This is a genomic window from Alteromonas sp. MTD1 (genome assembly GCF_042848195.1).
GTDB lineage: Bacteria > Pseudomonadota > Gammaproteobacteria > Enterobacterales > Alteromonadaceae > Alteromonas.
On record NZ_BTGG01000014.1, the window covers coordinates 1 to 53,320 of the forward strand.

Annotated in this window: 48 protein-coding genes and 5 tRNA genes; 26 read left to right on the forward strand and 27 right to left on the reverse strand. The window is 43.4% G+C overall.

Features of this window, described 5'->3' with window-relative positions:
* Nucleotides 1–33: 33 nt before the first annotated feature.
* The 9 genes from ACGHAV_RS16535 to ACGHAV_RS16575 form a co-directional block, all read right to left on the reverse strand.
* Nucleotides 34–109 (reverse strand) — tRNA-Gln (locus tag ACGHAV_RS16535).
* A 4-nt stretch (nt 110–113) separates the two neighbouring features.
* A tRNA-Leu gene (locus ACGHAV_RS16540) sits at nt 114–198 on the reverse strand.
* A gap of 33 nt (nt 199–231) precedes the next feature.
* Nucleotides 232–308: transfer RNA gene (locus ACGHAV_RS16545), tRNA-Met, on the reverse strand.
* 173 nt (nt 309–481) lie between these two features.
* Entirely contained in the window at nt 482–1,453 is a 972-nt protein-coding gene (locus tag ACGHAV_RS16550; protein ID WP_390383185.1) for a peptidylprolyl isomerase, read from the reverse strand.
* Between the two features lie 146 nt (nt 1,454–1,599).
* Nucleotides 1,600–5,010: a M36 family metallopeptidase gene (locus ACGHAV_RS16555; RefSeq protein ID WP_390383188.1), complete on the reverse strand. Its 3,411-nt coding sequence runs from the start codon at nt 5,008–5,010 to the stop codon at nt 1,600–1,602.
* Nucleotides 5,011–5,372: 362 nt separating this feature from the next.
* Entirely contained in the window at nt 5,373–6,464 is a 1,092-nt protein-coding gene (ychF, locus tag ACGHAV_RS16560) for a redox-regulated ATPase YchF (protein WP_071814375.1), read from the reverse strand.
* A gap of 40 nt (nt 6,465–6,504) precedes the next feature.
* On the reverse strand, nt 6,505–7,086 hold the full coding sequence (gene pth, locus ACGHAV_RS16565) for an aminoacyl-tRNA hydrolase (RefSeq protein ID WP_390383190.1): 582 nt from the start codon (nt 7,084–7,086) through the stop codon (nt 6,505–6,507).
* Between the two features lie 5 nt (nt 7,087–7,091).
* A complete protein-coding gene (locus ACGHAV_RS16570) occupies nt 7,092–7,718 on the reverse strand; it encodes a 50S ribosomal protein L25/general stress protein Ctc (RefSeq protein WP_390383194.1) in 627 nt (208 codons plus the stop codon).
* Between the two features lie 222 nt (nt 7,719–7,940).
* Nucleotides 7,941–8,414: a ribose-phosphate pyrophosphokinase gene (locus tag ACGHAV_RS16575; RefSeq protein WP_390383197.1), complete on the reverse strand. Its 474-nt coding sequence runs from the start codon at nt 8,412–8,414 to the stop codon at nt 7,941–7,943.
* Nucleotides 8,415–8,509: 95 nt separating this feature from the next.
* Here ACGHAV_RS16575 and ACGHAV_RS16580 point away from each other — a divergent pair, with 95 nt between their 5' ends.
* The gene (locus tag ACGHAV_RS16580) at nt 8,510–8,641 is read left to right on the forward strand and encodes a hypothetical protein (RefSeq protein WP_390383199.1); all 132 of its coding nucleotides are present in this window, start codon (nt 8,510–8,512) and stop codon (nt 8,639–8,641) included.
* Here ACGHAV_RS16580 and ACGHAV_RS16585 read toward each other — a convergent pair.
* From ACGHAV_RS16585 to lolB, 4 genes are all read right to left on the reverse strand, one after another.
* On the reverse strand, nt 8,638–9,585 hold the full coding sequence (locus tag ACGHAV_RS16585; protein ID WP_334015027.1) for a ribose-phosphate pyrophosphokinase: 948 nt from the start codon (nt 9,583–9,585) through the stop codon (nt 8,638–8,640). The two genes, ACGHAV_RS16580 and ACGHAV_RS16585, sit on opposite strands and share 4 nt — an antisense overlap.
* A gap of 33 nt (nt 9,586–9,618) precedes the next feature.
* A tRNA-Gln gene (locus ACGHAV_RS16590) sits at nt 9,619–9,694 on the reverse strand.
* Between the two features lie 33 nt (nt 9,695–9,727).
* The gene (gene ispE, locus ACGHAV_RS16595) at nt 9,728–10,603 is read right to left on the reverse strand and encodes a 4-(cytidine 5'-diphospho)-2-C-methyl-D-erythritol kinase (protein WP_390383203.1); all 876 of its coding nucleotides are present in this window, start codon (nt 10,601–10,603) and stop codon (nt 9,728–9,730) included.
* Nucleotides 10,588–11,217: a lipoprotein insertase outer membrane protein LolB gene (lolB, locus tag ACGHAV_RS16600; RefSeq protein WP_390383206.1), complete on the reverse strand. Its 630-nt coding sequence runs from the start codon at nt 11,215–11,217 to the stop codon at nt 10,588–10,590. The genes ispE and lolB overlap by 16 nt, the downstream gene beginning before the upstream one ends.
* Nucleotides 11,218–11,349: 132 nt before the next feature.
* Between lolB and hemA the strand changes: the two genes are divergently transcribed.
* From hemA to kdsA, 6 genes are all read left to right on the forward strand, one after another.
* Nucleotides 11,350–12,624 (forward strand): glutamyl-tRNA reductase, encoded by a 1,275-nt coding sequence (hemA, locus tag ACGHAV_RS16605; RefSeq protein ID WP_390383209.1) that lies wholly within the window; start codon nt 11,350–11,352, stop codon nt 12,622–12,624.
* Between the two features lie 15 nt (nt 12,625–12,639).
* A complete protein-coding gene (prfA, locus tag ACGHAV_RS16610) occupies nt 12,640–13,725 on the forward strand; it encodes a peptide chain release factor 1 (RefSeq protein ID WP_390383212.1) in 1,086 nt (361 codons plus the stop codon).
* A 30-nt stretch (nt 13,726–13,755) separates the two neighbouring features.
* Entirely contained in the window at nt 13,756–14,601 is an 846-nt protein-coding gene (prmC, locus tag ACGHAV_RS16615; RefSeq protein ID WP_390383215.1) for a peptide chain release factor N(5)-glutamine methyltransferase, read from the forward strand.
* Nucleotides 14,602–14,695: 94 nt separating this feature from the next.
* Complete coding sequence (locus ACGHAV_RS16620) at nt 14,696–16,261, forward strand: DUF3369 domain-containing protein (RefSeq protein ID WP_390383218.1); 1,566 nt, start codon at nt 14,696–14,698, stop codon at nt 16,259–16,261.
* Between the two features lie 104 nt (nt 16,262–16,365).
* The gene (locus ACGHAV_RS16625) at nt 16,366–16,737 is read left to right on the forward strand and encodes a SirB2 family protein (protein WP_390383221.1); all 372 of its coding nucleotides are present in this window, start codon (nt 16,366–16,368) and stop codon (nt 16,735–16,737) included.
* 19 nt (nt 16,738–16,756) lie between these two features.
* Entirely contained in the window at nt 16,757–17,611 is an 855-nt protein-coding gene (gene kdsA, locus ACGHAV_RS16630; RefSeq protein WP_159625328.1) for a 3-deoxy-8-phosphooctulonate synthase, read from the forward strand.
* Nucleotides 17,612–17,706: 95 nt separating this feature from the next.
* Here kdsA and ACGHAV_RS16635 read toward each other — a convergent pair whose 3' ends face one another.
* The gene (locus ACGHAV_RS16635; protein ID WP_390383224.1) at nt 17,707–17,988 is read right to left on the reverse strand and encodes a hypothetical protein; all 282 of its coding nucleotides are present in this window, start codon (nt 17,986–17,988) and stop codon (nt 17,707–17,709) included.
* Between the two features lie 541 nt (nt 17,989–18,529).
* Between ACGHAV_RS16635 and ACGHAV_RS16640 the strand changes: the two genes are divergently transcribed.
* The 6 genes from ACGHAV_RS16640 to ACGHAV_RS16665 all read left to right on the forward strand — a co-directional run bounded on the left by ACGHAV_RS16640 (nt 18,530) and on the right by ACGHAV_RS16665 (nt 24,970).
* Nucleotides 18,530–19,429 carry a transcriptional regulator GcvA gene (locus tag ACGHAV_RS16640; protein WP_390383227.1) on the forward strand — a complete coding sequence of 300 codons (900 nt, stop codon included), beginning with the start codon at nt 18,530–18,532 and terminating at the stop codon, nt 19,427–19,429.
* On the forward strand, nt 19,422–20,054 hold the full coding sequence (locus tag ACGHAV_RS16645; RefSeq protein WP_390383230.1) for an alpha/beta fold hydrolase: 633 nt from the start codon (nt 19,422–19,424) through the stop codon (nt 20,052–20,054). The genes ACGHAV_RS16640 and ACGHAV_RS16645 overlap by 8 nt, the downstream gene beginning before the upstream one ends.
* Before the next feature lie 79 nt (nt 20,055–20,133).
* On the forward strand, nt 20,134–20,580 hold the full coding sequence (locus ACGHAV_RS16650; protein ID WP_390383233.1) for a DUF423 domain-containing protein: 447 nt from the start codon (nt 20,134–20,136) through the stop codon (nt 20,578–20,580).
* Complete coding sequence (gene rlmM / locus ACGHAV_RS16655) at nt 20,570–21,664, forward strand: 23S rRNA (cytidine(2498)-2'-O)-methyltransferase RlmM (RefSeq protein WP_390383236.1); 1,095 nt, start codon at nt 20,570–20,572, stop codon at nt 21,662–21,664. Before ACGHAV_RS16650 ends, rlmM begins: the two co-directional genes overlap by 11 nt.
* A 184-nt stretch (nt 21,665–21,848) precedes the next feature.
* On the forward strand, nt 21,849–23,936 hold the full coding sequence (gene fusA, locus ACGHAV_RS16660) for an elongation factor G (RefSeq protein WP_390383239.1): 2,088 nt from the start codon (nt 21,849–21,851) through the stop codon (nt 23,934–23,936).
* A gap of 260 nt (nt 23,937–24,196) precedes the next feature.
* Complete coding sequence (locus ACGHAV_RS16665) at nt 24,197–24,970, forward strand: transporter (protein WP_390383242.1); 774 nt, start codon at nt 24,197–24,199, stop codon at nt 24,968–24,970.
* Between the two features lie 45 nt (nt 24,971–25,015).
* On the opposite strand, the gene ACGHAV_RS16670 is transcribed toward ACGHAV_RS16665, so the two are convergent.
* Genes ACGHAV_RS16670 through ACGHAV_RS16680 form a run of 3 tightly spaced genes read right to left on the reverse strand, consistent with a single transcriptional unit; the run spans nt 25,016 to nt 29,266 of the window.
* Nucleotides 25,016–27,124: a transglutaminaseTgpA domain-containing protein gene (locus tag ACGHAV_RS16670; RefSeq protein ID WP_390383245.1), complete on the reverse strand. Its 2,109-nt coding sequence runs from the start codon at nt 27,122–27,124 to the stop codon at nt 25,016–25,018.
* Entirely contained in the window at nt 27,121–28,293 is a 1,173-nt protein-coding gene (locus tag ACGHAV_RS16675) for a hypothetical protein (RefSeq protein WP_390383248.1), read from the reverse strand. The genes ACGHAV_RS16670 and ACGHAV_RS16675 overlap by 4 nt, the downstream gene beginning before the upstream one ends.
* Before the next feature lie 25 nt (nt 28,294–28,318).
* Nucleotides 28,319–29,266 (reverse strand): AAA family ATPase, encoded by a 948-nt coding sequence (locus ACGHAV_RS16680; protein ID WP_390383251.1) that lies wholly within the window; start codon nt 29,264–29,266, stop codon nt 28,319–28,321.
* Nucleotides 29,267–29,587: 321 nt separating this feature from the next.
* Between ACGHAV_RS16680 and ACGHAV_RS16685 the strand changes: the two genes are divergently transcribed.
* The 9 genes from ACGHAV_RS16685 (at nt 29,588) to ACGHAV_RS16725 (ending at nt 41,432) form a co-directional block, all read left to right on the forward strand.
* A complete protein-coding gene (locus ACGHAV_RS16685) occupies nt 29,588–30,394 on the forward strand; it encodes a SeqA protein (RefSeq protein WP_390383254.1) in 807 nt (268 codons plus the stop codon).
* 25 nt (nt 30,395–30,419) lie between these two features.
* Nucleotides 30,420–32,072 carry a phosphoglucomutase (alpha-D-glucose-1,6-bisphosphate-dependent) gene (gene pgm, locus ACGHAV_RS16690; protein ID WP_390383257.1) on the forward strand — a complete coding sequence of 551 codons (1,653 nt, stop codon included), beginning with the start codon at nt 30,420–30,422 and terminating at the stop codon, nt 32,070–32,072.
* 220 nt (nt 32,073–32,292) lie between these two features.
* Nucleotides 32,293–34,770 carry a glycogen/starch/alpha-glucan phosphorylase gene (locus ACGHAV_RS16695; RefSeq protein ID WP_334015049.1) on the forward strand — a complete coding sequence of 826 codons (2,478 nt, stop codon included), beginning with the start codon at nt 32,293–32,295 and terminating at the stop codon, nt 34,768–34,770.
* A 317-nt stretch (nt 34,771–35,087) separates the two neighbouring features.
* Nucleotides 35,088–36,395: a putative bifunctional diguanylate cyclase/phosphodiesterase gene (locus ACGHAV_RS16700; RefSeq protein WP_390383260.1), complete on the forward strand. Its 1,308-nt coding sequence runs from the start codon at nt 35,088–35,090 to the stop codon at nt 36,393–36,395.
* A gap of 147 nt (nt 36,396–36,542) precedes the next feature.
* On the forward strand, nt 36,543–37,574 hold the full coding sequence (gene astE / locus ACGHAV_RS16705) for a succinylglutamate desuccinylase (RefSeq protein WP_390383263.1): 1,032 nt from the start codon (nt 36,543–36,545) through the stop codon (nt 37,572–37,574).
* Complete coding sequence (locus ACGHAV_RS16710) at nt 37,567–37,968, forward strand: HIT domain-containing protein (protein ID WP_390383266.1); 402 nt, start codon at nt 37,567–37,569, stop codon at nt 37,966–37,968. The genes astE and ACGHAV_RS16710 overlap by 8 nt, the downstream gene beginning before the upstream one ends.
* 86 nt (nt 37,969–38,054) lie before the next feature.
* The gene (locus ACGHAV_RS16715) at nt 38,055–38,381 is read left to right on the forward strand and encodes a heavy metal-binding domain-containing protein (RefSeq protein WP_334015053.1); all 327 of its coding nucleotides are present in this window, start codon (nt 38,055–38,057) and stop codon (nt 38,379–38,381) included.
* 55 nt (nt 38,382–38,436) lie between these two features.
* Nucleotides 38,437–40,851 carry a prolyl oligopeptidase family serine peptidase gene (locus ACGHAV_RS16720; protein WP_390383270.1) on the forward strand — a complete coding sequence of 805 codons (2,415 nt, stop codon included), beginning with the start codon at nt 38,437–38,439 and terminating at the stop codon, nt 40,849–40,851.
* Between the two features lie 134 nt (nt 40,852–40,985).
* Nucleotides 40,986–41,432: a hypothetical protein gene (locus tag ACGHAV_RS16725; protein ID WP_390383273.1), complete on the forward strand. Its 447-nt coding sequence runs from the start codon at nt 40,986–40,988 to the stop codon at nt 41,430–41,432.
* 21 nt (nt 41,433–41,453) lie between these two features.
* On the opposite strand, the gene ACGHAV_RS16730 is transcribed toward ACGHAV_RS16725, so the two are convergent.
* The 6 genes from ACGHAV_RS16730 to ACGHAV_RS16755 form a co-directional block, all read right to left on the reverse strand.
* Nucleotides 41,454–41,684, reverse strand: coding sequence for a DUF2897 family protein (locus tag ACGHAV_RS16730; protein ID WP_390383278.1), 231 nt, complete (start codon nt 41,682–41,684; stop codon nt 41,454–41,456).
* Nucleotides 41,685–41,724: 40 nt separating this feature from the next.
* Complete coding sequence (locus ACGHAV_RS16735; RefSeq protein ID WP_390383281.1) at nt 41,725–42,411, reverse strand: M15 family metallopeptidase; 687 nt, start codon at nt 42,409–42,411, stop codon at nt 41,725–41,727.
* Entirely contained in the window at nt 42,411–43,547 is a 1,137-nt protein-coding gene (gene dapE, locus ACGHAV_RS16740; protein WP_390383284.1) for a succinyl-diaminopimelate desuccinylase, read from the reverse strand. Before dapE ends, ACGHAV_RS16735 begins: the two co-directional genes overlap by 1 nt.
* A complete protein-coding gene (locus ACGHAV_RS16745; RefSeq protein ID WP_334015060.1) occupies nt 43,541–43,888 on the reverse strand; it encodes an ArsC family reductase in 348 nt (115 codons plus the stop codon). Before ACGHAV_RS16745 ends, dapE begins: the two co-directional genes overlap by 7 nt.
* 69 nt (nt 43,889–43,957) lie before the next feature.
* Nucleotides 43,958–44,455, reverse strand: a complete 498-nt coding sequence (locus ACGHAV_RS16750; RefSeq protein WP_390383288.1) for a PTS glucose transporter subunit IIA — start codon at nt 44,453–44,455, stop codon at nt 43,958–43,960.
* 5 nt (nt 44,456–44,460) lie between these two features.
* The gene (locus tag ACGHAV_RS16755; protein ID WP_390383291.1) at nt 44,461–44,850 is read right to left on the reverse strand and encodes an ACT domain-containing protein; all 390 of its coding nucleotides are present in this window, start codon (nt 44,848–44,850) and stop codon (nt 44,461–44,463) included.
* A 403-nt stretch (nt 44,851–45,253) separates the two neighbouring features.
* Here ACGHAV_RS16755 and ACGHAV_RS16760 point away from each other — a divergent pair, with 403 nt between their 5' ends.
* On the forward strand, nt 45,254–45,619 hold the full coding sequence (locus ACGHAV_RS16760; RefSeq protein ID WP_390383294.1) for a VOC family protein: 366 nt from the start codon (nt 45,254–45,256) through the stop codon (nt 45,617–45,619).
* 24 nt (nt 45,620–45,643) lie between these two features.
* Here the strand turns inward: ACGHAV_RS16760 and hppD are convergent, their stop codons facing one another.
* Nucleotides 45,644–46,717 carry a 4-hydroxyphenylpyruvate dioxygenase gene (hppD, locus tag ACGHAV_RS16765; RefSeq protein ID WP_390383297.1) on the reverse strand — a complete coding sequence of 358 codons (1,074 nt, stop codon included), beginning with the start codon at nt 46,715–46,717 and terminating at the stop codon, nt 45,644–45,646.
* Between the two features lie 404 nt (nt 46,718–47,121).
* The gene (hmgA, locus tag ACGHAV_RS16770; RefSeq protein WP_390383300.1) at nt 47,122–48,417 is read right to left on the reverse strand and encodes a homogentisate 1,2-dioxygenase; all 1,296 of its coding nucleotides are present in this window, start codon (nt 48,415–48,417) and stop codon (nt 47,122–47,124) included.
* Between the two features lie 321 nt (nt 48,418–48,738).
* Here hmgA and ACGHAV_RS16775 point away from each other — a divergent pair, with 321 nt between their 5' ends.
* From ACGHAV_RS16775 to ACGHAV_RS16785, 3 genes are all read left to right on the forward strand, one after another.
* Nucleotides 48,739–49,161, forward strand: coding sequence for a MarR family winged helix-turn-helix transcriptional regulator (locus tag ACGHAV_RS16775; RefSeq protein WP_390383303.1), 423 nt, complete (start codon nt 48,739–48,741; stop codon nt 49,159–49,161).
* A 143-nt stretch (nt 49,162–49,304) separates the two neighbouring features.
* Nucleotides 49,305–50,381: a patatin-like phospholipase family protein gene (locus ACGHAV_RS16780; protein ID WP_390383306.1), complete on the forward strand. Its 1,077-nt coding sequence runs from the start codon at nt 49,305–49,307 to the stop codon at nt 50,379–50,381.
* A 153-nt stretch (nt 50,382–50,534) separates the two neighbouring features.
* Nucleotides 50,535–50,611 (forward strand) — tRNA-Val (locus ACGHAV_RS16785).
* Nucleotides 50,612–50,862: 251 nt separating this feature from the next.
* Here the strand turns inward: ACGHAV_RS16785 and ACGHAV_RS16790 are convergent.
* Complete coding sequence (locus ACGHAV_RS16790; RefSeq protein ID WP_390383308.1) at nt 50,863–51,684, reverse strand: hypothetical protein; 822 nt, start codon at nt 51,682–51,684, stop codon at nt 50,863–50,865.
* Nucleotides 51,685–52,125: 441 nt separating this feature from the next.
* Nucleotides 52,126–53,097 carry an integron integrase gene (locus ACGHAV_RS16795; RefSeq protein WP_390383311.1) on the reverse strand — a complete coding sequence of 324 codons (972 nt, stop codon included), beginning with the start codon at nt 53,095–53,097 and terminating at the stop codon, nt 52,126–52,128.
* Nucleotides 53,098–53,320 lie beyond the last annotated feature (223 nt).

A 53,320-nucleotide genomic window follows, 5' to 3' on the forward strand; every position in this document is an offset into this window, starting at 1 on the left:
GACGCTAGCTATATAAAATCATTCAAAAAAGAATGGCTGGGGTAACAGGACTCGAACCTATGAATGGCGGGATCAAAACCCGCTGCCTTACCAACTTGGCTATACCCCAGTTGTGGTGCGGAAGGAGAGACTTGAACTCTCACGCCGTGAAGCACTGGAACCTAAATCCAGCGTGTCTACCAATTCCACCACTTCCGCGCAGCTAGACTTTCCTAAGAGATAACAGAGAATTGGTGGCTACGGCGAGATTCGAACTTGCGACCCCATCATTATGAGTGATGTGCTCTAACCAACTGAGCTACGTAGCCTCTTTGTTTCTCTTCCCTCTCAGGAAGTGGCGCGTATTATGCGTATATGACTGGCAACCGTCAACCCCTTTTTTGCTAACTTTTTTTAAATGCTCATTATGTGTTCGTTAGGGTATGAATAACGCACAAAAAGCAGTGAAATTGAACAACTTGAGGTGAATTATGTTGTTAAGCTACCATGGTGAAGTACTTGATTTTGTTTGGTAATAACACACGTCTATGGGTCTTGGGCCATAACTATTGTCATGAAAAAATGGGTTATCTAAGTGTTTGCCCGTTTGAATACGTTTTTTAAATTCTTCATGGTGTGCAGTTTGAATAATATACGGCGTATTGTTTTCATCGTGTACATAAGCACGTTTAATTTTGCTGTTATTGGTTATATTTTTAAGTACGCCACCTTGTGATAAGTCTCCTCGAGGAAGTTTTTGTAGTATTTGCATACCTTCAACTACTCTGCCTACCACCGACATGTTTCTGTCTAGGTGTCGCGGTGCTTGCCCTATAACAATGTAAAACTCAGTACTTGCCGTATCTTTCTCACTATTTCTAGCAAAAGCCACTACGCCAGGACAGTGTAAACCCCACATTTCTTTTTTCTGTTCATCTATGCCCACTGGAAAGCCATCAACAAAACCTGTTTTAGGAGCAAACATGTCGTTGTCTTCAATAACTTGAGCATTACTTGAAAGAGGTTGCGTAAACTCAGCGTTTAGTGGTGAAAGTAGCTGCGCATCAAATTTACTTTTATCATGGCCGTCGTTACTGCCAGCTTGGGCCACAAACCCATCTATAACGCGATAGAAACTTTGATTGTCGTAGAAACCGGCATTTACGAGCGCTTTAAATCTCGCAACATGGGTAGGTGCAAGAGTGGGGTGAAGCGCTATAACTACATCTCCATAAGAAGTTTCAAAGGTTAAGGTATTCCTTTTTGCTACCTCAAACCACGGTGCATTATTGTTATTGATAGGCTTTTCATAAACTTCGCTTTGGTTATTATCGGCATGTACGGACGTTACCTCAAAAATGAAGAGCAGCAAGGAAGTAATAATTACGCTAACGTTTCTATTTAAACACCAAACGTTTTTCAGATGTGTTTGTGCGAAGCTGTATGATGGCGAGCAAGTAAAAGTTCGGTTCATAAGTTAATCATGAGAAGAAGTTTAAAACGCTATATCAACATCTTTCATAATATCTTATCAAGCTGAAACGCAATTTGTTTTTTACAGAGTGTAAATTGAGGGATTCGCCCTCTACACATTGTGCAGAGGACTTTTATCAAACATCGTTACAATGGTAGAGACGTTAATTTTTGTGTAAGTGGATTAAACTCGAAACGCACGGTTCCTACCGTTGATTGTCCATTCTCATCTACATTCGAATCATTGATATCGCTTACAAGTTGGTCGATAACAACACGATATGATGTTGGTCCATTCGCCCAGCCGTTAACACGCGCACGATATGTTTTACCCGGTACCACACCGCCGCCTACTTGCTCATTAGAGCCAAGGTTTCCGGACGTTGCCATTATATTCCCGTTTTCATCGAGTAATTCAAAGTCGAGATCTGGTACCGCAACTACCTCTGCGTCAGCGCTCAATGTTGCGATAACACTTGAAGCGCTAGGTAATGCAACGAATGGAATATCAACGTAATCTACGCCATTGACAAGTGACTCGTCTGCAGCACCAATTAGGATGATACCAGTATGTTCCTCTACGTTGTGGTAAACCACCGACTGTTCTTTCGGTGGAGAAACGTCATTTGTTGCGGTTTCGCCAATTCCTCGAGAAGAGGCACCTGCTTCAAAACCACTAACCCTTGCTTCGAACGTAAATAGCTTACCTTCGGGGTTATTAAATTTAAGATGACGTAATTTTGAAAGGCGGTCTGCATCGAGTGATTGATCAAAACGAAAACGCGCGATGTCACCCTGTTGCCCCGAACCGTCGTTGTCAGCGTTTGTTACTGTAATATTTTTGTTACTAATGTGAGTGATGTCAAAATCGATAGGGCCGTAGATACGCTCATCGCTTTTGTTCACTAGTGCAAGATCAACAGCGAAGACGTTGTTGTTAAAGCTTACGTTACCAATTTTGTAGTCAACTCTGTCGCTAACGTCTAACGCATTCAACCCCGTTGATGCAATGCCAGACATTGCAGAGAACCCTACTTGTTTTGTGTCATTTTGCGCAATGCTTCGCACCACATATTCGTAGTCAAAAGAATCAATGCCTTGTCCTGCTCCACGACCGAAGCCTTGACCTTTGTCTAAATACGAAGTGCCACCAATTACAAAATCAACGTGCGTAAAGCCGTCGAAGGTGACGTCACCATCAAAGTACTCACGGTTAGGCACGCCAGTGAAAAGGCGTGCACTACTGCCTTTTCTGCGCTTAAGCACTTGGTATCCCAGTGCGCCAGGCACGGTATCCCACGTTATTTCGATTGCTTTTTCAGAGACAATGAACGCATCTACTGTTGAAGGCGTTGCTGGTTGTTCCTGATTAGCAGTGAAATTACTTACCGCTGTTGAAATCGTCTGACGACCGCCTGATGGTGCTTTTGCGTTAACCCCTAATTCACGCGCAGCAAAAACGCGCTCAATAAGTGCGTGGTGTTTACCCGGCGCTGTAAGATCAAGTGGGTCCGTTGGGTAAAGTGCCGCGTCTGCTATCATGACCGCGTCTCGCGCTTTAACAAATGTATCAGGTGCGGTAATTCCTAACACATACATTGAACCTAAAAATATGCGTTCCCAGGTCTCTTTACCCAGACTGGCTGGGTCGGTCGGATCACCGGTAACTTTATTGGGACGCTTAAACTGGCTGTCAGGTAACATGGCAACCATGAATTCACGTAAGTCCCACATGGCACCAGCGTAGATCTCGCCGTCACGGTGAACTTGGAAAGCGTTGTCACGAGTACCTAACTGTGAGTAGCGAATTTGGCTTTGTGCAGAGCGGATAAACTCAAATGAGTCTGGATCTGTCCCACGTTCTCTTAATACTTTTCTGAGGTCACACGAGTTTACGGGATAGGTACCTAGATCTGGTGTTTCACCAATAGTATATGCCCATAAATCTGCTTGCCCCTCATTAAGTGCGCCCCCTTCCGGTTCACCTTCGAATCCTGCAATTGGTGTGATCGTCGCATGCGTGCCTTCGTGAATAGGTACCGAGAAGTCCATTGCTAAGTTGTTGAATAGGTAACCATGTCCGTATGCTGTTGGGTTAACGACCACTTCTTCACCCGCAATTTCTTGAGATAGTGGCACAGCAAAGGCATTATCAAGACCCAACAACTTAGCCAAAAACTCTGGATCAGCTGGGTTATCTGGAGCATCTAATACGTTTGGTATATGAACCACACCAACAAGTGGAACAGCTTCGTTAGGGTAGCTATTTGGGAAAGAACCTTCACCCACGCCGCGACTATGAACACTGTCGCCATCTTTATGCATGTAATCTAGGTACTCTAGTAGCGTTGTAATGTAGATAAATTGACTAATACCGTCGATGTGATGAGCAGGTGATGGGGTTACGTGATCATTTTCTTTCGGACGTGCTTCAATTGCCGCATCTTCACTGAAATGGTAGGTACCTGCTGCTGCTTGCGCAAATGGCCCTTTAGTTAATAACGCACTTTCAATTAATGCATGCTTACCTGTTAGAAGTCCTTCAACACCCGTGACAAAATTAGAGTCGTTGAACTTGCGAAGGTTAATTCGCTCCATCCCTTTAGGTTTGCCAGTGAAGCCACCGTTCTCATCTTCGATAAGACAATCGCCCTGCATAGATGCAGTAATGGGCGGAAACGTCGGAAAATAGTCTGCAGTAGGTTGAATAATGCCTGTATCGGTTACTGGGTTTACTGGAAGAATGGTTTTCACGCGGTCTGTGCGCGCTAAAATATCACCCGTTTGCGCATCTACAGTGTATTCAAATACGCCAAATGGGTTTGTTGAATAAAAGAAAAAGCGCCATGCAAGCTTTAACTGATCATTGTCTTGCACGACAATTTTTTGGGGAATTGGTTTTGAGAAAACACCAAGTGCTTTTTCGATTTGCGTAAATGCGGGTGTTAGCACTTCAAGTGCTTCTGTGGGGAGTACTTTGGCATGTTTCGCAATATCGTTTTCAGCAACACGAACTGCATTTTGCGCAGACAAACTAACGTTGTTAGACAACTCAGCATCGCTGACGGTGTCAACGAATACTGCACGTACAACTTGGGCATCATCGATAAGTAAACCCAATCCGCGATCTTTAATTTTTACGCCGTTTATCACTTGATCGAAGCGTACTAAATTTCCGCCTAGCGCCTTTTTGCTGCGAAATGGATTAAAGACAAAGTCGTTGGCTGTAAGACCACCTAGGAGTGATGCGTATTGACTTATAAAATCTAGTCCCATCATCTCTGGTGATGAACCCGCAACGTCAATGGCAAAACCAAATGCGGTGTCTAAATTCCCGTTAGTTGTGCGTACTGTGGCGTTAGAGAACGCGCTGGTAAGTTCACTAAGAGAGTTTTGCATTGCAACATTCGCTGCTGATTTACTGTAATTGTCAACCAGTGAAATGTTTCCAATTCTGTGGTCTGATGTATCTAGAGGGGCATGGATATGCTGGGTTGCACCCACTAATAGTGGCAGTGCAGCGGCAACAGCAGCACAAACAAGGCTTCTTTTTTTCATTATTAATTCCTTCAACGTGAGTGCGAACGGTTTTATCTACACAGCGTGTAATTAAAATGCGCTCGCTTTTTACACAGACAGAATCAACAAAAAGGTGTATTGGCTCTATAGGGGTAAACCACCATAGTTAACTACACAGACCAGTTATCTCTTTGGGAAAAGTATTCAGGCAATCAATAACTAAAAGGAAGTTAGATTTTTGGACAAAATAAAAATGGCTTGATGCAATAACTAAATGAAGTTGAATTTCTTTATGTAACAGTAGGGGGGAATTCAAGAGGTTTATTGAGTGATGTTATCAGTTGGCGGTGAGAGGCCAAGACGGCTGTAATAAAGCCATCTTGGCAACTTACAAAGGTGTGCTAAACGTTGAAGCGGAAGTGAATAACGTCACCGTCTTTAACGATGTAGTCTTTACCTTCTAGACGCCATTTACCTGCATCTTTAGCACCTTGTTCACCATTAAACTCAACGTAGTGGTCGTAGCTTACGATTTCGGCGCGAATAAAGCCTTTTTCGAAGTCGGTGTGAATTTTACCTGCGGCTTGCGGTGCAGTTGAACCTTCAGGGAACGTCCATGCACGTACTTCTTTAACACCGGCGGTGAAATAAGTTTGCAGTGTAAGTAGGCTGTAGCCAGCGCGGATAACGCGGTTAAGACCTGGCTCTTCTAAGCCCATGTCTTGCATGAATTCTTCACGCTCGTCATCTTCAAGCTCGGCAATGTCAGCTTCAATAGCGGCACATACTGCAACTACCGTTGCGTTTTCGCCAGCAGCAATTTCACGTACTTGGTCAAGGTAAGGGTTATTTTCAAAACCGTCTTCGTTAACGTTCGCTACGTACATGGTCGGCTTAAGCGTTAGCATGTTCATGTAGCTAATGGCGGCAAGCTCTTCTTTTGAAAGCTCAAGTGAGCGAAGCAATAGGCCTTCATCAAGGTGCGGCTTAATCTTCTCAAGTACTTTCATTTCGTACTTGGCATCAGCGTCACCACCTTTTGCGCGCTTAGCAACGCGGTGAAGGGCTTTTTCTGTTGTTTCAAGGTCAGCGAGTGCAAGCTCAGTGTTGATAACATCAATGTCATCTTTCGGGCTAACGCGACCGGCAACGTGAACAATGTTTTCATCGTCAAAGCAGCGAACTACGTGACCAATGGCGTCTGTCTCGCGGATGTTTGCTAAGAACTTGTTACCAAGACCTTCACCTTTTGATGCACCTTCAACCAAGCCAGCAATGTCTACGAATTCCATTGTTGTTGGTATTACGCGCTGAGGATTTACAATCTCAGCTAGCTTGTCCAAACGAAGATCTGGTACAGGTACTACACCAGTGTTTGGCTCGATAGTACAGAAGGGGAAGTTCGCCGCTTCAATACCCGCTTTTGTTAATGCATTGAAAAGTGTTGATTTACCTACGTTTGGTAGGCCAACAATACCGCATTTAAAACCCATGGTATGGATCCTTGTTTGGAAAAGTAATCACTGATGTAGGTTACGCTTTATGCGAGTGTAACCTGTTTTGCGCTTGCTTTAAGTCTTCTTTTAGCAGAATTTCCGTGCAGCGAACCGCCTCGTCAATGGCGCTTTCTATTGCCGATTTCTCATCTGCTGGTGGCTTGCCTAGTACATGACCCGTTACACGGCTTTTATGCCCTGGATGGCCAATACCAATGCGCAAACGCAAAAAATTCTTGTTGTTACCCATTTTTGCCACAATGTCACGCACGCCATTTTGACTTGAGCTGCCGCCCACTTTGTATTTTGCTACGCCGGGAGGCAAGTCAAGTTCGTCAAACGCTACTAGTATTTGTTCTGGTTCAATTCGGTAGAAGTTAGCAAGTGCTGCAACCGCTTGACCACTTTTATTCATGAAAGTAGTAGGGTAGAGCAAACGAATATCTTTGCCTGCAATCGTGATACGTGCAGTCTTACCGAAGAATTTGGTTTCTGGTTTTAGCGGGGCGTTATAGGTGTCGGCAAGTTGGTTTAGAAACCATTCACCGGCATTGTGTCGGGTATTTTCATATTCGGGGCCTGGATTACCCAGACCCACGATAAGGCGAATATCAGCCAAGAGGATTATTCCTCAGTAGCTTCTTCTTCGCTGTCTTCAGCTGCTGCGCCTTTAGCAGGCTTAACAGTTACAACCGCTAGGTCGTGAGCTTCGTCGTTCTTAGCAAGTTCAACAGAAGAAACGCCAGCTGGAAGTGTAAGGTCAGACAAGTGTAGTGTTTGACCCATTTCAACGCCTGCCATGTCTACTTCGATGAACTCTGGAAGGTTCTTAGGTAGACAAGTAACTTCGATTTCTGTTAGGTGATGCTCAGCAACACCGCCAGCTTTAACCGCTGCAGATTTCTCTTCGTTGATGAAGTGAACAGGAACGTTAGTGTGTACAGCTTGACCAGCGATTACACGTTGGAAATCGATGTGAGTGATCTTAGGCTTGAACGGGTGGCGTTGCATATCTTTAACAAGAACTTCAGTTGCTTTACCGTCTACATTCAAAGTAAGAACGTGTGAGTAAAACGCTTCAAATTCAGAAGCTTGAAATACTTTGTTATGTGCAAGCGTGATAGAAACTGGCGCTTCTTCACCACCGTAGATGATACCTGGAAGCTTATCTTCGCGACGTAGGCGGCGGCTCGCACCTTTCCCTAGGTCTGTACGAACAGATGCGTCTAGGTTAAAAATTGCTTCAGACATTGTCTGTCTCCAATTATAAAGTCTAATGGTGTAGGTTTTTGCGACCAAAACCTACTGTTAAAGCGTGTTGTAATGTCGGTGTTTTAACAACAAAACGCACAATAAAACACTACCCTGAATTTCAAGGGCGGCGAATTCTAACATCACATACTGCAACATACAATTCTAAAGCCAATAAAAAAGCGCCTTAAACGGCGCTTTGATTTTTTGTCTTTATGGTGCTTATTCAATCGCTATTTTATTAGTTACTTTGCTGCTATCTATAATTTCAACGCTGGTAACTTGTAGTACTGTTCCAAACTGCGTAAATGTCATCATTTTAGGCTTAGGAACACCGGTAACTTTAGCTATTAAGCCATTTTGTTGAAACTGTTCTTCTAAGTTATGAAGGGTATATTTGTCACCGCTTTCGGCAATGAGTGCGTAAAATCCACCTTCAAGCTCTTTGAAAATGATGCTGCCTGTCAGGATTACTTCGTCGTCAACTGACACATCTTTTGCTATAGGCTCTGGGGTTGGTTTTGCGGTAAGCGTGGTAGGTAACTCTTTGCTTGCCGGTTGCGGTGCTTTTTCTGGCATAGCGTTACTAGATTTCTCAGCCATTAAATTCTCTCCTGACTCCTCTTCGCCTGAACATGCTGTGAGTGATAATGAGGCAGTTAATAATGCAACAATAGTTAGCGCTGTAGACTTCATTTTTATTCCTTTTTAAAGCACGTTTTTTGTTACATTAGCGCGAGTAGCTGCTATATGCAAAGCTTGCGATTAAACCATATGTAACAAGCTGTGGCATGCAAATATACAACGCTTATGAAAATGGTATTCGTAAACTAGAAGTGGGCTTTGGTGTCTTTGAACAAAAAAGACGAGCACTAGGCTCGCCTTTTGGAATAAGCGTGTTTGTATTTAAGCTCGATGCTTAGTATTCAAACATGGCAGAAATAGATTCTTCGTTGCTGATACGACGAATAGTTTCTGCAAGCATTTCAGACAAGGTAAGTTGCTTAACTTTGCCCATCTTCTTCATTTCGCTGCTTAGCGGAATTGAATCGGTAACGACAATCTCGTCAATTACAGACTCTTTCAGGTTATTCACTGCATTGCCTGAGAAGATGGCGTGAGTTGCGTAAGCATACACTTTACGCGCGCCGTGTGCTTTTAACGCTTCGGCTGCTTTTGCTAGTGTGCCACCAGTGTCGATCATGTCATCTACAATAATGCAGTCTCTGTCTTTAACGTCACCGATGATGTTCATTACCTGAGCAACATTCGCCTTAGGACGGCGTTTGTCGATAATGGCAAGGTCGGTATCGTTAAGCAGTTTTGCTGTTGCGCGAGCACGAACTACACCACCAATGTCTGGCGATACAACAACAGGCGACACAAAGTCACGTCGTTCCATATCTGCAAGCAGAATTGGCGTACCGAATGCGTTATCAACAGGAACATCGAAGAACCCTTGAATTTGCTCGGCGTGAAGGTCGATAGTTAGAACGCGGTCAACACCTACGTTAGAAAGGAAGTCAGCCACAACTTTCGCAGTAATTGGTACCCTAGCTGAACGAACACGACGGTCTTGACGTGCATAACCAAAATAAGGAATTACAGCCGTAATACGACCTGCTGATGCGCGGCGCAACGCGTCGATCATCACAATAAGTTCCATAAGGTTATCGTTAGTAGGTGCACACGTAGACTGGATAATAAAAACGTCCGAGCCACGGACGTTTTCATGAATTTCTACGCTAATTTCACCGTCACTGAAACGGCCAACTTTGGCATTTCCAAGTTTGGTGTAGAGGCGATCGGCAACTTTCTGGGCAAGTTCTGGTACGGCATTACCTGCAAAGAGCTTCATATCTGGCACAAGTGGTTCCTCAGTGCGTTGATAAAAGAGGTTTGGCTGGGGTAGCAGGACTCGAACCTACGAATGGCGGGATCAAAACCCGCTGCCTTACCAACTTGGCTATACCCCAATTTTTAAGTTCTTGTCCGATGTGGCGTTCACGCTATTTTTGTTGTTCTAATTTATCTAATAGTGGTGAGCGATTCACACCTTTTGCAACAAAACTTTGCCAAGTGTCAGGCATTTCAGCCTTAACTTGTTCAGCTAAAGTGTAGTCAGAAAAAGCGGCAAATACACATGCACCTGTGCCCGTCATTCGCGACGGTGCGTAGTGTACCAACCACTGTAATAATTTTGCAACTTCGGGATGGCAATTCGCGACTAATTGCTGACAATCATTGTGGGTATTTTCGAATTTATAGTCTTCCCATTTCATTGCAGGTGTGGTTCTAGGTAAATCTGGCGACCTAAACACCTCGGCGGTACTTACATGCACGTTAGGATTTGCCACTAAGTAGTATTTCTCTTCTTGTGGTGCAGCGGTAATCTCTTCACCTACACCGCCCGCAAAGGCAGTAAGACCACGCACAAAAATAGGTACATCCGCACCTAAAGATAGGCCAAGTTCAGCAAGCGCATCTTCCTGTAAACCCGTGCTCCACAGGTGATTAAGCGCAACAAGTGTGGTAGCTGCATTGGAAGAACCGCCACCGATACCGCCGCCCATTGGTAAGCGTTTATCGAGGCTAATACTCACCCCACCTTTATAGCCTGTTTCTTTTGCGAGAAGTCGCGCTGCTTTAATAATTAAATTTTCATCGTCGGGCACACCCTCAAGTGGCGTTGCCATTTTTATGGTGGAATTTTGTACTACTGTAAAGGCTAGCCTGTCGCCATAATCTAGCATTTGAAAAAGGCTTTGTAGTTGATGATAGCCATTTTCATATCTGCCTAATATATGTAGGAACAAATTTAGTTTTGCCGGAGAAGGCCACCAATCGAGTGGCTGAGATGCTTGGTTATTCAATTGAGCGTCCACTGATAAATCTTTATTTTTAATTGTGTTTTAGGCGAGTTTTCGGTTTCTACCTGAGTTAACGTAATGGAATGAGGTAGCCAAACCTGTTCAGCGTTAGTGGTTTCAACGCTGCCGTAATTGTCATAACTTACCTGCCAATTCCTGCAGTAATTACATTCGCTTTCAAGCGTATTCACCAGGCCTTTGTCCGTTAAGGTGTATTTGTCGCCTGCAAGCGGTAAGCCTTTTACCCAAGACAACAATGAGTCTACGGGAATAATCAGACCGGTGACTTGGTATATCAATGGCTCTGGCTCAACATCTTTGTAGGTTTCACCATCGGCTTCTAGTATTGATTGTTCGTTATCAACCGTTAGGTCGACCAACGTTACGCCTAAAAAATTGGTTAATCGAAAATCAAAATCGCCGGAATCGTTTTTCCAATTTAAGTTAACGCTAGCGCCTTCTTTTCCCTGGCGAAAAGCAATTTTTCCGCGCATTTGCCATTGGTTAACGTCGGCCACTTTTTTAAGCTGTGCAGTAAGGTTTACCGCTTGTTTAGGGCCTTCGGGCACAGTAGTACATGCGCTTACCAAAACTAAAAGCAGCCCAAAAAAGAGAATTTTTCGTATCATCAAAGGTTACGCACCCAGCAAAATATAAATGGTAAATTATTGAAACAATATGGGAACACAGATTCACCAACACTTTCAATCATTTTGGCTTTTTCGTACAATGCCGCTCCGACGTTGCCAGCACAGATTTTAATGACTTTACTCGCCCTTGGTATTAACCATAAAACAGCGCCCGTAGCACTACGTGAAAAAGTGGCTTTTACACCAGACTCTTTGGTGGAAGCGCTGGCGAGCTTAAAAAAGTTAGATGGTGTTGACGAGTCAGTGATTGTGTCTACCTGCAACCGCACCGAGCTTTATGTAAACGCTGAAGATGAAAGCGGGCAAAAGCTACTTAAGTGGTTAAGCGATTTTCACCGTCTTGATATCAATGAAATAGCGGATAACAGCTACATTTTATCGCAAGATGATGCGGTAAAGCACATTATGCGTGTAGCAAGTGGTTTAGATTCGTTAATTTTAGGTGAGCCTCAAATTCTTGGGCAAGTGAAACAAGCTTATGGTGATGCTAAGCATTCTGGCATGATCAACAGCGAATTCGACAAGCTGTTTCAGCATACCTTTTCTGTGGCAAAGCGCGTTAGAAGCGAAACGGAAATTGGTGCAAACGCGGTAAGCGTTGCTTATGCAGCCGTTCAACTTGCTAAACATATTTTTGCTGAACTGCCGAAGCGTTCAGTATTGCTCGTTGGTGCGGGTGAAACCATCGAGCTAGTAGCTCAGCACTTAAAAGAGCAGGGCGTTAATAAGTTAGCCGTGGCTAATAGAACTGTTGCGCGCGCAGAAGCGCTTGCCGAAACGCTGGGCGCAAGTGTTTACACGCTGTCTCAGGTGCCCGAGCATCTAAAAGATTTCGATATTGTTATTAGTTCTACGGCAAGCCAGCTACCTTTAATAGGTAAGGGCATGGTAGAGAAAGCGCTTAAACAGCGTAAAAACATGCCAATGTTCCTTGTTGACCTTGCGGTGCCGCGAGATATCGAATCGGAAGTTAATGAGTTAGGCGACGCGTATTTATATACGGTTGACGACTTACAACACATTGTTCAAAAGAACTTAGAGAACAGAGAGCAAGCTGCACAGGAAGCTGAAAAGCTTATTGAAAAACAAGCTGGCGACTACATGACATGGAAACAGTCACAGCAATCGATAGATTTAGTAAGGCAATATCGTCAAAAGGGCATGGCACAGCGAGACGATATTGTTGAAAAAGCAAAAGCGCAATTAGCGGAAGGCAAAGATGCCGATGCGGTGTTAGAAGAGATGGCGTATAAACTAACTAATGCGCTACTGCACCCAACAACCCTAGCGCTGCGCGAAGCGGCCATGCATGACGACCCTGCGTTAAGCCGTTGGATGGGGCAAGCATTAGCATTGTCTGACTTTTCGTCAGATGAGAATAAATAAGGTAATAAAAAGCATATGAAAGAGTCGGTAGTAAGAAAGCTCGAACATCTTGTAGAGCGTTTCGAAGAAGTTCAGGCGCTGTTAGGCGACCCTGAAGTTATCGGCGATCAAGATAAGTTTAGAAACTTATCAAAAGAATTTAGCCAACTAGAAGACGTGGTAGCGGGTTTTAACGCATACCAGCAGGCGCAAGAGAACTTAGCGTCTGCACAAGAAATGCTAAATGAAGATGACGCCGAAATGCGTGAAATGGCGCAAGAGGAAATGAAAGAGGCTAAGGCTGACATCGAGCGCCTTGAAACCGAGCTTCAAGTACTGTTGCTGCCAAAAGATCCGAATGACGACAATAACTGCTTCTTAGAAATTCGTGCCGGAGCGGGCGGTGATGAAGCAGCGATATTTGCCGGTGATTTATTCCGCATGTACAGTCGCTATGCGGAGAGCCGCGGATGGCGTGTAGAGCTTGTGAATGCCAACGAAGGCGAGCACGGCGGCTACAAAGAAGTTATCGCTAATGTTAGTGGCGATGGCGTGTATGGCGTATTGAAATTTGAGTCGGGCGGACACCGCGTACAGCGCGTTCCTGAAACCGAGTCACAGGGTCGAATTCACACATCGGCTTGTACGGTTGCTGTACTTCCTGAAATTCCAGAGTCAGAAGCCATTGAGATTAACCCTGCAGAGCTTCGTGTTGATACCTTCCGTGCATCAGGTGCCGGTGGTCAGCACGTTAACAAAACCGACTCTGCGATTCGTATTACTCACTTACCAACCGGCTTGGTGGTTGAGTGCCAGGACGAGCGTTCTCAGCATAAAAACAGAGCCAAAGCGATGTCGGTATTGCAAGCGCGTTTGAATCAAATTGAAGAAGAAAAACGTGCGGCAGAAGAAGCGTCTACGCGTAAGAGCCTAGTGGGCAGTGGCGATCGTTCTGAGCGAATTAGAACGTACAACTTCCCTCAGGGCCGCGTTACCGACCATCGTATCAATCTTACTATTTACCGCTTAGACGAAGTGGTAGAGGGTGACTTGAAACAATTAGTCGACCCTATTCTGCAAGAGCATCAAGCAGACTTGTTAGCGTCACTGTCTGACGAATAACGGCTAGCAACAATAGTCATATGAATAGCCATGCGAATTGATGCTGCGCTAGCGTGGGCCAGCAATGAACTAGAGGGCGGCGAGTCGCCCTCGGTTGACGCCAAAGTACTGTTAGCCAGTGTATTAAATCAATCTCAAACCTACCTTTTTACTTGGCCTGATAAGCTATTAAGTGAATCGCAGTTGCACGCCTACAAAGCTGCGGTTTTGCGTCGTAAAAAGGGCGAGCCGGTGGCCTATATAACGGGCAGTCGCGATTTCTGGACACTCACGCTGTCTACCTCACCACACACACTTATTCCGCGTCCCGACACCGAAGTGTTGATTGAGCATGTTCTTGCATGGGCACAAGTACGCACAGCCCAAGTTGCTGCGCCATTATCGCTTTGCGACTTGGGTACTGGAACAGGTGCAATTGCACTGTCGCTTGCCTCAGAGCTGCCAAAAAGTGATGTTATCGGCGTGGATTTCCTTGAAGAAGCTGTAGTATTGGCTAAACGCAACGCGCAAACCAACAACATTACAAATGCGTTATTCATTCAAAGTGATTGGTTTTCGGCGCTTGAGGGACAGGTGTTCGATGCCATTGTGTCTAACCCGCCGTATATTGAGCTTGAAGACCCGCATCTTAATGAGGGTGATGTGCGGTTTGAGCCTAAGAGCGCATTAACATCGGGCGAAGATGGATTAGACGACATTAAGCGTATTGTTAGTGATGCACCAGCGTATTTAAAAAAGGGTGGTTTAATTGCCTTCGAACACGGTTTTAACCAAGGCGCCGTAGTAAGAGCTTTATTAAGCAGCGCTGGCTTTAGCAACCCGAGCACTTACAAGGACTACGGCGGTAATGACAGAGTTACGCTAGCTACATTGTAAGCTTGCTAAAATTTGTCGATGCATTAGTATCTTGTGTATACAACAAGAACAGAAAAGACCGCTTTATCAGTCTTGATAGTACAGGATGTATCGAATGAACGAAGACTTTCTATTTGCTGATGATGAAGACGATATTGAACATGAAGACCTTGGCAGTTGGAAAATATTAGTTGTTGACGATGAGCCCGAGGTTCACGCCGTAACCAAGCTTGCGTTAAACGATTTCAGCTTAAACGGTAAAACCCTTGAGTTTATCAGCGCGCACAGTGGTGAAGAAGCTCGGAAATGCTTTAGAGAGCACGACGACATAGCCGTGGTGTTGCTGGATGTGGTAATGGAAACCGATGATGCAGGTTTACGCGTTGCAGAATACATCAGAAATGAATTAGATAATCACTTTACCCGCATCATCCTTCGCACTGGCCAGCCAGGTCAAGCACCCGAAAAAGATGTCATCATTAATTACGACATCAACGATTACAAATCTAAAACCGAGCTAACCGCACAAAAATTGTTTACGGTTATTATTGCCGCACTGCGCTCCTATCGCGACATCATTGTTATTGAAGAAAACCGTCGTGGCTTGGAAAAAATCATTGATGCGTCGGTAGACTTGTTTTCTTCTCGTTCGCTCGAAAAATTCATGCAGGGCATTATTCAGCAGTTAGCGTCTATTTTAGGGTGTTCAAAAGACGCCGCCTATATTACAACTGCTGTGGCCACTACCTCTAGAACGATGAACAACACAAACAATGGTGTTGGCGATGATGAGCTTTACGTGTTCGCAGGCAATGGCGAGTATGCCAGCAAAGAGGGTATACCGCTTAAAGATGCCATTAATTCTGCGGAATATGCCTTATGCTTACAGGCAATGCGAGATAAACAAATAGTGTATGCGGAAGATCATGTCGTAGCCTACTGTAACAGCAAATCGCACAACGGAGCGTTGTTGTATTTGTCGGGGTTACCAAGAAGGATAGGTGAGAGCGACAGACATCTTGTAAAGCGCTTCTCAGATAGCGTACAGCTTGCGTTTGATAATGTTTTGAAAACCGTCGATGTAGAGGAAACGCAACGAGAGATCATAGATAGGCTAGGTCAAGCACTTGAGCATCAAACTGATGCATTGAGCCACAATACTCGTATGGTAGAAATGGCTGCGCTTCTGGCGCAAAAAGCGGGTTTGAGTGAAGCTGAAATTCATGAGCTCAAACTGGCGATGCCGTTGCATGATATAGGTACTTCAATTGTACCTAAATCGATACTACAAAAAACGACACCGTTAACTGAAGACGAAAAGTTTGAAATTCAAAAGCATGCCGAATTTGGCTATCAGATTTTGAAAAGTTCAACACGGCCTACTATCCAACTAGCGGCTACGCTTGCGCGTCAGCATCATGAAAGATGGGATGGCAAGGGCTATCCCGATGGCCTAGCTAGAACAAATATTTTAGTACAAAGCCGAATTGCAACACTGGTGGATGTATTTGACGCATTGCTAAACAAGCGTCCCTACAAACCCTCGTGGAGTATTGAAAAAGTAGAAAGTGTATTAAAAGAAGAGAGCGGCAAACATTTCGACCCCAATCTGGTAGACTATCTACTTGAAAATCTCTCTGAATTTATGGCAATTCAGACGCTTTACCCCGACAATGTGTAACGCAGCTTGTTTGGTATACAACTAATGTTTTCACAGGTGCTATAAAGCACCTGTGTTGTTTTTAAATAAAACAAAACCAAATCAATAATAACAGGACACGTTTTATGTACATGATGACTAAACACTTGCACTTAACTGCAGTGGCACTCAGCATTTTATTTTTTATCTTTCGGTTTATTTGGTCTCAGTTCGACGCTAATGCGTTGTCGAAGAAATGGGTTAAAATTGCCCCCCATATTATTGATACTGTTTTACTGGCCAGCGCAATTTGGCTGTGTATTATTTTGTCGCAATATCCTTTAGTAAATGCATGGCTAACGTTCAAAGTTATCGGCGTCGTGCTTTACATTGTTTTTGGCTTGTTTGCACTTAAGAAAGCTAAAACGGCAGTGGGTCGCTGGGCGTTCTTCGTAGCTGCAATTGCCGTACTCATGGCAACAGCTATGGTAGCGGTAACTAAACAGCCTCTTTTTTAATAGTTAGTGGAATTAATTAATGTCTGAATCACAACAGATTATTCGCGTTGGTGACGTAGAAGTTGCCAATCACCTGCCGTTTGTACTATTCGGCGGTATGAACGTGCTGGAGTCAAGAGATCTAGCAATGCGTATTGCTGAGCACTACGTTGAAGTAACGCAAAAGCTTAATATTCCTTATGTATTCAAAGCCTCTTTTGACAAAGCAAATCGCTCTTCAGTGACATCATATCGCGGGCCCGGTATGGAAGAAGGGCTGCGCATATTTGAAGAGATAAAATCTACGTTCAACGTGCCGCTTATTACTGATGTGCACGAGCCTCATCAAGCTGCGCCTGTAGCAGAAGTAGTAGACGTTATTCAGCTTCCTGCATTTTTAGCACGCCAAACTGATCTTGTTGTTGCCATGGCAAAAACAGGTAACGTGATTAACGTGAAAAAACCTCAGTTTTTAGCGCCACATGAAATGCGTCACATTATGGGTAAGCTTAGCGAAGCAGGTAACGACAACGTTATTTTGTGTGAGCGTGGGAGCTGTTTTGGCTACAACAACCTTGTGGTTGATATGCTTGGTATGGATGCAATGAAGGAATATGCCCCTGTTATCTTCGATGCTACGCATGCGTTACAAATGCCTGGTGGACGTGCTACGTCAGCAGATGGACGTCGCGCACAAGCTGCACAGCTAGCAAGAAGTGGTATGGCTTTGGGACTAGCAGGCTTGTTCATTGAAGCTCACCCAAATCCAGATGAAGCGAAGTGCGATGGTCCTTGTGCGTTGCCTTTAGCAAAGCTTGAACCGTATCTTCAACAGATGAAAGCGCTAGACGAACTTGTAAAAGGGTTTGACGCGTTAGATACCAGCAATACCTAAACTTTTCTTTCTGAAGGTTTTACTTCGATAGGAATGAAGTAGTGATGGCGTATGCCGGTGCGCGCACCGGCATGCGTATCAGGTGTGACTAATTCTTATTCGGCTTCAGCCTCCGCACGCACACGTTCTTGTTTCTCAGCCATTACAAGTAGATTCTTGTGAAGCTTTATTTGCACTTGTTCATCTAAAATCGCGCGAGCTTGTTTTTTAACGATGATATGTGCATCGTTTGTTGGCAGTTCTTCCGCCATTTTTACGTTCGTCATTGCAGTGTTAATTAATGACTGAAAGTCGATTTTTGTAGACTGAGTATCTGCGTTTGCAGCTGCACTTGCGAATGCCATAACAGAAACGCTAGCTAAAAGTAATTTTCTCATTTTCACACCTAATAAAAATAATTAAAAATATGTTTTCAATTGTTAAATTGGTTAACAATTGTTTTTTGTAAAGCAATGAAAAATAATGGTGTTTTTCTGCTTCGAGTAAATAGTATTCATTTTTAGGTTAAAAATACAACGAATTAAAGTATCGATAGTCATTAGAAAAACTAATTCAAATATTGCAAATGTGTAACAATTCATAAGGCGGTCACAACACTAACTACCATTTAACGCAATAACCTGTAGTCTTTAACATTTCAAAGTGCTGATGTTTCATTTTTATGTAATTGATTTTATTGTTATAAATTCACTCTCGTTCTTGGGGGAAGGTGTGCGGTCGTGCATGTGCTTGGCGGATGGTGTGAAACCCATAGATTGACAGATTTCTAAAACGAATAAGAGAGTTCACTGCCACCTTTTCATGGATAAGCAATTTTATTGAGAATGAAATTTTATTAAGTATTGCTCGTGTTATACTTTTGCGCGCAATAATACAAACCACATTGATTCCTTTAATCACGCCAACTAGGTTCGCTACATGCATCGACGTTTACCTCCTCTGAATGCGTTAAAAGCCTTTGAAGCCGCTGCTCGCCATTTGAGTTTTACTAAAGCAGCAGATGAGCTTTTTGTAACCCAAGCGGCAGTTAGCCATCAGATAAAAGCCCTCGAAGATTACCTTTCAATGAAATTGTTTTTGCGTCGAAACAGAACGTTGTTATTGACGGAAGAAGGTCAGGCGTACTTTTTAGAATTGAAAGACATTTTTAAGCATCTTCAAGAGGCCACCGAGAAGCTATTGGCTAAAGGCAGTAAAGGTGCCATCACCGTTGCTATGCCTCCTAGTTTTGCCAGCCAATGGTTAGTGCCACGCATTCACAAGTTTAGTTTGGCGCACCCTGATATTGATGTGCGAATCAAAGCAGTAGACTTTGACGAAGGGTTCTTAGAAGACGACGTTGATGTGGCAATTTATTACGGTAAAGGTCGCTGGGCTGGGCTTCAAGCCGATCAGCTTCACCGAGAGTTTCTAACACCGCTTTGTTCGCCGCTTTTGTTTCAAGGCCCAAAGCCGTTATCAAGCCTTGCTGATTTACGTCACCACGTTTTGCTACACGATTTAAGCCGTGCAGCATGGAAAAACTGGTTAAAGGCAGTCAATGTAGTAGGTGTTAACGTAAATCAAGGGCCAGTGTTTAGCCACTCTATGTTGGTGTTGCAAGCTGCAGCATTAGGGCAGGGTATTGCCCTTGGTAATACGGTACTAGCGCGCCCTGAAATTGAAGCAGGACGATTAGTCATGCCCTTTGAAGAGCGTGTTGAAAGTAGAGACGCTTTCTATCTTGTGTGTGAAGAGTCTCAAGCTGAATTAGGCAAAATTGCAGCATTTAGAGAATGGATCCTAGCACTAGTAGAAGAAGAGCAAGACGATGTTTGATATTGAAATACACAAAGCTACAGCGCCCATTGCACGACTTGTATTAGCGCATGGTGCGGGCGCCGGTAAAGAACATGACTTTATGCAAACAATGGCAACGTTGCTTAATGACCAGCATATTGACGTGGTGCTTTTCAATTTTCCATACATGCAAACAATAAATGAAACAGGAAAGCGTAGACCGCCTGATAAAGCCGATAAGTTACTGGCACATTTTGAAAGCGTGATAGACCATGTAGTGTCTAAATCTGATGCGCTTCCAACGTTCGTAGGCGGCAAATCAATGGGCGGCCGTATGGCAAGTATGCTTGTTGATAGTAATGAACATGTTAATGGCTGCGTTGCATTGGGTTATCCGTTTCATCCGCCGGGCAAACCTGAAAAAACACGCACCGCACACCTTGAGAGCATGAAGAAGCCCATGCTCATTGTTCAAGGCGAAAGAGACACGTTTGGAACGCAAACAGAGGTGCGTGAATATTCACTGGCAAGCACAATTCAGTGCGAGTTTCTCGCTGATGGAGATCACAGCTTGAAACCGCGTAAGGCCAGTGGGCTAACTCATCAACAGCATTTAGAAAGTGCTGCGAAATTAATACATGCCTTTTTTGTGCAAAACACTTAAAACAAATATCCGAAACAAACACCTAAAAAATCCCTAAAATAATATGCCAATACCGTCTATCTAAAACGGTGTTAAAGATATGTACGAGAGTGAACAGATGAGAGCATCGACGAATAAAATTAAGGCATTAGCACCTGTGCTGCTTTTCCTTGGCGCCATACTTGCCGCTACCAGCGTTATACTTGGTGCTTTTGGCGCCCACGGTTTAAAGAATGTACTGTCAGTCGCTAGCTTGAACACATTTGAAATTGGTGTGCGTTATCAGATGTATCATGCACTAGGCGTTTTAGTACTACCTGCGCTTTCAGGCTATGTACAAGTGGTATGGCTTAAACGCGTTGCAATAGCATTTATTATGGGGTGTGTATTGTTCTCGGGCAGTTTATACGCACTTGCGATAACCGGCTTTAAATGGCTCGGCCCTATTACGCCAATGGGTGGCGTATCTTTTATTGCTGGGTGGGGCATGCTTGCGTTTGCGTTGCTTCGCAGTCCACAAGTGAAAAAGGCAGACAATGACAAGTAGTATTTTAGCGTATTGTAGACCGGGATATGAAAACGACACCGCCAATGAGTTAACAACGCGTTACGGTGAAGCCGGTTATTTTGGTTATCCGGTGTCAAAGAAAAACAGCGGGTTTGTACATTATCATCTTTACGATGCATCACAATTAGATAGTACACTCACGCAGTTTGCTGTGCATGAATCTATTTTTCCTCGACAGCTGGTGGCAGTGTTTACCAGTATGAGTGATATAGAAAAAGAAGACCGCGTAGGACAAGTGCTCGATGCCCTTAAAGAGGTTGAAAAACCACATTCAATTTTTGGCGCCATAGACGTTGAATATCCTGACACCGAAGATGGAAAGACCTTGGCGAAGTTCTGCCGTAAGTTTACGGTGCCGCTTCGACAAGCCTTGCGAAAGGCTAACTGGTTAACCGCCAAAGAAAACAACGGAAAACCAAAGCTGCATATTTTCTTTGAGTCGTTTGAAGTGTGCCATATTGGCTATACTTTGCCTGATTTTGCAAGTAGCGACCATTTGGGTATATGCAGACTGAAATTTCCTAGCGATGCGCCAAGTCGTTCTACCCTTAAACTCGAAGACGCATTAGTGAATATGCTGAGCGCAAAACAGCAGGAACAAGTGCTTCGAACGGGCGGACGAGCAGTTGATTTGGGGGCGTGCCCGGGTGGTTGGACATATCAACTGGTTAAGCGAGGAATGTACGTAGAGGCTATCGATAATGGTCTTGTGGCAGACAGTTTAATGAGTACAGGGTTAGTTGAGCATCATGCTGCAGACGGATTTACGTATCGGCCACAATTTGGTCGTGTAGATTTACTTGTATGTGATATGATAGAGCAACCCGATAGGGTAGCAAAGTTGATGGGTGACTGGCTGGTTAAACACTGGGCAACGCACGCGATTTTCAACTTGAAGCTACCTATGAAACAACGTTATGAAACTGTGATTGAAGCCATGACGTTGCTAAAAAGCCGTTTAAATGCGTTAGAAGATGCATTTGCGGTAAAGGTGAGGCATCTCTACCACGACAGAGATGAAGTTACAGTAACAATTGTTCGCACTTCAAAAGATGAGGTGTGATTTTGTTATTTTTCAAAAAAAGTGTCATGAGCTTTTAAGTTGTTGATACTTATAGAAAAGAATTGATGGTGGTGCGGATTTTAGCAAACGAATTTGAGGTTTATGCTAAAAAAGGTGTAAATCTGGTACAAAAATCCTTTATAATCCGGCCGTTTTTTTACTCTGAACCAATGAAAGTGAACTAATGTCAGACTTATCTTTATACAGAAACATTGGTATTTTCGCCCACGTAGACGCGGGTAAAACTACCACAACAGAACGTATCTTGAAGCTTACTGGTAAAATCCATAAAACTGGTGAGGTTCACGATGGTGAATCAACTACTGACTTCATGGAGCAGGAAGCTGAGCGTGGTATTACCATCCAGTCAGCGGCAACGACCTGTTTCTGGAAAGATCACCGAATGAACATCATCGATACTCCGGGACACGTTGACTTTACAGTTGAAGTATATCGTTCACTTAAAGTACTAGACGGCGGTATCGGTGTATTCTGTGGTTCTGGTGGTGTTGAGCCTCAGTCAGAAACCAACTGGCGTTATGCTAACGAATCAGAAGTTGCACGTGTAATTTTCGTTAACAAACTAGACCGCATGGGTGCAGACTTCTACCGTGTTGTTGGCCAAGTTAAGAAAGTACTTGCTGCTAACCCACTAGTAATGACACTTCCAATCGGTATCGAAGACGACTTCAAAGGTGTTGTTAACCTTCTAGACATGAAAGCGTACATTTGGGACGATTCAGGTCTTCCTGAGAACTACGAAGTTGTAGATATTCCAGCAGATATGGTTGAAAAGGCTAACGAGTACCGTGAGCAACTAATCGAAACTGCTGTTGAGCAAGACGACGACCTAATGATGGCTTACATGGATGGTGAAGAGCCGTCTCTAGAAGACATCAAGCGTTGTATCCGTAAAGGTACTCGCGATATGTCTTTCTTCCCAACATACTGTGGTTCTGCATTTAAGAACAAAGGTATTCAGCTAGTACTTGATGCGGTTGTAGATTTCCTACCTTCTCCAACAGAAGTTGACCCACAAGAGTTAACTGACGAAGAAACTGGTGAGCCTACAGGTGAAGTTGCAACAGTATCTGTTGACGAGCCGTTCCGTGCACTTGCGTTCAAAATAATGGACGACCGTTTCGGTGCCCTTACGTTTATCCGTATCTACTCTGGTAAACTTAACAAAGGCGACACTATTCTTAACAGTGCAACGGGTAAGACTGAGCGTATCGGCCGTATGGTTGAGATGCACGCTGACGAACGTACTGAACTTACTTCAGCACAAGCTGGTGACATCCTAGCTGTTGTTGGTATGAAGAACGTTCAAACTGGTCACACACTATGTGATCCTAAGCACCCTTGTACACTAGAGCCAATGATCTTCCCTGAGCCAGTAATCTCGATTGCTGTTAAGCCAAAAGATAAAGGCGCTAACGAAAAGATGTCTATCGCTATCGGTAAACTAGTAGCAGAAGATCCATCTTTCCAAGTTGAAACTGACGAAGATTCAGGCGAAACTATCCTTAAAGGTATGGGTGAGCTTCACCTTGACATCAAAGTTGATATCTTGAAGCGTACATACGGCGTTGAGCTAGAAGTTGGTCAGCCTCAGGTTGCATACCGTGAAACTATCACGCAAGCGGTTGAAGACAGCTACACGCACAAGAAGCAGTCTGGTGGTTCTGGTCAGTTCGGTAAGATTGATTACCGCATCCGTCCGGGCGAAACTAACTCTGGCTTCAAGTTCACATCTACTGTTGTGGGCGGTAACGTACCTAAAGAGTTCTTCCCTGCAATCGAAAAAGGTTTCGCAGGTATGATGGAAGTAGGTCCTCTAGCAGGTTACCCAGTACTAGACGTTGAAGTTGAGCTTTACGACGGTGGTTTCCACGCAGTTGACTCATCAGCAATCGCGTTTGAAATTGCAGCGAAAGGTGCATTCCGTCAGTCAATGCCAAAAGCAGGTCCTCAAATTCTTGAGCCTGTGATGAAAGTTGACGTATTCAGCCCAGAAGACAACGTTGGTGACGTAATCGGTGACCTTAACCGTCGTCGTGGTATGATCAAAGACCAAGAAGCTGGTGCTACTGGCGTTCGCATCAAGGCTGACGTACCTCTATCTGAAATGTTCGGTTACATCGGTCACCTACGTACTATTACATCTGGTCGTGGTCAGTTCTCTATGGAATTCAGCCACTACTCAGCATGTCCTCAGAACGTAGCAGACAAAGTAATTGAAGAAGCAAAAGCACGTAAAGCTGCTAAGTAACCAGCCTTTGCGAACGTTAGCTAGCACTACGTTAGCTAACGCTTCAAAGAACACTAAAAAGCCGGTCTTATGACCGGCTTTTTTTGTGGCTTACGTAGAAAACTGATGTTTAACAGCAAAGCGCGTTGATAAACGTAAGAAGTAAAATTTGGGTAAAAGTAGATGCTGAGCACTAGCTTTATTGCTACTTTTTCACCACCGAACACGCATTATGCTTATGTTCAACACAATATTTGAAAGATTTATTATAGGAAGCCTATATGGTTTTTACGTCAACTCGCACCTCACTGTTAGGTATCACTTTTACCGCCAGCACGATATTAAGTTTGCCACTACTGGCAAATGAAACCATTCAACCAGATAGGCCAGGTATTGCTACGGGGACATACACAGTTAATCCCGGTCAGTATATTCTAGAAATGGGTGTTCAATCTAATTTCAGACGCGATGGCAACAAGCCGAGCGCCTTGGCTGTTCCACAACTGACCTTGAGAGGCGGTATTACTGATAAGCTAGAGTGGGACATTATTTCAAATGGCGCTGTACTTTCAGATGCAGATGGAGAACAGGCTGAATGGTCGTTCAGTGATGTTTCTGCAGGTGGTAAATACAGTATAGTGGAGTCTGATAGCTGGAATTTAAGTGCGCTTGCGTTAGTGTCGCTACCGGTGGGCACAAAAGGTACGACGTCTAATAATGTAGACCCTTTAATCGGCTTGCTTTGGGATGCGAATATAAACGACAGTATTTCAGCATTTGGTAATGTAAATATGTCGTCATTCGAAGCCAACGAGGGGCGAATTCATGATGTGCAGGTGGCGCTGGGCTTGAATTTTTCTCACAGTGAAAAGCTTGGAAGTTTTGTAGAGCTGTTTGCATCGAAGCCTTATGGTGATGAACCTTCAACAGCGGTATTTGATGCAGGGCTTACCTATTTGTTTGAAGACAGGATCCAACTAGATTTCAGTGCAGGCGTTGCGCTAAATAACGATAGCGATAACTTTGTTGGTGCCGGTGTAGCCTGGCTTTTCTGATTTCCTGCTTTTATGCTGCTTTAACTATGTGTCGCTATTGGCGTTCTAGCGCCTTAGCGACTTGCGAAGTAGTAATAGGTGTTTTTTCATCAACTGTACTTCACGTTTATTCTCGCTTTGCTTACTTGCATATCCGCTCTGGGTGTTTTTATATCCGCTCTGGGCAGTATAATGAATTTTCTCAAAGCGAGAACATATTTCCTTAAACGCCGAAGCTGCTTCTAGTTGTAGGCAAGGTGCTATGTCATTTTGATAAGTGACCAAGCTTTTATTCTCTCTTCTCTTGCCCGTTTGTTTTTCAATAAGCGCGATTGCGTTAAATAGAATACGGTGGGAGGGAGATAAGCGTGGTTTGTTGCGATTGGGTAAAAAATAAAGCGTTAATACAACAACAACGATTCCGATAGCCGTTAAATAAACAATGCGCAGTTTATCAGGCGTAAGGGCGCCAACAATATCTTCTAGCATGTTGGTTTGAGCAGCATTATCAAAACCCAATACCCATTTGCTCCAAGAGTAATCAAGCTGCTGAAACCATGTCTGTAACGTAGTAAAAAGCGCGGTATTTCCAAACTCACCTAAAATGCTAACTTCGCGAGATTCGCCAAATTCTTCAAGTGCTGTCTCAAGACCATAGGTTAGCCTAGATGGTGCAACCATGCTTGTGGGGTCATACCTTTCCCATTTGTCCTCAATTAATACCTCGACCCATGCATGGGCATCGTACTGCCTTATTTGTAGCACATTGTCGCTGAGTTCACTGCCGCCTTGGTAGCCTGTTACCATTCTTGCGGGTACGCCAGCAGCACGAAGCGCATACACCATTGCCCCCGCATAGTGGGCACAAAACCCCGCACGCTCTTCAAATAAAAAACTATCTATTGGATCGGTCGGCATCGCATTTGGTGACAACGTATATCTAAAGCCTTTATTGCTAAACTCGCGCATAACTGCTTGGGCAATGGCTCGTTCGTTGCTGTACTGTGCTGCAAGCAATTGTGCCCACTCTCGGGTTTTCACATTACCGTTTGTAGACAGCTGAAGATTAAGCTGTTTTTCAAAATTTCCGATTCCATTGCTAATGCTAGCCGTAGGAAGGTATCGAAAATAAAATGCTTTTTTGCTACTTACTGGCCTGCTAGCGCGCAGCGTGTAATCAAAAAGGCTTTTAACACTGATGCTGTTCAGCGTGTTATCGGGCAGTGACGGCGCAAGGGTGAACAGCCATGGTTGCTGCGTTGGCTCTACAATAAGCTGGTAAGATATCGTGGCGTCAGCATAGCGGTTAGCAGCAACCATAAGCGGTGTTGGCTTATCCATAACCGCAAGTTGATTTTCTGCTTGTTTTCGCTTTGCACTTACCGACCATGTTTTTCCATCGAAATGTTCCAAGGTTAGCGCACGCCAATAACGGTCTGCGGCAACAGGAACCTTTGCTGTATCTTCAAATGTTGCGCTAAAGGCCAGCTCTGATGACGTGGCCAAGGAGGCAATGTCTCCTGGCGTTACGGTGTCTGAAAGCCCAGTTTCTGTAGACTTAGACGTCGGCATTTGCCAAAGCGGAGGAAGTTGCGGTAGTAGTAAGAATAGCAACAAAGCAATAGGCAGCGACTGTAAAATAAGAACGGCAACAAACGTTATGCTAGTTTTGATAGACAGCATTGCACCGTGATAAATAGCAGTTGAGCACAATAACAATGCAACAAGAGCAGTGTAGCCGAACCAAGCGAATACACTTAGCGACGAAATAAAGCCACAGCCAATCAGAAAAAGGCTAGCACAAATTAACAAGTGGAAGTCTCGCTTTTCATCTACCAGCATTACTTTAAGGGCACATGCCACCGTTAACAGATTAATCATGCTGTCGAGCAAACCAATGGAAAAGCCAAACCAGGTAAGCGCGAAGACCGCTAAAATAGCCAAAAGGTTTACCGTACGGGAGGTAGGTAAATTATAAGACGGTTGCAACCCTGCCAACCTTACAACAACTGCGCAGCCAGAAAGTACAATTACCCATGTCATGAGTGGCGCGGTAAGCGTAGAAATTAAAAATGAAAAGGCTATGCAAAGCAAAAACACAGCCATAGCACGAGGTGTCGACAGCGTGTTTTTGATTGCCGCGATACGAAACATATCTATAGATACTTCGCTCATTTCGCTGCTCTTGAAGTATGTTGTTTTTTCGACGTTGTAATTGATACTGTGTTGCTTGAAGCGCCAAACGGTATTTCCATCGATTTATCAAAGCAGGCCAGCGCTTCCAAGCATTCATGCATATGCTTAGCGCCCTGATTAGGCAAAATATTGATGGTTTTGAAGCGTAAGCCGAAAGTGCGATCGGATTGCGTCCAATGCATTACAGCATGGGTTAACGCCGAAATTGCCACTTCTGTATCTAGGCTGTCTGAATAAGAAAGTACATGAGAATTTGGGCTTAAAGAGGTAAACGACTTAGACACCCAGTTTCCACTTTTAGCCACATGCTTCCATGACACTCTATTAAGTGGCTGGCCAACCTCGTAATCATATAGCGCGTAAAAGTCTTCATTACTCGTCGCGTTTTTATTCTGCGTAGTGCTTGTAGCCACGTTGTCAGCGGCAACTTTATCAACGGTAACAGGGCCTTCTTGTGCCGTGGCGTAAACGGTGACCTGCTGAGAAAAGTCTATGTGAGTCCAGCATTTATAAAGCCCAAGTGGGAAGTCGCATGAAATGGTTAACCGGCCAAGCTCGAAGCGCCCGCGTTTAGGCATATGTATTGGAATACTAAAGGATTGCAACGGCCTTTTGCTTTTATCTTGGCTTGCAAACTTATCCTCTTTTGCGGCGGAAGACTTATCTTCCCCTAACGCTATACGAAAGCTGGATAGCCTTGCTTTGTTTTCTTTTTTTATAAGCTTCGCACCTGATTTATAAGCGTGTTCACTATCAAGCCAAGTGCACTGCAGTTCACCAAAACAAGGCGTTGTAGAACCATTTTCGTGAGAAACAATACGTAAGTGCAGCTGGCCTTCTTTATCGGCATGAAACGGCTTTACGGGTAAGGCTTTTAACGCTAGTCGGGCGAAGTTTTGATGAGTATAAAACAAGGTAAGCAACATAATGCTTAAACAAAGGTAGCTTAATAACAGCATTAGGTTGTTTTGATAATTAGTGCCAAGCAGAAACAAACACAACGACAGCACGATAAAAGACCAACCAAACCCAGTGGGTAAAATGAAAATACTATTAAGGTTTAGGTGGTGTTCGTTTGCTGCAGGTATACGCTTATTTAACCATTTGAAGAAACGGTGTCGGAAGTACTGGTGTGGCGACCAATTCACTTTTAACCGGCTCGCTTTGATATTGTTACGCGGCAAGGGGGTCAACGCTATCAAGGAGTTTCTGACTAAGCTTATCACCATCAAACAAGCCAGACTGTTGTGAGTGGCTGAGTTGGTGTGACGAAAGCGAGAGTCTATGTGCCGTTATAGCGATAAACACGGCCTGCACATCTTCAGGTGTTACGTAGTCTTTACCTGAGACATAAGCCCACGCTTTAGCCCCTTGTAACAATGCACGACTCGCCCTTGGTGAAAGCGGGTTAGGGTAGTCATTACTTTCGCGACTTTCACTTACAAGTCGAAGGATGTAATGAATAATGGCATCGCTGGTATGTACAGCAGACACTTGTCGTTGCATGTTAGTTAAATCTTGCTCATTAAGAATTTGGTTTAGCGGCGCATTACCATCTTGTTGCAGTAACATGGCTTTCTCTGCTTCCCATGCAGGGTAGCCTAGAGAAATTCGCATGAAAAATCGGTCCAGCTGAGACTCAGGTAAAGGATAAGTGCCCGACTGATAGCTTGGGTTCTGCGTTGCAATAACAAAAAATGGTGAGGGTAGGGCATGGGTAACGCCATCCACACTAACTTGCCGTTCTTCCATTGCTTCAAGCAGGGCGCTTTGCGCTTTTGGGCTGGCGCGGTTTAACTCGTCAGCCAAGACTACTTGGTTAAATATGGGTCCGTGGCGAAACGAAAACTGTTTATTGGTATCTGTTTCGCCGCTGTGGAAAATGTTTACGCCCAACATATCGGAGGGTAAAAGATCAGAGGTAAACTGAATTCGCGAGTACTGTAAGCCAAAAACTTGTGATAGTGCATGAGATAGCGTTGTTTTGCCCATGCCTGGAAGGTCCTCAATAAGCAGGTGACCGTTAGCCAGCAAGCAAGTTATGGCAAGTTTTAATTGATGAGCTTTTCCAATAATCTTTTCGCTAAGTGCGTTTTGAATTTCGATGATGTCTTGGCGCATTACTTTCCGCTTAAGGTTGAAAAAGAAAAAGGGTGCTTGATACGGGTATTTAAAAAGTGGCTTCGATTTAAAAGCCGCGCTTAATAGATCAAACACTCACTATACGTATAGTGTAGATTACCTATTCAGGTTAGTACGTAGCGTCTTCGTTTTACGCTTTATTTCTTTTAATACTAGCAATTGCACGGGTTGTGGTTCTAACGCACTTTTATACAAAGGTATGCAGCGTAATTACTGATGTTTTTCAGTAAAAGGCAGGATTAAGTGCTGCGTAGTTTTTCTGTGTTGTCTATAATGGGCGCTCTTAAAAAGGAAGTAGTTATGAAAAGCATTGAAATAGATGACGATTTATATGCCTTCATCGCCAGCCAAACTAAGCATATTGGTGAGAGTGCATCACAGATTTTAAGACGTTTATTATTACCGGAAGACGGCGCTGCGTCGAGTAACTCAGAGTCTGAGCATTCGACAGAGCTCGGTACTTCGAAAACAAGCGAAACAAAAACAAACGAAGTAAAAACAAACGAAACTCATACTGAATCAAAGCTTGAGTCAGTAGAACCGTTGGAATCTGTGAAAAATAGCTCGGCCGATGAAGCATCTGCTACTAGCGCGACCAAACGAAACGTTAGCGCTAAAGCCAACGCTACAACAAAAACAGATAACAAAAAAACGCCAGTTAAAAAGCCGGTAGCAAAAGCCCCAGTTAAGAAGACGCCAATTAAAAAAGCTACAGCAAAATCGGCGGCCCCAGACGTTACTGCTTCTCACGACAAACGCGATATTCTTGATGCCGTTTCAAAAGATGCTCTGTCTACTTTCACCAAACGCGTTGATCAATTCTTATTCATATTAAGTGCTGCTCATAAACTCAATGCTGATAACTTCTCTAGCGTTGAGGGTATCAAAGGTAAAAACCGTACTTATTTTGCGACAAGCAAAGAAGCGTTACTTGAAAATGGTAGCAGCACCAATCCTAAAGCCATTCCCGATAGCCCGTTTTGGGTGGTAACAAATAACAATACTGCGAAAAAGACCAACATGCTGGAACAAGTCTTGCGTAACCTTGGTTATCAAGCAGATGTTATTGAAAGCGTAGTCGCGCGTTTTTCATCTGAAGGCAAGTAGCTCGAATTTAAATAAGGATTTTTTCATGGCATTACACCCAGAAGCGGGTAAGCCTGCGTCAAGTGCGCAGCTTATTAACGTGGCGCAATTGGTCAGTGAGTATTACAGCTTTAAACCCAATGTGAGCGAGCCTGGTGAGGCAGTATCATTTGGTACGTCTGGGCACCGCGGAACTGCATCAAATTATACCTTCACCGATACCCATATTAGTGCAATTTGCCAGGCGCTGGTGGAATATCGAGAGCAGGAGAATATTACTGGGCCATTGTTTATTGGTAAGGACACACACGCATTGTCTGAGCCTGCCATGATAACCGCAATTGAAGTGCTATGTGCAAATGGTGTTGAAGTGGTAATCCAGCGAAGTGATAACGACAGCATGGGTTACACACCAACGCCGGTTATCTCTCGAACTATCGTACGTTATAACCGCCAGAGTAGCGAACAGCGTGCCGATGGTATTGTAATAACGCCTTCACACAATCCGCCCTCAGACGGCGGCTTTAAATACAACCCTCCACACGGTGGCCCTGCCGATAGCGACGTTACTAAACAAATCCAAGAACGCGCAAACGCATTAATTGCCGATGGGAATGTGGACGTTAAACGCATCGATATTCGAAGCGCTACCCAGAAAAAACTGTATCGCGAAGACGACTTTATGGAGCCATACATTGATGACCTCGCGAAGGTTATTGATATGGACGCTATAGCGAAAGCGAATTTAAAACTTGGTACAGATCCTCTTGGTGGCGCAGGCGTTGGCTATTGGGCGCGTATTGCCGAAAAATATGGCCTTAGCATTACCGTAGTTAACGATAAAGTTGACCCTCAGTTTGGTTTTATGCGCCGAGATAAAGACGGCAAACTGCGAATGGATTGTTCGTCAGCTTACGCAATGGCAGGCTTAATTGAGCTTAAAGATAACTTCGACTTGGCGTGGGGTAACGACCCAGATTTTGACCGTCACGGTATTGTATGTAAAAGCGCAGGGTTAATGAATCCAAATCATTACCTAGCGGTGGCAATAAATTATCTTTACACCCATCGCCCGCAATGGCCTGAAACGCTGAGAATAGGTAAAACACTCGTTTCTAGCAGTATGATAGACCGTGTGGCTAATAGCCTAGGAAAGCCACTAGCTGAAATGCCCGTCGGTTTTAAGTGGTTTGTTGATGGGTTGTCTAACAGTGATATTGGTTTTGCTGGCGAAGAAAGTGCTGGTGGTATTTTCCTTGAGCGAGACGGCAGCACGTGGGCAACTGATAAAGATGGCTTTATTTTATGTTTGCTTGCTGCAGAAATTTTGGCGGTAACAGGGAAAGATCCTGGCGAGCACTATCAGGCGTTAACTCAAAAGTTTTCTGCGCCTGTCTACAATCGTGTAGATGTAGCGGCAACGTTAGAACAAAAACAGAAATTGTCTGCAATGGACGCATCTGTTGTAACTAGCGACAAGCTAGCAGGAGAGCCTATTACGGCTGTGCAAACTCATGCGCCCGGTAATAACGCGGCTATTGGTGGTGTAAAGGTATCAACTGAAAATGGCTGGTTTGCGGCTCGCCCGTCAGGCACTGAACAAATCTATAAAATTTATGCCGAAAGCTTCAAAGGTGAAAATCACTTACAAGAATTAATTTCTGAGGCCGAGGCGTTAGTAGGAAAAATAATCAAATAAGCTCAAAAAACATTCACCCTGCCGTCCTTTTTGTAAATAGAATGTTAAAAAGCGCATGAATACATACGAATTCATGCGCTTTTTTGTAATTTTAACAAAGTTTTTACAACATCATCGGTTTTGCACTGCTATATTGCTGTCATATTCTTAAGATATTATGTAATTAAATTACACATTGTGGTGGTTACCACTTTTTTATTCACTAAGAGTGAGAAGCAAAATGAACGCTAAAGCGACCAAGACGCAAAATTCTCCCGTTATCGATAAAGCGGCTTTTAAAGCAGCCGTTGTTAAACATCTACACTGCACGCTAGGCACTGATGAAAACAAAGCAAACAACCATGCCTGGTGGAAAGCAACGTGTGCTGCTATTCAAGAACAAGTGCTGGAAGGCTTACGCAAAACGCAAAAAAGCCACTATGTAAACGACACTCGAGCAGTGCACTACTTCTCAGCTGAATTCCTTATGGGCCGTTTGTTGTCTAACAACCTACAAAACTTTGGTTTGTTTGACGTAGCAAGTGATGCTCTAAAAGAGCTAGGCGTTGAAATCTCAGACGTACTTGAAGAAGAGCCTGATATGGCACTTGGTAACGGTGGTCTGGGTCGTCTTGCTGCATGTTTTATTGACTCTTTAGCCACCATGGAATTACCAGCAATTGGTTACGGTATTCACTACGAGCATGGTCTTTTCCGCCAAGAAATTAAGAGCGGTGCGCAGATTGAGCGCCCAGATAGCTGGCGTGACTACGGCAACCCTTGGGAAATTTGTCGTCCAGAATCAATTCAAGAAGTGTCGTTGTACGGTTACGTAGAAACTAAATACGGTGAAAACGGTCGCGTTCTTAAAGAATGGCACCCTGGTTCTATCGTTAAAGGTGTTCCATGGGATATCCCTGTAGTTGGTTATGAGGGTAAAACCGTAAACGTACTGCGTTTGTGGCAGTCTGAAGCATCAGATTACTTTAACTGGGACGTATTCAATGCGGGCGGTTATGTAGATGCTCAGCGTGAAAATGTGTCGGCAGAAACCATTTCAAAAGTACTTTACCCGAATGACGAAACTGAAGCAGGTAAAGAACTTCGTCTTATTCAACAGTACTTCTTCTGCTCTTGTTCACTGAAAGATATTATCCGCCGTTACAAGCGTGCTCATGGTGACGATTGGAGCCGTTTTGCAGACCAAGTCGTTATTCAGCTTAACGATACTCACCCTGCTATTGCTGTTCCAGAGCTTATGCGTATTCTTGTTGACCGTGCAGAGCTAGGTTGGGATGAAGCGTGGGCAATTTCTACAAAAGTATTTGCTTACACAAACCATACTCTTCTTCCTGAAGCGCTAGAAAAGTGGCCTGCGCGTATGATTGAAAAAATCTTGCCGCGTCACCTAGAAATCATTTATGAAATCAACCACCGCTTTATGGCAGAAGTTGATAAGAAATGGCCTGGCGACAATGCTATGAAGGCAAAGCTTTCTATCATTGAAGAAGGTAACGAGAAAATGGTTCGCATGGGCCACCTTTCAGTTATCGGTTCATTTGCGGTAAACGGTGTGGCAGAAATGCACTCTCGTTTGGTTAAGTCATCGTTGTTCCCAGAGTTTGACGAGCTTTACCCTGGTAAGCTTACTAACGTGACGAACGGTATTACACCACGTCGTTGGTTGAAAGCATGTAACCCAGCGTTGTCTAAACTAATTGATAAGAAAATTGGTGATGACTGGCCACGCGATCTGGATAAACTTCAGGGCCTAGCGAAGTTTGCGGGCAACAAAACGTTTCAAAAACAGTTTATGAAAGTGAAGCTTGAGAACAAAGAGTTGCTAGCAGAAGAGATTCGCAAGTCACTTGATTTAGAAGTAGATGTAAACGCTATTTTTGATGTTCAAATTAAGCGTCTTCACGAGTACAAGCGTCAGCACCTTGCATTGCTGCACATTATGGCACTTTACCGTCGTATTCTAGAAAATCCAGACTACGATATGCATCCACGTGTGTTTATTTTCGGTGCAAAAGCGGCGCCAGGCTACAAGCTAGCTAAAGACATTATTTATGCAATCAACAAGGTTGCTGAGAAGATCAACAACGATCCTCGCGTCAACAACAAAATTAAAGTGGCTTTCTTGCCAAACTACCGCGTATCGCTAGCTGAAAAGATGATTCCTGCTGCTGACGTATCTGAGCAAATCAGTACGGCAGGTAAGGAAGCGTCGGGTACCGGTAACATGAAGCTTGCGCTAAACGGTGCGGTTACCATCGGTACACTAGATGGTGCAAACGTTGAAATTGCCGAAGAAGTTGGCGACGACAACATCTTTATCTTCGGTTTAACGGTTGAAGAAGTAAATGAGTTGAAAGCAAACGGCTACAACCCATACGACTACTATTACCAAGACGCTGAAATTAAAGCAGTACTAGATTGGCTAGAGACTGACTACTTCACACCAGGTAAGCCAGGTGCGTTAGTATCTATCAAGCAAAGTCTTCTTGATAATGGCGACCCGTACATGGTGTTGGCAGATTTCCGTGCTTACTCAGACGCGCAGATCGCTGTTGATGCTGCGTATCGTGACAAAGAGCGCTGGGCAGAAATGGCCATTGTTAATACTGCAAGAATGGGTAAATTTACATCTGACCGCTCGATTAAAGATTATGTAGAGCGTGTTTGGAAACTATCTGCATGTAAAGTAGAAAGTTAATATTATACCTTTAGAACAAGAGCCCAGCGATGAGATATGCGCTGGGCTTTTTTATTTCAGTTACATTATTAGACGTAAGTATAAAATTCGTCAATTTGTAGTAAATACGGGCTGTTTAGTTTTGATTTGCGTCCTAAAACCCGATAAATTGACGCTTCATATACGCGACAACACACATCACACTTAGTTGGGTGTAATAAACTATAAAGCCGTATATATATTCATACGTTACCGTCGTTGCACCTTTATATGCACCATGGTCTGATATACGAAGTTGTTTTTAGTACCTAGGCGCAGTTTGCGTAAGGAAAACATGCATGAGCCAAGTTCATACATCGCTAGCAACGATCCCCAATCGTTTTGCATTTATAGACAGTGTCTCGAGACAAGCGTCTCGCTGTACTTCATTGTCTTTGATGCTAGTAGATGTGGTGAGGTTTTCTGACGTAACAACCAGCCTTGGTATTCATATTGGCGACCGATTTTTGCTAGAAATCGCTAACCGAATTCAATCGCTTTTCGGTAGTAGTGCATCTGTAGGGCGCATCAGTGGCGACGTGTTTGGTATTGTTTTTCCAAACGAAAGCAATGACGTGATTATGCGTCGAATGTTTGAGAGACTCGTTGAGCATTTCAAGACCCCCATGCACCATGAAAATAACGCGTTTATTGCCGATTTCAATGTGGGTGTGGTGAGCGCTCAGCGTACAGGCTTTGACATAACTACGTTTGTATCCCGAGCTGAAACTGCATTAAAACAAGCCAAAGAAAATAAATACGACAACTATTTTGCGCTTTCAACAAAAGACAAAATGGATACTGGTCGAAGCCTTGCGCTAAAAGCAGACCTAAAACGAGCGCTAGCCAACGGCGAGTTAGAGCTATACTTCCAACCAAAGGTTGATTTATCCACCCTTCAAATTGTGGGGGCAGAGTGTTTATTACGTTGGAATCATCCACTTGATGGTGTGTTGTTCCCAGGACCTCTTATTGAAGCGGCTGAATCGTATAACATGATGAATGAATTGGGGTATTGGACGCTTGAGCAAGCTTTCAAAGCCTTGGCTAACTTCGATTCTCACCGCTTAGACATTACACTGGCAGTAAACATTTCTCCTACACAGCTGTACGACAATCAGCTGGTTCCAACGCTAAAGTCACTGAGTAGCCACTACAACATGCCGTTGTCTCGTATAGAGTTAGAGCTAACGGAAGATGTTGCGTTATCAAATAGCTTAATGGTGAAAAAACAACTAGACCAGTTACGGTATTTAGGCGTTTCAATCTCGGTAGACGACTTTGGAAAGGGCTACTCAAATTTAGCGTATATACGTGACTTAGATTTAGACTCGCTGAAGATTGATAAGTCATTTGTTATGGAGCTGGAGCAACATCCTGTAAACCGCGCAATCATTGAGGCCGCTAAGATTATCGGGCAGGCAAAAGGTTGTAGTGTGGTTGCAGAGGGCGTAGAAACAATCGATCAACTACATATATTGCGAGAAGTAGGCGTGTCGCAAGGGCAGGGGTATTTGTTCTCACGCGCTGTGCCGCTAAACGACTTTGTGATGCTAACGCAGCAAGATATTATTATTGGCCATTCACCTAGAAGACAGAATGCGTAATCTTTAAAGCCGAGCACGTAGCTCAAGTAAATGTAAATTTCCTACCACGACTTATACCTCCTTTATTCTTCTAAATTTTCCATTCAAGATGATTTTGTAAACTGCAGTCGATAAACTATAGGCACTTTTGTTCAATATGGTTTATTCATGCAAGCACTTATCGAAAATGGCAACTTTCTCTCTTTATCTCGCCGTTCACCAGAGACATTTTCAAATAGCACTGAGTTTACGTTAAATAACGGCACTCACGTTGAAATATCTGCACCAGGCATTATTAGCTTTTTCCCTAAGCGCAATGCCGACAAGGTTAAGCAGATAGTATTGTCTTGTGGCGTTCACGGTAACGAAACTGCGCCAATTGAGATTTGTGACGAGCTCGTTCAAAAAATTCTTAAGGGAGAGTTAGTTCTTGCACATAATGTGCTGTTCTTGTTTGGTAATCTTCCCGCTATGGATATTGCAGAGCGTTTCGTAGAAGAAAACATGAACAGATTGTTTAGTGGTGCACATTCACAGGGTGAGGGCCTTATTAACCAAGAGCGAGTACGTGCGAAGCAGCTTGAAGATGCGGTAGCTGGTTTTTATGCAAGAGGCGAAGGCACGCGATACCATTACGATCTACACACTGCCATACGTGCGTCGAAAAACGAGAAGTTTGCCGTATATCCTTTCCTTCACGAAAGAAAGCACAGTAAGGGCCAGCTTGCATTTCTGGCAGCCTGCGGCGTGAGAACCATACTACTCTCAGAAAGTGCCACCACAACATTTAGCTACTACTCATCGTATCAGCACAATGCTCACGCGTTTACTGTTGAACTTGGTAAAGTGCGCCCGTTTGGTGAAAACGATATGAGCCGGTTCGCCGATGCGAAAAAAGCCATTACGTCTTTAATCTCACAAGATGATTTTACGCCTGAAATAGACACAGAAACATTAGACATATACCGTGTTAATCAGGTCATTAATAGACACGAAGAAGATTTTCAGCTGCATTTCGACGACGATACGCCAAACTTTATGGATTACGCAAAAGGTACGATACTGGCCAGTGAAGCGGGCGCTGAATATGTAGCACAGCAAGATGGCGAGGCCATTGTATTTCCTAATGCAAAAGTTGCCATTGGTCAGCGTGCTCTGCTAACGGTAGTGCCTACGACGTTGGACGATTTAGATGTTTAAGCTTGATAACCGTTTACAAAACGATACACATTTTGTCTGCGATTTAAGTCTTTGTCGTGTACTGTTAATGAATGATAGTCAATTCCCTTGGCTCATTTTAGTGCCTATGAAAGCTGATATGGCAGATATCATAGACTTGTCTGAAGAAGAACAGCGCATGTTGTTGGAAGAGTCTGCCCATGTATCAAAGGCTATGAAAGCGCAGTTTTCACCGTATAAACTGAATGTGGCTGCTATTGGCAATGTGGTACGTCAACTTCATGTGCACCATGTCGCACGATTTGAAGACGATGTAGCGTGGCCTAAGCCTGTTTGGGGTAACCAGCCCCCGTTGGCATACTCAGAAGAAAAAGCGCAAGCACTGCTTAAACAGCTTCGCGATGCGTTATTGTAATAAGACAAATACGTGTTTACTTGGGCGTTTTAATAGACGTGCAATAGCTCGTGTATAAAAGACGAATAAAATAAAAGGAGTTATCTATGATAGTGTCAACAACGCCTACGTTAGAAGGGCATAAAATTGAAGCGTACTACGGCATAGTGGTAGGCGAAGCCGTGATGGGCGCGAACGTGTTTAAAGATTTGTTTGCATCAATTCGCGATATTGTTGGCGGTCGCTCAGGATCGTATGAGGAAGAGTTGACCCGCGCGAGAAAGCTTGCGTTTACCGAGTTAGAGCATGAAGCGCGTAGCATGGGAGCGAATGCAGTTGTGGGCATCGACTTAGACTACCAAGTTATCGGTGATAAAGGCAGTATGTTGATGGTAAGTATCAGCGGTACAGCAGTAAAAACCACGCCTTTGTAATTCGCTAAAAACGCGTTGCTTTAGATAAACCATCTCCAAAACATAAGGACTTACCATGCCAGGAAAATGGCTAGCGCTTTTGTGTGTGCTGTGCATTGGGCCGCTTCAAGCGCAAGATGCACTTCAATATCAAAAACCCTCTGAAGAAATTCTCAACCTTGTAGACGTAACACTGGCTCCCGCCACGTTGTTAGATGATGCACAAGATAACATGGTGCTCATCTTTCGCGATAACTATAAGTCTATTGATGACTTGTCAAAAGAGGAGCTGCGTCTCGCAGGCCTTCGCATTGATCCCGTTACCAACATTGGTAGTCGTGTTACCTATTACAACAAGCTTGAAGTAAAACGCGTCGGTGAGCAAAAAAGCAGTGTGGTGAAAGGCTTACCATCGGCACCTAAGCTAGCAAACTTCAAATGGTCACCCGATCAACGCTTTATTGCATTTACACACACCACTAAACAGCAAGTAGAATTGTGGGTGTTAAGTATTGAAAAAGCCTCGGCAAAACGCTTATTTAGCAAGCCAATCAATGCCAATATGGGTGATGCAATAAGTTGGGATGCTGACGGTAAATCGCTGCTGGTAAAAGTAGTACCAAGCGACAGAAAGCCATTAATTGATACCAGTATAGCGGTACCAACAGGGCCAACCATTTCAGTGAGTGATGGTAAAAAAGCACAAAATAGAACGTACCAAGATTTACTTAAGAATAAAAACGACGAGGCTAATTTCGAGCAGTTAGCACGCGCTGAAATGTATCGCGTTACCCTTGATGGTAAAGCGGCGCTGTGGCGTAAAGCGGGTATGTACGGTGAAGTAAGTGTTTCACCAAGCGGTGATTATGTGATGGTGCAAGAGTATCAGCGACCGTTTTCTTACCTTGTGACGTATCGTCGTTTCGGACACACAGTTAATGTTTACAACAAAGACGCGAAACTTGCCAAAACGATTGTTTCAGTGCCTTTAATTGAAGATTTACCACAAGGCTTTATGGCCGTTAGAACGGGTCCAAGAGATATACAGTGGCGAAACGATAAGCCTAACACTATCGTTTATGCAGAGGCCTTAGATGGTGGTGATCCAGAAAAGGAAGTGGCGCATCGCGACAAATTAATGCAGCTTTCAGCACCATTTAGCGGTGACGCAAAAGAATTACTGAAAACAGAGGACCGCTTTTATCAATTTATTTGGAAAGACGACAGCCTAGCTATTGCACGAGATTATTGGTGGAATACGCGAAATACAAAAACCTATGTATTTAGTCCTAACCAAAGCAGTGCGGCGCGCATAATTTCAGACCGCAGTTATCAAGACCGTTACAGCGACCCTGGTAGTTTCGTAACGAAGAAGAATGCATTTTTTAAAGATGAGCTTGTAGTAAAAGACAACAGTGTTTTCCTACTGGGTGATGGGTTCACACCAGAGGGGCAGTTTCCATTTTTGGATAAGCTCAATTTAGATTCACTGGAAACCACACGTTTATACACGTCAGAACTTGAAGGTAAATATGAAAATTTACGAGAGTTTAATATAGAAGAAAACCGTCTTCTTGTGCGAATTGAATCAAAGCGCGATTATCCAAACTATTATTTTAGAAACCTAGATGATAAATCGTTAACGCAGTTAACCGAATTTGCTAATCCGTTTGAAAGTATTCAAAACGTTAAGAAAGAGGTTATTAGCTATAAGCGCGACGACGGCTTGGATTTAACCGGTACTTTGTACTTACCTACAAATTACGTAGAAGGTGAACGTTACCCAATGATTTTGTGGGCGTATCCAAGAGAATTTAAAGATAAATCTAGCGCTGGGCAGAATACGCAAAACCCAAATAGCTTTACTTATCCGTGGTATGGCTCTCCTATTTATTGGGTAACTAAGGGTTATGTTGTATTGGATGACGCGTCTTTTCCTATTGTGGGTGAAGGTGACGAAGAGCCTAACGATACATTTAGAACGCAACTTGTCGCCAATGCTAAGGCTGCTATTGACGCACTGGATGCCAAAGGGCTTATTGATAGAGAGCGCGTTGCAGTAGGTGGTCATAGCTACGGTGCTTTTATGGTGGCTAATTTGTTGTCGCATTCAGATTTATTCGCGGCAGGTATAGCGCGTTCAGGGGCATATAACCGCACCCTTACACCATTTGGCTTTCAGTCTGAAGAGCGTCATTATTGGGACGCACCAGAGGTGTACTACACCATGTCGCCGTTTATGCATGCTGACAAAATGAAAACGCCATTGTTATTAATTCATGGCGAAGCTGACAATAATTCAGGTACATATCCCATGCAAAGCGAGCGTTATTTCAATGCACTTAAAGGCTTAGGCGCGGTCACAAGGCTAGTGATGCTGCCAAAAGAGAGCCATGGCTATCGTGCAAAAGAAAGTGTGCTTCACACACTTTGGGAGCAAGATCAGTGGCTAGAAAAGTACGTGAAGAATAAAGCCGTTAAAGCTGATTAAAAGCAGAATGCATACACTGTCTAAATAGAATAAAAAGGAAGCGTAAGCTTCCTTTTTCATATGCTTAAATTATCGACATACCACACATAGAACCCTATACTTTAACGTACAATGTGTGTTTGGAAGTTAGTAACATGGAAACAAGTAAGTTTGGCGCACACGGTGAGGTAAAGGCTTCTTTTGACCCTCGTCAAAACATCCTCTTTATTGATCTTATCGGTCCATTCAACTTGGAGTTTATGAGTAGATACGAAACTGTAGTAGGTGCTCAAAGGGCCAAAATAGAATCTCCATGCTGGGCAAGCCTAGTTAATGTAAATGGCTTAGGCCTTGCGCCTATGGCTGCTACAACAAGTGCTCACGATATTGTAGATAAGGCAGAAGTAAAAGGGTTGATTGCTACAGCTATTATTCTTAACGAAACCGAAGGGCTTGAACTTCAAAAGAAATTTTGGACACGGCTTTATACGGGCTCATCGTTACCCTTCTCTTTTTTCTCAAACAAAGAAGATGCATTAGCGTGGCTTCAACAGCATATTGATAGTTGTGAGCAAACGACGAAAGCAGGGCGTTTAGCATAACCTGCTTTAAACACGCACTTGCTACCAATCGTCTTCGTCATCGAAACCGTTTTTCTTCTGCTCTGAATTGTTGGCGTTATAAACGTCAACATGGCATTTACTCGTGTTATCTCCTTTAACTTTCCCATTATCATCAACCGATTTAGAAGGCGTAGGAAATTTAAATTTGGCACTATATTTAAGCAGTGTAATATTGCCAACTATCACACCAAGTACCAGTAAGATAATAACTACTGTCCAGGTTACATCCATTACTCTTTTCCTCTATGGACTTAACGACTTTATTGTTAGCTTATTTACCGTTGCCGTTATTTAACACGTAGCGCGGGTACAGAACTTCAAGTAGTGAAAGAATAGTGGTTTTACCTTCTATATCGCTTTGCGCTAACGCGTTTTCCAACGCGGCAACGTTTCTAGCGTCTTCAAACTGTAACGCGGTATCAGCATGACTTAAATGCCAAGGCTCCCGTGCCACGCCGCCCTTATGCTTATTGAAAGGGCGGAAAAAGCCAAAACTTGCCATGTTTTCCTCAAGCCAAGAAGCAAGGGAATAGCATGGCCCGCCTTCTTCGTATTCACTTTCCACCAAATTAAAGTGTCCATCCCAGTTTTCAACCGACGATTTGTCATACACATCGAAATCGGTACCCCAGTGATGACGGCTGCCTCCAGGGAGGGCAGACCACATTAAGATAGCATGTAGTTTGTCAGTGTTGCTTAGCGCGCTAGAAACCAGTGGTTGGCTATTTTCATCAAGTATAGGGGCTTCTCCGCGCCATTTTCTATTAAAAATAGCTAGCTGGCGGTCAAAGTTGCGGTAGCTACTTACTAGCTGCAGATCTATCCCGTCACTTTTTGCTGCTTGTTGCATTGCCTTGAAGCGTTCAAATACATCAGGATGCAGCTTATCATTGATGCCGGCATCAACAAGATAGTCATTGTGCTGGCCTAACCATTGGGTGTCTTTAATACGGCGCATTACTTTGCCAGCAGGCGCTCTAGAATGCCGAAGTACATATCTGCGAGCAGTTCTAGGTCAGCCATTTTTACGCACTCGTCAATTTTGTGAATGGTGGCATTTACAGGCCCTAATTCTATAACTTGTGCTCCAGTAGGCGCTATAAAACGTCCATCAGAGGTGCCGCCGGCAGTAGAGAGTACTGTAGGAGTTCCTTTCACCGCTTCAATTGCACCTTGCGTTGCTTCAAGTAATGCACCAGTATCGGTTAGAAATGGCTGTCCGTTAAAAGTCCACTTTATGTCATAGTCTAAGCCGTGCTTATCTAAAATAGCGAGTACACGGTCTATGAGTATTTGGTCGGTCACTTCGGTTGAAAAACGGAAGTTAAAACAAACGTGCAATTCACCGGGAATAACGTTACCTGCTCCCGTGCCGCCGTGAATATTAGATATTTGGAAACTGGTAGGTGGGAAAAAGTCGTTACCGTTATCCCAATGCGACTTTGCAAGTTCGTCTAAGGCAGCCGCCGCAAGGTGCACAGGGTTCTTAGCAAGGTGAGGGTAGGCGACGTGACCTTGAACACCTTTAACCACTAAATCACCGGTTAATGAGCCTCTGCGTCCATTTTTTACAATATCGCCCACTTCGTCTGTGGATGATGGTTCACCCACCACACACCAGTCTATTTTCTCGTTGCGCACTTCAAGTGTGTCGATAACACGGGTAGTGCCGTTAATGAATGGACCTTCTTCATCACTGGTGATCAAATACGCAATGCTGCCTTTATGGTCAGGATACTTAGTCACAAACTCTCGGGTTGCAACAAGCATAGCTGCAAGGCTACCTTTCATATCAGCTGCGCCACGGCCATGCAGGTAGCCATCTTTTTCGTTAGCCACAAATGGTGGCGTCTGCCATGCGTCTTCAGGTCCACTCGGTACTACATCTGTGTGTCCTGCGAAACAAAAAAGTGGGCCTTGGCTACCACGTCTTGACCATAGGTTAGTCGTATCTTCAAACACCATGGTCTCGTTGTTGAAACCTAGACTACCTAAAAAGTCCTTCATGGCGTCTTGGCAGCCAGCGTCTTCAGGGGTAACCGAGCGGCGGTTTATCAAGTTTTTTGCAATATCAATAACCGAGTCGTTTAACAAAATATTTCCTCGTACTGAGCGGGTTTAAAGCCGATGTGAAAGGCATTGTCGTGATGCAGTATGGGGCGTTTAACCATGGCGGGGTGAAGCTCAAGAAGTGCTAGCGCTTTGTTTTTATCTATTGATGCTTTCTCTGCCTCGTCTAGCTGTCTAAACGTCGTTCCGCGTTTATTTAGCATAACTTCCCATCCAAGCTCAGCTTCAGCTTGCTTTAAAAAGTCGGCACTAATACCGTCTTTTCTATAATCGTGAAATGTAAAAGTAACGTTGTTATCTGCTAGCCATTTTTTTGCTTTTTTAATGGTGTCGCAGTTAGGGATTCCATACAGGACTGTACTCATTGAATATTATCCATACTACTTGTTGTTAGTTAATCATTATCGGTTTTCGCTGAGTGCGAGATAACGCAATTATAGATAAAGCGAAAGCAATGCGTCTTCGCCCGCCTCAACGTATTTTGCGGTTGTAGGTAGAACGCCAATAAGCGCCTTGACGTTCGCTACTGTCATTATACAAACATTCGACACACCTTTCTGCTTCAACCATCCAGTATTAACCGTAAATAATGTGTCGTTCTTCGCGAAACGCACGCCCTTATTTAATGCACAGGTAAATTTTTCACCCATTAAGTGATGGGTGTCTTCGCCGAATTTGATTCGACATTTTAAGCCTACCGACGATTTTATTTCGATGGCGTAATCGAGGGGCGATACATTTAATACAATACCGTCGAAGGGCGCTTTGATAACACTTGCAGTAGAGCTTATGGCTGCGCCGGGGCCCATGAACCCATTACGTAAAAGCTTATCGTTTATGTTTTGGAGCTCAATGACTTGGCCAGACAAAGGGCTGGTTATTGTAAAGTGTTTTTTAAACTCGTCGGGTTGGCAAGTTAACAATTTATCCATCACCGCTATGCATCCTCGTTAACGGTGTACCCTGCTTTTTTTAACGCACTTACGGCGTCTTTAAGTTTGTTGCCTTTCACTAAGAAAAAGTCTGTGTCGAAGGTAGAGACAACAAAAATAGGTACCTTAGCCGCAGCAAGTACTTGACCTATCTGCGCCATTATTCCAATCAAAGAAAGATGCAAAGGTCCTAATAACTCAAGTGCTTTCCAGCCTTCGTCACAATCAAGTGAATCGACTTCAACGGAATCGGGTACCACGATCGATAACTCTTCTTCTGTTTTACCCAAGAAAAAAAGTGGGCTTTTCAACACAGAGGAAGGAATGTCGCTTTCTGGGTCCAGACTGTGAATTGTAAATAAGTCGTCACGAACTAATAGTGTTTGTTTTGGCATGCGATAACGAAAAAAAAGAAAACATCGAAGGTACATTCATTAAACCACTAACTGTGATTAAGTGCTACGTGTTATCCACTTAATCTGTGGATAAGTTTGTTGAGTAGTTTGGGGCTTTGGTTTAAGTGTCTAATTTTAAATGAAAAAATAAACTGTACAAACAATGTTCAGTGGATAACATTATCCAAATTGCAAGCATTTTCCACAGGCGTTGTCTACCATGAAATTGCAAAATGTTTATTAATTTTGCAATTTCTTGTCTTGACAATGCAGTGTGTTTTGCGCGTTTCCTAATTCAGACATCGCAGTTACCTCACAGAAACAGCCCTCAGGGTATACGTCATCTGATTGATGTTCTACATTGTGTTAACAAGGTTAGAAAACAACAATAAAAGGAGCGGTAATGTCTGAAGCGTCGTGGTGCGATATTACAACTGAAAATGCCGAAGCGTTGGTTGAGTTTTACGAGAAAGTGATGGGTTGGAAAAAAGAGCCTGTTGATATGGGAGGGTACAGCGATTACGTAATGATGAAGCCTGATGGTACGCCAGTAGGTGGTATTTGCCATAAAAAAGGCGTGAATGAAACGCTACCTGGTGGATGGATAAACTATTTTACGGTAGCAAACTTATCAAACTCGCTTGAACATGCAGAGTCGCTTGGCGGCAAGAGAGTGGGCGATGTAAGACACCACGGCAAGGACAGCTTTTGTGTAATTCTTGACCCAACTGGGGCACCTTGTGCGCTTTATGAAAAAGGCAGCGATTAAGCTGCCTTCTCAATGGGTGTGTGGTTATTTATTTAATACGCCACGGTTCACTTGGTCGCGCTCGATTGACTCGAATAGCGCCTTAAAATTACCTTCACCAAACCCTTCGTCTTGCTTACGCTGAATAAATTCAAAGAACACTGGGCCAAATACGGTTTCAGAGAATATCTGCAGTAACAGTCTTGGCTCGCCGTTCTCTGTTGTACCGTCTAGTAAAATGCCGCGTTTTTGCAGTTCATCTACATTTTCACCATGACCAGGTAGACGCTCTTCAAGCATATCGTAATATGTGTTTGGTGGAGGCGTCATAAACTTCATGCCGCGCGCTTTTAGCTTATCTAAACATGCGATTAGGTCGTCGCAGGCAAAGGCAATATGTTGAATACCTTCACCGTTATACTTCATTAGGAACTCTTCTATTTGGCCACCACCGCCAACAGCTTCTTCGTTCAACGGAATACGAATTTTTCCATCTGGTGCCGTCATTGCTTTAGATAACAGACCTGTATATTCGCCCTTAATATCGAAGTAGCGAATTTCGCGGAAGTTAAATAGTTTCTCGTAGAAACCTGCCCAGTAGTTCATACGACCGCGATATACGTTGTGCGTAAGGTGATCAAGCGTATGGAAACCACAGCCCTTAGGATTTCTTTCTACGCCTTCAATCCAGTTGAAGTCGATATCATAAATTGTATTTTCGCCTTCGTAGCGGTCGATAAGATAAAGACGAGCACCGCCAATTCCTTTAATAGCTGGAAGTCTTAGTTCCATTGGACCGGTTTGGGTGTCCATTGGCTGTGCGCCGCGTGCTAGTACTTCTTTGTATGCTTTTTGTGCGTCTTTTACACGAAATGCCATACCACATGCTGACGGGCCATGTTCTTCTGAGTAATAATCGGCATGACAGTTCTTGTCGTAGTTACTTAATAAATTGATGTCGCCTTGGCGCCACAACTCAACGTCTTTTGATTTGTGTCTTGCTACTAAAGTAAAGCCCATTGCTTCAAAGATTGGCTCTAAGATACCTTTCTCAGGTGCAGTGAATTCTAAAAATTCAAACCCGTCTAATCCAATTGGGTTGTCGAATAAATCAGCCATGGGTACTTCCTCAACGTGAAACTTTTAAAGTAATTGTGAGACGATTGTAATGGGGGCGTAAATTCTCGCGCAATAGCATGGCTGAATGAAGTGTAAACCTGTTGGAAAGCCTAGGTGTAACGAAATCTTTTCACCTTGGCGTGAGGTTATAAAGTTGAAGAGGTGCTATTGTTTAAGTTTTTGAATATTAAAGAAAAGTATAATTTGTGAGGCGTTGTTTTAGTGTGCAGATAACAGTACACATGCCATGATCAACACTAACGTGGGCGTTACTACACGCCCACGTTAGTGTTGATTTTAGTGCCTAAGATACGTGCCCCAGCCAGTGCCTAAGTAAGCATGCAAATAAGCGCCCGGCCATATGCTAATAAAGGCGTCATGTGTCGGCCTAGCGGGTTAATGGCTTACTTTTTACCGTCGTAGTATTTTTTAAGCCCATCCCAGCAGGCAAGGTAATTGTGTTGTCTAATGTCTGAATTCATCGCAAATTCGCTCGGTGCAATGGGGTAACGAGATTCAAACATGAATGCCAACGTGTTTTCGTACCGCTGTGGTGAAAGGTCTGCATTAGACGCTTTTTCAAAGACTTCGGCTTCCGGACCGTGTGGGGTCATGCAATTATGCAAACTCATTCCGCCTGGCACAAAACCATGCTCTTTTGCGTCGTACGTTCCCTCAATTAAACCCATAAATTCACTCATAATGTTGCGATGGTAGTATGGCGGGCGGAACGTCTGCTCTGCCACCATCCAGCGAGGTGGGAAAATAACGAAATCTACGTTCGCTGTGCCTTCAAGTTCTGACGGCGAGGTAAGCACAGTAAAAATAGAAGGGTCTGGGTGGTCGAAACTCACGGTATTTATCACGTTGAAGCGACTAAGGTCATACTTATAAGGGGCAGAGTTTCCAACCCATGCAACAACGTCGAAAGGTGAGTGTGACAGCGGGGCTTCGAATAAATTGCCACAATATTTATTAATTACTGTATGTGGGGTGTCGTTTTCTTCAAACCAAGCTGTAGGGTATTGAAAATCTCGCTGGTTTGCATAACCGTTAGCACCAACAGGACCACGCTCTGGCAGTACAAATGGATGACCATAGTTCTCGCATATGTATCCACGTATAGGTCCATCAATGGGCGTAATAGAGAATCGAATGCCGCGCGGAATTACCAGTATCTCGCCTTTTGAAACTTCAAGTTTACCTAACTCTGTACGTACTAACATATTACCCAATTGTGGTACAAACAGCATTTCGCCGTCAGACGAGTAAAACACTTTGCTATCCATGCATTTATTTGCTGTGTAGCAGTGGATACCCATACCAATTTGTGTTTTTGCATCGCCATTTGATGCAATGGTCACAAGCCCTTCTACAAAATCCGTAGGTGCTTCAGGCAGCGCTACAGGATCCCATCTTAAAACGTTAGGCGGGCAAGGTATGGCTGTTTCAGGTGCAGTTCTAATTAAACCATTGTCTATTTGTGTGAAGTCACCCATAGCAATAGATGGTCGTAAACGATATGTCCATGTTCTTCTATTTTCTGCGCGGGGTGCAGTAAATGCGGTAGAACTAAATTGTTCGGCATAAAGCTTATAGTTAACCTTTTGCGGGCTAAATTGCCCTTTAGGAAGCGCATCGGGTAGTGCTTCGGTTTCGTGCTCGTTATTAAAGCCTGTAAGGTAAGTTAGGTTTTCCATAAGCTGTCCATGTTCAGTTGTTATTACCAACAGTAGACCATAAGTTTTCTGTTGGCATTTATCGTTTATAAATTAGTTACAAATGAAACTATTTGATTTAGGCTAGTGGGAATTAGATGTGAAATCAATGCATAGCACTTATTTATGCTGTAGGAGGGGGGCCTTTTACGTTGTAAAAACTTTACAGAATGCCCTCTGAAGCGCTTAATCTTTTAAGTGCTTAGCTTTGCCAGTGTCTAGCACTTCCACTGCATTGGTGTCACCAATTAAAACAACGAAACAGTAACGCTTAAAAAAGAAAAACGAAAAAGGTAACGGGCAATGAAATTAGAGGACATGCTAGCTTACAAAATGGCAATGGCTGCCAGTGATTTAAGCGAATCTTTGTATAACGTATACGCAAGCTACGGTCTTGTAATGCCAGAGTGGAGAATAATGGCCACATTAGGACATTTTTCGCCAGACAGCAAAGTAATGTCTGCAAAAGCATTATCACAGGCCACACGGCTTGACAAAGTGAGTGTGTCTAGAGCGTTGAAACGCATGGAACATAATGGCTTAATTTGCAAAACGCTGTCGAAAAATGACGGGCGATTTTTTGATGTGGCACTTAGTCCACGCGGAGAGGCGATGTACAGTGAGATCATTCCTAAAATAACACTGTGGCAACAAAGCAAACTCAAGAATATCACCGATAGTGAGTATGAAATATTTTTAAAAGTGATAGAGAACTTCAGCGCTTGAATAATCTGTTGATCCCTCGATTTCTCTGGTCTGACAAGCAATGGGTTGCCATGCTGGTTCGTTACTTTTACCGCTTTAGCTGATAAATTCCATCGAAATAGACAAATATCGCAATTTAATTATTCGCCTTAAAAGGAAATGTAGTGGCACCACTTGAAGTTTACGCAGGGGCTAACGCCATTAAAACCATTCAAAAGCAGGGTTTTACACCAGACATTTTTAGTTATTTTCTAGGTGCTTCAGGTGGACCCAAATGGTTTTCGTTAGCAGGTTTAGATCGCGTTTTGTTTCCAGAATGGTTCGCCAATGTAAATCATCAAATTCATGTAATTGGCTCGTCTGCTGGTGCCTTCAGAACCATTTGTGCGGTACAAGATGACCCACTAGCAGCAATAAATAGGTTAGCTGAGTCATATTCAACAACCACTTACAGCAGCAATAAACCTACACCAAGAGAAATAACACAAAAAGCCGAAGACTTGTTGAAGTACATGGTTAATGATGAGGGTAAGCAACAAGTTTTGGCAAACTCACGATTTAAAGCGCACCTTATTGTTGCCAAGTGCTTGGGCGCCACACGGTTCGAAAGTAAAGTAAGGCAGTTATCTGGGCTTGCGATGAGTGCAGCGGTTAATACAGTGAGCCGTAAAAACTTAAAACGCCTGTATCAGCGATACGTATTTTCAACGCCAAATACTGATTTTTCTATAAACGACCCTTATAACTTGCCTACGCATTATCATGCGCTAACTCAAAATAATATCCACAGCGCATTATTGGCATCGGGATCAATTCCGGTTGTTATAGAAGGTGTTACCGATATAGAAGGTGCGCCTGCAGGCATGTATCGCGACGGTGGCATCATCGATTATCACTTTGACTTGTCTTTTGGGCCAGATGACGGCCTTGTGCTATACCCGCATTTTTACAACAAACCCATTCCAGGCTGGTTTGACAAAGGGTTGAAGGGCAGGGTGCCGCATCGCTCATCTTACGACAATGTTGTTATGCTAGTGCCGTCGGCATCGTTTGTTGCAAACTTGCCTTACAGCAAAATTCCAGACAGAAAAGACTTTGAAGTGTTAGATGCGAGCACGCGCATTAAGTATTGGCAAACAGTGTTAAAGGAAACAGACAGGCTTGGTGAGTATTTCATGAACGCTGTACACGATGGGTCACTGGTTAATAGTATTAAGCCGTTACCGTTTAATCAAAAGTAGCTAATAAGATAAACACTGCTGACAAATTAGTCACTTAACGCTGTAGTAGGCAACTTTTGCTTGCAGGGCTGCAGTAGGCTCAGTATTATACGCGGCGTTGATAGGCACTCGCCGCGCCGATTTATATCTACAAGGCATTCAACAAAACAATATGCGTCTATAGCTCAGTTGGTTAGAGCGCTACCTTGACATGGTAGAGGTCCCCTGTTCGAATCAGGGTAGACGCACCATCTATTTTTCTTCCAAAAGTTTTTTCTAGCGTTATTTTAACAATATTTGATTTTCTTAACTCATTGACGACACTGAATTAATCGGTTTTAAACAGTATTTTCAGAATTTCTGTTTCTTTTCGTTTTTTCCTCTGAAAACAGATGAATGCTGTCAGGATGGTCACGTGTGGTCACAATTCGTGACCATCCGTGACCAAATCTAGACTTCACTCCCTCGTTATTTGCCGTTAAAAAGCCATAGAGATTTCCTATTACGGCATTTTGTATTTAACAAAGTCACCCATGAATATTTCCCAATTCTGCTTCGCACAGCCACGCATTAAATTGTGCAATGCTGTTTTTTCATGAGGTTTTAGTGAAGTGGCGTTACGAAATAATATGCTGTTTGAAAATATGCCGTAACCGTTTGTCGCGCAGTTAACATTAAACAACGTGACCCCATCAATCGATGCAAATGCAATATATTCATTACCGCTAGTATTTCTGAAGAATAAATGCAGGCGTACTTGATTATCTAAAAGTATGAAGTGGCCATCAGAAGAGAATAAGTCGTCTTTTAACCGTAAATTTGGATGAGCGCACAGAAGTAATAGGGATTCGGCAGAAATAGACATTTCTGATTCAAAGGCGTATTTCTTAACTTTTACGAGCTTTAAACAGCCGTTTTTTAATGTTGAGCGATGCATACCTTTTTCAGCAGAAGCTTCTTTTAAGCTGCCAAATGTGCTTCCTTCTGAATCTGTGACAATTAAGACATTGCTATGGCGAGTAGGGGAGTGACTCGGCAAGTTAAGCCACTCTCTAATGCGTCTGCGCCTTAGAGATAAACGCTTACCTACACTACCTGGTTTTATTTTCTCTTGAGCCGCAAATTGTTTTATACGGTCTTGATAGTTCATCGTTGGCAGCTTTCGCTCTACAATTTCAAGCGCTTCATAGATGTTCCATCCGCAGCGGATTCGCTCGAGCACTTTATCACTATTTAATCCAAAGGCTCTGGCTGCTGCGGACAAGCTATTGTAGACCTGGCCTTGTACTTCAACTTGCTTATTTTTAGATACATGAAATGTCACGGAATTACTCCTTTCAGTTAAATTCCATAACAGTGTGTTAAGTTTTACGTAAATTTTTGAAATAAATGTGGTAATGCAAACGTAAAGCTTGAGCTTAAGTGCAAAGATTAAGGAATTAGTTGCTTTCTGTTCGCGAAAATTACGGTCGGTAAGGTATAGGAGTATTTGAGTTAACGTAATTGGTGGACGTTCACTATAAGCGGCGAGACTGCCACTTTTAAAGATAGCTATCACTCTACTGCTGATTAGGAAAAGTGCTTCTGTTTTTCATAATCTTACTATTAATGCACCGGTCGCTATGAGCGTAAAGCGGAAGCTAGCGCTTTCTATTTATTAAAGCCACTTTTACCAATAGCAGACGTTAACTGCCACTAAATAAAGTCACAACTTCAGGTCCATTGCTTAGGTATTCGCAATAACTAATAGCTGAAAATTGCTTCATTAAAGTAGCTTACTCAATGGGCTTACCACTCCATTAGCACCTTGTTGTAAAACATGGGTATATATTTGTGTTGTTTTAACGTCTGAGTGACCGAGTTGGCTTTGCACAGTACGAATATCTGCTCCACTTTGAAGTAAATGCGTTGCGAACGAGTGTCTTAGCGTATGAGGTGTAATTGGTTTAGTAAGTTGTGCTTTTAACGCAGCTTTTTTAATCGCTTTGCGCACACCAGTGGGATAAAAGTGATGTCGTCTAATTTCACCTGTTTCTGGATCTGCACTTAATTTATAAGAGGGAAACAAATATTGCCATGCCAGAGATTTATTTGCGGATGGATATTTACTAGCAAGGGCATTAGGCATCCAAACCCCCGCGTATTGCTCGTTCTTTATATCAAGTAGCAGATAATCATTGACCTGCATAATCTGACTTCTTAATAAAGGAATTAACTCAGTGGCTAAAGTCACTATGCGATGCTTATTACCTTTACCATTCCATATCCGAATACTTTTATAATCAAAATCAATATCTTGAACACGTAATTGGACAGCCTCCATCACGCGTAAACCGCTACCATACATTAACCCTGCGATTAAGTAATAGCGTTTATCTAAAAATGACATCAACAATTTTACTTCGTCAGGTGTCATAACAATGGGAAGTTTTTGCTGTTTTTTACTACGTACAAATACAAGGTCGGGCGATAACTCTTGTTTTATGATGTGTTTATATAAAAATGCGAGCGCATTTAAAGCCGTCGCTTGGGTTTTAGGTGATACATTTTTCTGCAAAACCAAATAGTCTAAATATTTTACGACCTCATTATCCCCCATAGATGTGGGGTGCCGCCTGTCGTGATAATTAATAAACCCAGCAATCCATTTCAGGTAAGTGTCAACCGACCGTAAAGAGTATTGTTTGGTTAACATGTAATCTATGATTGAGTTTAAAAATGGCGAGCGTGTTTTCATAACTATTCCATCAAAAATTAAACTGTATTAATATACAGTCTGGTGGCTTTGCTCCAATAGTCAAGAAAACGAGCTAATGGGTCGTTTTCTACTTTTTGTCAAAAGATGATTTTTCTAAATATAACTGTTTAGCAATGGCTTAAGATGTATGATAAAACTGGTTTAATCAGATAAACGACCCAGCCAATGGTAGAAAAACGACCCATTGGGTCGATATTAAATT

Excerpts from the sequence above, each read along its gene's own strand:
- rlmM (WP_390383236.1), top strand. The coding sequence starts at position 20,570 with ATGACAAGTAGTATTTTAGCGTATTGTAGACCGGGATATGAAAACGAC.
- ACGHAV_RS16555 (WP_390383188.1), bottom strand. The coding sequence starts at position 5,010 with ATGAAAAAAAGAAGCCTTGTTTGTGCTGCTGTTGCCGCTGCACTGCCA.
- fusA (WP_390383239.1), top strand. The coding sequence starts at position 21,849 with ATGTCAGACTTATCTTTATACAGAAACATTGGTATTTTCGCCCACGTA.
- kdsA (WP_159625328.1), top strand. The coding sequence starts at position 16,757 with ATGTCTGAATCACAACAGATTATTCGCGTTGGTGACGTAGAAGTTGCC.
- ACGHAV_RS16760 (WP_390383294.1), top strand. The coding sequence starts at position 45,254 with ATGTCTGAAGCGTCGTGGTGCGATATTACAACTGAAAATGCCGAAGCG.
- prfA (WP_390383212.1), top strand. The coding sequence starts at position 12,640 with ATGAAAGAGTCGGTAGTAAGAAAGCTCGAACATCTTGTAGAGCGTTTC.
- hppD (WP_390383297.1), bottom strand. The coding sequence starts at position 46,717 with ATGGCTGATTTATTCGACAACCCAATTGGATTAGACGGGTTTGAATTT.
- ACGHAV_RS16775 (WP_390383303.1), top strand. The coding sequence starts at position 48,739 with ATGAAATTAGAGGACATGCTAGCTTACAAAATGGCAATGGCTGCCAGT.
- ACGHAV_RS16725 (WP_390383273.1), top strand. The coding sequence starts at position 40,986 with ATGGAAACAAGTAAGTTTGGCGCACACGGTGAGGTAAAGGCTTCTTTT.
- ACGHAV_RS16795 (WP_390383311.1), bottom strand. The coding sequence starts at position 53,097 with ATGAAAACACGCTCGCCATTTTTAAACTCAATCATAGATTACATGTTA.
- ACGHAV_RS16575 (WP_390383197.1), bottom strand. The coding sequence starts at position 8,414 with ATGAAGTCTACAGCGCTAACTATTGTTGCATTATTAACTGCCTCATTA.
- ACGHAV_RS16665 (WP_390383242.1), top strand. The coding sequence starts at position 24,197 with ATGGTTTTTACGTCAACTCGCACCTCACTGTTAGGTATCACTTTTACC.
- ACGHAV_RS16715 (WP_334015053.1), top strand. The coding sequence starts at position 38,055 with ATGATAGTGTCAACAACGCCTACGTTAGAAGGGCATAAAATTGAAGCG.
- prmC (WP_390383215.1), top strand. The coding sequence starts at position 13,756 with ATGCGAATTGATGCTGCGCTAGCGTGGGCCAGCAATGAACTAGAGGGC.
- hmgA (WP_390383300.1), bottom strand. The coding sequence starts at position 48,417 with ATGGAAAACCTAACTTACCTTACAGGCTTTAATAACGAGCACGAAACC.
- ACGHAV_RS16680 (WP_390383251.1), bottom strand. The coding sequence starts at position 29,266 with ATGCGCCAAGACATCATCGAAATTCAAAACGCACTTAGCGAAAAGATT.
- ACGHAV_RS16570 (WP_390383194.1), bottom strand. The coding sequence starts at position 7,718 with ATGTCTGAAGCAATTTTTAACCTAGACGCATCTGTTCGTACAGACCTA.
- ACGHAV_RS16640 (WP_390383227.1), top strand. The coding sequence starts at position 18,530 with ATGCATCGACGTTTACCTCCTCTGAATGCGTTAAAAGCCTTTGAAGCC.
- ACGHAV_RS16635 (WP_390383224.1), bottom strand. The coding sequence starts at position 17,988 with ATGAGAAAATTACTTTTAGCTAGCGTTTCTGTTATGGCATTCGCAAGT.
- lolB (WP_390383206.1), bottom strand. The coding sequence starts at position 11,217 with ATGATACGAAAAATTCTCTTTTTTGGGCTGCTTTTAGTTTTGGTAAGC.
- ACGHAV_RS16620 (WP_390383218.1), top strand. The coding sequence starts at position 14,696 with ATGAACGAAGACTTTCTATTTGCTGATGATGAAGACGATATTGAACAT.
- ychF (WP_071814375.1), bottom strand. The coding sequence starts at position 6,464 with ATGGGTTTTAAATGCGGTATTGTTGGCCTACCAAACGTAGGTAAATCA.
- ACGHAV_RS16550 (WP_390383185.1), bottom strand. The coding sequence starts at position 1,453 with ATGAACCGAACTTTTACTTGCTCGCCATCATACAGCTTCGCACAAACA.
- ACGHAV_RS16650 (WP_390383233.1), top strand. The coding sequence starts at position 20,134 with ATGTACGAGAGTGAACAGATGAGAGCATCGACGAATAAAATTAAGGCA.
- ACGHAV_RS16700 (WP_390383260.1), top strand. The coding sequence starts at position 35,088 with ATGAGCCAAGTTCATACATCGCTAGCAACGATCCCCAATCGTTTTGCA.
- ACGHAV_RS16750 (WP_390383288.1), bottom strand. The coding sequence starts at position 44,455 with ATGGATAAATTGTTAACTTGCCAACCCGACGAGTTTAAAAAACACTTT.
- pgm (WP_390383257.1), top strand. The coding sequence starts at position 30,420 with ATGGCATTACACCCAGAAGCGGGTAAGCCTGCGTCAAGTGCGCAGCTT.
- ACGHAV_RS16745 (WP_334015060.1), bottom strand. The coding sequence starts at position 43,888 with ATGAGTACAGTCCTGTATGGAATCCCTAACTGCGACACCATTAAAAAA.
- ACGHAV_RS16685 (WP_390383254.1), top strand. The coding sequence starts at position 29,588 with ATGAAAAGCATTGAAATAGATGACGATTTATATGCCTTCATCGCCAGC.
- ACGHAV_RS16580 (WP_390383199.1), top strand. The coding sequence starts at position 8,510 with ATGCAAATATACAACGCTTATGAAAATGGTATTCGTAAACTAGAAGTG.
- astE (WP_390383263.1), top strand. The coding sequence starts at position 36,543 with ATGCAAGCACTTATCGAAAATGGCAACTTTCTCTCTTTATCTCGCCGT.
- ACGHAV_RS16735 (WP_390383281.1), bottom strand. The coding sequence starts at position 42,411 with ATGCGCCGTATTAAAGACACCCAATGGTTAGGCCAGCACAATGACTAT.
- ACGHAV_RS16755 (WP_390383291.1), bottom strand. The coding sequence starts at position 44,850 with ATGCCAAAACAAACACTATTAGTTCGTGACGACTTATTTACAATTCAC.
- ACGHAV_RS16710 (WP_390383266.1), top strand. The coding sequence starts at position 37,567 with ATGTTTAAGCTTGATAACCGTTTACAAAACGATACACATTTTGTCTGC.
- hemA (WP_390383209.1), top strand. The coding sequence starts at position 11,350 with ATGACTTTACTCGCCCTTGGTATTAACCATAAAACAGCGCCCGTAGCA.
- ACGHAV_RS16625 (WP_390383221.1), top strand. The coding sequence starts at position 16,366 with ATGTACATGATGACTAAACACTTGCACTTAACTGCAGTGGCACTCAGC.
- ACGHAV_RS16670 (WP_390383245.1), bottom strand. The coding sequence starts at position 27,124 with ATGAGCGAAGTATCTATAGATATGTTTCGTATCGCGGCAATCAAAAAC.
- ACGHAV_RS16645 (WP_390383230.1), top strand. The coding sequence starts at position 19,422 with ATGTTTGATATTGAAATACACAAAGCTACAGCGCCCATTGCACGACTT.
- ACGHAV_RS16720 (WP_390383270.1), top strand. The coding sequence starts at position 38,437 with ATGCCAGGAAAATGGCTAGCGCTTTTGTGTGTGCTGTGCATTGGGCCG.
- ACGHAV_RS16730 (WP_390383278.1), bottom strand. The coding sequence starts at position 41,684 with ATGGATGTAACCTGGACAGTAGTTATTATCTTACTGGTACTTGGTGTG.
- ACGHAV_RS16695 (WP_334015049.1), top strand. The coding sequence starts at position 32,293 with ATGAACGCTAAAGCGACCAAGACGCAAAATTCTCCCGTTATCGATAAA.